This is a genomic window from Amycolatopsis sp. MtRt-6, assembly GCF_017308975.1.
GTDB lineage: Bacteria > Actinomycetota > Actinomycetes > Mycobacteriales > Pseudonocardiaceae > Amycolatopsis.
On sequence record NZ_JADWPD010000024.1, the window covers coordinates 56,095 to 110,815 of the forward strand.

Sequence of the window (54,721 nt, forward strand, 5' to 3'; positions counted from 1 at the left end):
GCGACGATGTCGCCGCCGTGGAGCCGCGCGTTTTCCCGGGCGATGGAGAGCCCGAGGCCACTGCCCTCGGACCGGGCGCGGGCGGTGTCGGCCTTGGTGAAGCGGTCGAAGACCCGCGGCAGCACGTCGGCGGGGATGCCCGGCCCGTGGTCGGTGACGGTCAGCACGACGTCACCGCCGTCCGCCCGCAGCACCACCTCGACCGGCGGCGCGCCGTGCCGCAGCGCGTTGCCGACCAGGTTCGCCACGACGATGTCGAGCCGCCGCCGGTCGAGCCGCGCCGTGATCCCCGGCGGCAGGTCGGCGGCCAGGTCGGCCCCGGGTTCCCAGCCCCGTGCGGCGAGGGTGTCGGTGATCGCGGTGGCGACGTCCAGCTCCTCCCGGCGCAGCTCCGCCCGCCCGGCGTCGAACCGGGAGATCTCGATCAGGTCCTGCACCAGCCGGGTCAGCCGCCGCGTCTCGGCCGACACCAGCCGGGCCGCGACCGCGGTGTCCGGCGGCAGCTGCTCGGCGTCCTCGTCGAGGACGTCGGTGACCGCGTTCATCGCCGCCAGCGGGGTGCGCAGCTCGTGGGAGACGTCGGCGACGAACCGCCGCGCGTCGGCTTCCATCGCGCGCAGGGTGCCCACCGTGCGCTCCAGCTCCGCGGCGGTCTGGTTGAACGTCGTGACCAGCTGCGCGAGCTCGTCGGACCCCTTCGCGCGCAACCGCACGTCCAGCCGTCCGCGGCCGAGCTGGCTCGCCGCGGTGTTCAACGCGCGCACCGGCCGCAGCACCTGCCGGGCCGCGAGCAGCGCGACCCCCACCGCGAACGGCAGCGCGAGCGCGGAGAACAGGAAGGCGTAGCGGGCCAGCTCGTCGATTGCTTCCTGCTGGTCGGTCAGCCGGGTCATCGCGTAGACCTCGAGGCCGCTCGGCCGCCCGCTGCCGGTCTGCACCGGGACGCCGACGAAGAAGAGCGGGGAGCCGCTGACGTCGACGCGCTGGAACTGGATGTTGGTGCTGGTGGCCACGGCCTGGCGCAGGTCGGCCGGCACGTCGTCGATCGACAGGCCCGACGTCGCGTGCAGGTCGCGGTAGACGACGAGCGCGTTGCTGGACTCGAGCGTCGCCGCGAAGGCGTCGAGCGAGGCCTGCGACGGTGGCAGCGACAGGGTGGGCAGGTACGTCACGATCTGCTCGCGCAGCTTCAGCATGGTCTGGTCCTGGACGCCGCCCAGGATGGCCCGGCGCGCGAAGACGTAGCTCGCGCCGGCCGCGGTGGTGGCGCCGAGGATCATGATGACCGCGAAGGCGGCGACCAGCCGCGGCCGCAGCCCGGCGAGCCACGACCACGGCCGCGGTGCCGTCACGACCGGCCGAACCGGTAGCCGAACCCGCGGACCGTCTGCACGTACTCCGGCTTCGCCGGGACGTCCTCGATCTTCGCGCGCAGCCGCTGCACGCACGCGTCGACGAGCCGGGAGTCGCCGAGGTAGTCGTGGTCCCACACGGCGGACAGGATCTGCTGGCGGCTGTACACCTGCCCGGGCGTGCGCGAGAGCTCCAGCAGCAGCTTCAGCTCGGTCGGGGTCAGCGACACCGTTTCGCCGTGCTTGGTGACCTCGAGCGCGGCCCGGTCGATCACCAGGTCGCCGTGGCGTTCCCCGGCGGTGGCCGGCGCGCCCGGCCGGTCGGTGACCGTCCGGCGCAGGACCGCCCGGATCCGCGCGTCCAGCACGCGCGGCTCGACGGGCTTCGCGACGTAGTCGTCCGCGCCCGCTTCGAGGCCGGCCACGACGTCGAAGTCGTCGCTGCGCGCGGTGAGCATGATGATCGGGACCGGGCCGGACGCCCGCATCCGGCGGCAGGTCTCGAAGCCGTCCATGCCGGGGAGCATCAGGTCGAGCACGACGATGTCGGGCCGGTGCTGCACGAGCACCTCGATGCCGAGCTCGCCCGATTCCGCGGTGCGCACCACGTGTCCCTGCCGGCGCAGGGCCAGTTGCAGTCCTTCCCGCACCGCCGCGTCGTCTTCCACCACCAGTACCTCGGCCACGGCGCCATTATTCGGAAAAGCGCACGTCATGGCGACCCGGGCGGATCTTGTAGCAAAACCATGACATCACGCTGACGGGATCTCGAAAAGCGCGTTCCAGACTCGGGGACATGGCAGTGATCCTCACCGACGCACCTTCCGCGACCCGCCCGGCCGGCCCCGCGCTCGTGACCCGGGCCGTGTCCCGCACAGCCGTCCTGGCGGCGGGCGCGGCCGGGTTCGCCCTCGCGTTCGTCGCGGCCTACCTGCTCTTCGTCCGCACGGAGGCCGGCCGCGGCGTCGAGAACGGCGTCGTCCGCAGCGCCCAGTCCGCGGGAACCACGGTGGACTGGGCGGACCCGCTGCGGCAGGCCGACCTGGTGGTCCTGCTCGGCGGCGTGGCGGTCCTGATCGTGGCGATCTCGGTGGTGCGCAGGCGGCTGGCCCTCGGGGTGCAGGCGCTGGTGCTGCTGGCCGCGCCGCTGGTGGTCGCGCAGCTGCTCAAGCTGTACGTCCTGGAGCGCCCGAACACCGGCGACGGCCTCGGCGTGGCGAGCCACAACAGCTTCCCGAGCGGGCACGTCAGCGCGGCGATGGCCGTGCTCGTGGCGCTCGCGATCGTCCTGCCCCGCAGGTTCCGGCTGCCGGCCATGGTGGCGGGCAGTGTCGGCGTCGCCTGGGTCTCGGCCGCGGCCGTGGCACTGGGCTGGCACCGGTTGAGCGACACCGTCGGCGGCTGCTTGCTGGTCGCCGCGGTCACCTGCGCCGGGGCGGCGGTGGTGTCCGCCCGCCGCCCCGACGGTGACCGGGTGCCGCTGGTGCCGGTGCTGACGGGCTTCCTGGCACCGTCGGCACTGGTCCTGGCCGGGTACGCGGTGCTGGCGACGGCGACGTCGGGCGCGGCCCAGTTCGTGGCCGCCATGGTCCTGGCGGCGCTGTCGGCGATGGCGGTGGTGCTGCTGCTGACGGGCCCGCTGCGCCGGGTCGCCTTCGACCCGGCGGAGACCCGCGTCCGCCGCCTCCGCCGACGGTGATCGGGCCAGTTTCCGGGGATTGGCCCGCGACACCGGGACGTCACCGCGCCTAGCGTCGGCGCAATGGACCCGAGGCTCGCCGATGACCTGCACGCCCTGCCCGATCTCCTCGACGCCGCGAGCAAACTCGCGGCCGAGGCGCTCGCCGGGCTGGACGAGCGCGCGGCCGCCGTCCCGCCCGTCGCCGTCGATCCGGCGCCGCTGCCGCTCGACGGCACCGGCGCGCGCGGTGCGCTGGCCGAGTTCGCGCGGCGCTGGGAACCCGGGTTCGCCGCCGGTGCCGGGCCGCGGTACCTCGGTTTCGTGACCGGGGGCGCCACCCCGGCTTCGCTGGCCGGCGACTGGCTCACCGCCGCCTACGACCAGAATCCGGCCAGTGGGATGGACTCCTCGGCGCAGGACCTCGAGCGCGAGACCGTCGGGTGGCTTGCCGAGCTGTTCGGGCTGGGCCCGGGGTTCTCCGGCGCGTTCGTCACCGGCGCCACGATGTCCACGGTGACCGGCCTGGCCATCGCCCGCGAGTGGCTCGGCGAACGCGCCGGCGTGACGGTCTCCGCCGAGGGTGCCGCCGCGCTCGGTCCCGTCACCGTCCTGTCCGGCTCGCCGCACTCGAGCGTGGTGAAGGCGTTGTCGTTCCTCGGGATGGGCCGCTCCGCGCTGCGGAAGGTGCCGGTGCTCCCGGGCCGCGAAGCCGTCGACGTCGCGAAGCTCGCCGAAGCACTCGAGACGCTCGACGGCCCGGCCGTCGTCGTCGCGAACGCGGGGACCGTCAACACCGTCGACTTCGACGACCTGCGCGCGATCGCCGAACTCAAGCGGCGGTACGGCTTCTGGCTGCACGTCGACGCCGCGTTCGGCGGGTTCGCCGCGCTGGCCCCGGACCACGCGGCGCTCACCGCGGGCCTCGACCAGGCCGACTCGGTGGTCGTCGACCTGCACAAGTGGCTCAACGTGCCCTACGACTCGGCCGTCCAGTTCACCCGCCGCCGCGACCTGCAGCTGCGCGTGTTCGCCAACGACGCGGCCTACCTCGGCGAAATCGGCGAGACCCCGGACTTCCTGCACCTGACGCCGGAGAACTCCCGGCGGCTGCGTGCGCTCCCGGCCTGGTTCTCGCTCGTGGCGTACGGCCGCACGGGCCACCGCGAGATCGTCGAGCGCTGCGTCCGGCTGGCCCGCGACCTCGGCACGCGGATCGACGGCTCGCCGCACTGGCACCTGCTCGCCCCGGTGCGGCTCAACGTCGTCTGCTTCACCCCGGCCGGAGACGTGACGCAGGCGCGGATCGACGCGCTCGTGCGCGCGATCGCCGAGGACGGAACCACCTTCCTCACCCCGACGGTGTACGACGGACGGCCGGCGTTGCGTGCCGCCTTCAGCAACTGGCGGACCACCGAGGCCGACGTCGACCGGGTGTTCGCCGTGCTGGAGCGCCTGGTCAGGACGTGAGCGCGCAGCCGGGCCGGGACAGGTCGACCTTCGACCCCGGGACGACGCAGGCCGCGATGCCCGCCACCTGCTGGCCGTAACCCCGCCCTCGCACGGACGTCACGGTCCCGGCCGAGTCGACCTCGCACGGGTTGTTCGCCGAGCACTGCTCGCCGGAGTCGTTGTGGGTGTTGTGGATCCCGACGACGGTGCTGCCGTCGGGTGCCAGCAGGGCGGCGCCGGACGTGCCGTGCCACGGCGCGCAGTCCGGGGTGGACGCGTAGCGGATCGAGTCGTGCTGCTCGTACCCGCCTTCCCGCAGGTGCGGGACCACCGCCTCGGCGGCGCAGTGCAGCCGCGTGCTCGTGGCGGCCAGGGTCACGGCGTCCCCGGCGCGCACCGGGGTGGACGTCAGCCGGAAGACCTTCGCCGAGCGCAGCTGCGCGTACGTCTTGTCCAGGCGGTAGAGCGCGATGTCGGTGCCGGTCAACGTGGCGTACAGGAGGCGGTTCGCGCGGGCGGTCGCGCGCGGGTAGCCCTGCGGGTCGGCGATCGGCGCCGGGAAGTCGGCGGGCTGATTCACCAACGCCGCACCCGGTGCGGGCCATGGTCCTTGGACGCAGTGGCCGTTCGTCAGCAGCAGCGCGGGGTCGTGCGGCCGGGACACCGGAGTGCTGACCACCGAGCCCACGCAGCCGTTCAGGTCCACCGCGCCTTCGACGTCCGGGATGACGTCGTCGGGCGGCACGGCCGTGCCGCTGATGATGCCCCGGATCCAGTCCGCGTGCCGGGTGACATCGGTGTACAACGTCGGGGCCTGGTCCCCGGCCGGGCCGCTGACCACACCGGCCAAGGCCCACCGGTCGCCGTCGCGGACCAGCGCCGGGCCGCCGGAGTCCATGTTGCCGGCGGCGACGCTCCCGTCCTGGCTGCCGACGCAGAGTTCGCCGGGCGAGGCCACCGGACACACCGAAATCGGCTGCACCACGGTGTCGGCTTCGCGCAGCCGGGTCGGGAAGCACGCCGGGTTCGTGCTGTCCGCGCAGCTCATTCCCCAGCCGAGGATGCGCACCGGGGTGCCGTCCGCCGGCGTCGTCCGCGCGATCGGCACCGGGCGCGCCCGCACCGGGGTCCGCAGGTGCAGCAGTGCGAGGTCCCTGCCCCAGAACCCGCCGTCGTCGGCGCTGGTCGCGAGCCGGTAGTAGTGATCGACCTCGGCGACCTCGCCGCCGGCGGTCGTGTCGAGCGAGCCGACGCGGACCTGCCAGCCCCGCGGAACGCCGGTCCGCGCACCGGTCGGGTTCCGGCCCGCGCAGTGACTGGCGGTCAGAACCCATTGCGGCGCCAGGACTTCCACCCCGCACCCGTGCCCGTCCGGACGTGGCGGACGCGGGAAGGCCGGCTGGAACGAGCCCATGAAGGAGTAGGCCTTCGTCGACTCGGTGCCGCCGAGGACGGCCCGCGCCGGGGCGGCGACGGTCAACGGGGCGGCCAGGACGAGCAGGGCACCGATCAGCAGAGATCGACTTCGCATGCGGCCACGGTGCTCAGCGGATGTCTTCCCGGCGTCATCGGCGTGTCACAGGTTCGCGACGGTGGACCATATGCCTGCCCCAACCCGAACCTGGTCACACGAGCGGCTGCTCGCGCGGTGAAACTTGTTCCACCGGCCGGGGGATGCCAGTCTCGGGGCGTGCCGATCTTCTCCGCGCCGGACGGAACCGCGCTCGCCTGCCACTTCTCCGGCCCGGGGACCGAGCCGCCGGTGGTGTGCCTGCCCGGCGGCCCGATGCGGGCGGGTGTGTACCTCGGTGACCTCGGCGGCCTGAGCGCCCGGCGTCGCCTCGCCGTGCTCGACCTCCGCGGCACCGGCGGCTCCGAAGAGCCCGCCGACCCCGCGACCTACCGGTGCGATCGCCAGATCGAGGACGTCGAGGCCCTGCGCAAGCACCTCGGCCTCGACCGCTTCGACCTCCTCGGGCATTCGGCCGGGGCGAGCCTGGCCGTCCGGTACGCGGCCCGGTACCCGCGGCGCCTGCGCCGGCTCGCCCTGATCGCGCCGAGCCCGCGGGCCGTCGGCTTCGACGTGCCGGCCGCCGAACGGCGGCGGATCATGGCCCGGCGGGCCGGCGCTCCGTGGTTCGATGCCGCGGCCGCCGCCTACGAGTCGATTGCCGCGAAGACCGCGACCAGCGCGGACTGGGCCGCCTTCGCCCCGTTCTACTACGGCCGCTGGGATGCCGCGGCCCGGCAGCACCAGGCCGGCGAACCCGGGCAGCGCAACGGCGCGGCCGCGCGGATCTACAACTCCGACGGCGCTTTCGAGCCCGAGGCGACCCGTGCCGCGCTCGGCGCCGTCACCGCGCCGGTGCTCGTGCTGGCCGGCGAACTGGACTGGATCGCCGGCCCGGCCGTCGCGGAGCGCTTCGCGGCGCTGTTCCCGGACGGCCGCGCCGTGGTCCTGCCCGGAGCCGTGCACTACCCGTGGCTGGACGACGCGGCCGCCTTCGGGTCAGCCGTAGGCGGTTTCCTGGCCTGAGCCCGGATTCCGGCGGGGCTTGATGCGGACGGCCGGCAGCGCGGGGGCCGGCAGGCGCTCGCCCGGATAGCCGGTCACGCTGCCGAACTGGTCGGATCCGGCTTGCCACGCTTCGCGGAACGCGGCGATCTCCTCGTGGGTGCGGCCGACGAAGTTCCACCACATCAGGATTTCTTCGTCGAACGGGGTCCCGCCCAGCAGCAGGAACCGGGCCGGTTCCGTGCCGCGGTTGCTCAGGGTCAGCGAGCGCACCCCGGTGCCGACGTACCCCAGTTCCGCGGCCCGGACGCGGGTGCCGGCCACGACGACGGCACCGGTGTCGACCAGGACACCGTGCTCGAAACCGGGGTCCACGCCGAGCGACATGTGGGCGTCCGGGCCGAGCACGACTTCCGCGCCCAGCAGCGGCGTGAACGTCGGGATCGGCGACGTCCGGCCGGCGAGCGACCCGAGGAACACGCGGATTTCCGCGCCTTCGATCCGGTTCACCGAAGGGACGTAGTGGTCGAAGGCCCGCGCCGTGTCCCGGTGCCGTTCGGGCAGGGCCACCCAGAGCTGGACGCCGTGCAGCGTTTTCGTGGCGGCGGTCGAGACTTCGGAGTGGCAGATGCCGTGCCCGCCGGTCATGAGGTTCAGTTCGCCGGGCCGGACCATCGCGTGCGTGCCGAGGCTGTCCCGGTGTTCGATTTCCCCGGAGAAAAGCCAGCTGACGGTCTGCAAACCGGTGTGCGGATGCGGAGCGACGTCCATCGCGCCGGGCCCGGCGACCTCGTCCGGGCCGTAGTGGTCGGCGAAGCACCACGCGCCGATCAGCGACCGCGACCGCTGCGGAAGGGTGCGCCGGACCCGCATCGCACGCGGACCACCGAGCGGCACCTCACGCGGAGCGAGGATTTCGACGGAGGGGCGATCGGGATCGGCGGCCGCGGGCCGATCACCACAGGCGAGTTCGGCAGGGGCGGCCTCGGTGTTGCTCATGCAGGCCACGGTAGTCGCGATGCCGGAGGTACCGCGGGCGGCGGGTGTCACGGCGGCGGCATCGGCTCAGTCCTGCCGAGCCGGCCGCCGCCTCGAATCGGCGGCCGACCCGGCCCTTTCCCGCGCGGCCGATGGTCCCTCTCCGGGGCGAGGCCGCCAAACTCCACTGGCGAGACCCGGCCCAGTCGGCGGCTGATCCGCCGCAGTTCGTCACGGCCGATCCGCTCCGGTCCGGGCCGCTGAGCCCGCACCGGAGCGATCTCGCCGCCCCAGCCGCGAGGCCTTCACCGACGCAACCCCGCTGCCCGACCCCGTTGAGCCCCGCACCGGCGCAACCCCCGTTGCCCGACCCCGATGAGCCCGCGTCGGCGCGATCCCGCAGCCCGAGCCACGAGCCCCGCACCAGCGCAATCCCGCAGCCCGAGCCGTCGAGCCCCGCACTGGCGCAACCCCGCCGCCCAAGCCACTAAGCCCGCACCGGCACAAACCCCACAGCCAAGCGCCCAACCCGCTCAGCGATCCCGGCAAACCGCCCATGAACCGCGGCAAGCAGCGCAACCTCAACCGCCACAGCGGCCCCACACGGCCCAGCACAGCCCTCCGCCCACTCCCGCACCTCCCGCTCGCCCTCCGCCACGAGCGCCACCGCCGCCCACAGCCCCGCCCGGTCCCCGCCGACCAGCACCTCCCGCACGGCCCGCGCGGCCGCCACCGCGTGCCCGCCCAGCCGCCCCACCGCGGGCCGCGCCTCCGGCGGCACCGGTCCCGCCGCCCCGGCGACCTCCCGCGCAAGACCACCCATCCGAGTGAGATCCGCAGCGATGTGCACGGCCGCGACGGCCGCCTTCACTTCCGCCTCCCGCGGCGCGTGCAAGGCCAGCAGTGCGCACGCCTGGTCCTCGCACGCGGCCCCGAGCGCGGCCGCCGCGGCGGCTTGCTCCCGTGCACGTCCGCCCAGCGTGTGGTCACTTTCCAGCACCGAGCGCGTGGCCTCCTCGAGCGCGATCGCGACCAGGTCGCCGAGGTCCGCCAGCCGGTGGGCGAGCGTCACGAGCTCCTTCTGAAACGCCGTCGGCATGGCGGCAGGAAACCAGTCCGCCGCGGCCTCGGCATCCGGAATTGTCGGACCCCCGTGCTCTCCTCATCGGCAAGAGCGGTGCACCCCGCACCCGGAGGACAAGGAGAGACCGATGGCAGGCGAAACGACGGTCACCGTGGTCGGCAACCTGACGGGAGACCCCGAACTGCGCTTCACTCCGGCCGGCTCGGCGGTCGCGAACTTCACCGTCGCGAGCACGCCGCGCGTGTTCGACCGCGAATCCGGCGCCTGGCGCGACGGCGACCCGCTGTTCCTGCGCTGCAGTTTGTGGCGGGAGTACGCGGAAAACGTCGCCGAGTCGCTCGTGCGCGGCACCCGCGTGGTCGTCCACGGCCGGCTGAGACAGCGGTCGTACGAAACGAAGGAGGGCGAGAAGCGCACCGTCGTCGAGCTGGAGGTCGACGAGATCGGGCCGTCGCTGCGGTACGCCACGGCCAAGGTCACCAAGGTCAGCCGCGCGACGGGCGGCGAAGGGAGCAGTTCCTGGACACCGGAACCGGTGGCGGTGGGAGATCCGCCCTTCTGAACCCCATCCGTTCGCGGCCGGCCTCCGAACGCCCGTCGACGGGGCTTCGACCCGTGCTGGATCGCCTGCGGTGACGATGAGGGGACGCTCCGGCCGGACCTGCTGTCGAAATCCCGCCCACCGATTCGACGCAGAGGTGACGGCCGAACCGCGAGCGGGAGGGACCGACATGAACGGGAACGAGAAGAGCGGCGCACGAGCAGCGCACCCCGTGGTCAACCACCGGATGCGGGCGATGCTCCGAGCGGTCGGCGCGGGCCGCGGCGAGGTGTCCTGCAGCAGCGAACCGGACCTGTTCATCGACGGACTGTCGTGCGGCGACCAGTTCGCGGCCCACGCGCTGGCCCACCAGGGCCTGGTCCGCGCGGCCCGCCCCGGGCGCCCGGGTGAGCTGGTCCCAGCGGTCCTGACACCCGAGGGCTGGGCCCTCATCGCCCCCGAGCAGAGACCGGCCGCCTGACCCGGCGACCGGCTGATGTTTGACAACTCAACAGTGAAGCCCGTTGCCGCCGCGGAAACACCGCGGCGGCGGTACCTGCCCGGGTGTGCCGGCGGTCCGGACCACCGGCACCGGCCTAGTGCCCCTGCTGCGGGAACTGGCCCGGCTGCCCCTGCTGCGGGAAACCCTGCGGCTGCGACGGGTGCTGCTGGAACCCCTGCTGCGGCAACGCCTGCTGCGGCAGCCCCTGCGGCTGAGCCGGCTGCCCCGGGTGCGCCGGGTAGCCCGCCGCCGCCTGGTACTGGGCCTGCCCCTGCTCTTCCTGGGCCTGCAGCCGGAGCGCGTCCTCCTTCGCGATGCGGTTCTCGATGCCACAGAACGTGCACTGCGCCGTGTACTTGACGCTGATCGGGAACAGCGGGATGAAGAACAGCGTGAACTTCGTGACCGCCTTCCGCACCGCGTGCGAAGCCGGGTTACCGCACCGGCCGCACAAGAACGTCGTCATCGCCAGTACGTAGATGCGCGTACGCCAGCCCCAGATCAGCATCGGTCTTCTCTCTTTCGGTTCTTCCTTCGCCGGGCAGCCTCGCACACCGTTGCCGCCTGCCGGGGCGGTTTCACCGATCCGGTCCGGACCAACACCCGGCGAACCGGACAATCGGGCCGTACCACGACTCCGAAAGCCCCGGGACTAGATTGGGATCATGCCGAGCGACTTCGCCCTGAAGACGATGAATGCCGTACACCGTGGCCTGATCAAGCTCACCGGAGGACGGGTGGGGTGGCAGGTCGCCATGCCCGTCCTCGAACTCACGACCATCGGCCGCAAGAGCGGGCAGCCGCGGTCGGTGCTGCTGACCTCGCCGCACCAGGACGGCGACACGTGGGTCGTCGTGGCGTCCCGGGGTGGCGATGACACGCACCCCGCCTGGTTCCTCAACCTGCGCGACAACCCCGACGTCGAGGTCTCGCTGAAGGGCGGGCCGAAGCAGCCGATGCGCGCCCGGATCGCCGACGCCGACGAGCGGGCGCGGCTGTGGCCGAAGATCACCGCCGAGTTCAAGAACTACGCGCAGTACCAGACGAAGACCGAGCGGGAGATCCCGCTCGTCTTCCTCGAACCGCGCTAGCTCCGCGCCTGCAGGTACGCCGGGTCGGCGGCAGGGATCGGCTGGTCGGGCACCCCGGCCAGCAGCGTGCTCATGGCGTGGAAGTACGGCGGCGCGGCGACCGTGCCGCCGAACGCGCCGTGGCCGCAGTCGCCGAGGTGCACCGGCGTGCCCGGGCAGATCTCCCGCGGGTGCGGCCCGTCGGCGAACACCATGGACGACACCGCGTAGTCGTCGACGCCCCCGACGAAGGCGACCGATTCGCTCAGCTGCGTGGTGCCCGTCTTGCCGATGTCGGGCCGGGTCCAGCCGGCCGCGTGGGCCGCTTCGGCGGACGTGCCGCTCGTGGTGTCCTTGCTCAGCCCCGCTTCCAGGGTGTCCGCCACGCCCTGGGGGATGACCCGCTCGCACGCCTGCTGCGGCACCGGCACGGCGTTGCCGTTCCGGTCGGTCACCGACAGGATCGGGTTCGGCGGGCACCAGACGCCCCCGCTCATCAGCGTCGCCGACACGTTGGCCATCTCCAGCGGGCTGACCGGGCTGTTACCGAGAGTGAACGACAACAGGTTCTGGAAGTACTGCGACTGCGGTTCGCCGTACTGCGGATTGCCCGACTTCGGGTCCGGCGTGCGGCCGGCGTCGTTGGTCGCGAGCGTGTTCCGCAGCCCGAGCTTGTACGCCATGTCCAGCACGGCGGGCATGCCGACCTGGCTCTCGAGCCCGACGAACGCGACGTTCGGTGACGTCGCCAGTCCGTCGGCGAGCGTGATCGGGTCCGCGTAGTGGCCGTCGTTGTGGACGGTGTAGCAGGACGCGTGCGCGTCCGGCACCGGGAAGCACTGGCTGTCCGGGTTGGGCAGCGGGGTGTCGAGGCCCGCCTTGCCGCTGACGAGGGCCGCGGCCGAGGTGAAGATCTTGAACGACGAGCCGGCGCCGAACTCGTTGCTCGCGTCGGCGACGATGTCGGTCGAGGTCTGGCCCTTCGCCGGATCGGTGCCGTAGTCGCGGTTCGCGACCATCGCGAGCACCTGGTGCCCGTCCTGACCGGGCTGGACGACGGCGAAGGTATTGGCGACGCCGTCCTGCGTGGTCGGCACGTTCGCGTCGACGGCGTCCTTGGTCACCTGCGAGACACGCGGGTCGAGCGTGGTCTTGATCGTGTACCCGCCGGTGGCCAGCCGGTCGGCGGTGAATCCGGCGTGCACCAGGTAGCTTTCCGCGTAGGCGCAGAAGAACCCGGCGTCCGGCGCCGCGCCGAGGCAGGTGCCCGACGGAGTGACCGGGCCGTTCGGCAGGACCCCGAGCGGGGTCGCCTTCGCCGTCGCCGCGTACGACGCCGGGATGGAGCCGTTGGTGACCATGTCGTCGATGACGAGGTTGCGGCGCTGCAGTGCCTTGTCCGCGTGGGTGTACGGGTTGTAGATGCTCGGGTTGTTCACCATTCCGGCGAGCAGGGCGGCCTGGGGAACGGTCAGTTTGTCCGCCGTCGTCCCGAAGTACGCCTGGGCCGCGGCGCCGACCCCGTAGACGGTTCCGCTGAATTCGACCACATTGAGGTAATTCGCCAGAATGTCGTCCTTGCTCGTCGTGGCGTTGAGCTGGACGGCCATTTTCGCCTCCCGCAGCTTGCGGGCGAGCGAGTCCTCGCGGTCGGCCTGCTGGGCCGCCGGGTCGGTCCGGTCGACGACGTTGACGAGGTAGTTCTTGACGTACTGCTGCGTGATCGTCGACGCGCCCTGCAGCGCGCCGCCGGTGCTGTCGTTGACCGCCGCGCGCAGCATCCCCTGCACGTCGACGCCGCCTTCGGTGTAGAACCGGCGGTCCTCGACCGCGATGATCGCGGCCTTCATCGTGGTCGCGATCCCGGCCGCGGTCACCGGCAGGCGGTACTGCGCGTACAGCGTGGCGATCGGGGTGCCGTTGCGGTCGGTCACCGTGGTCGTCAGCGGTGGATCGGCGGCGGCGAGCTGAGCGGAAATGGCGTCCACCGAATCGCTGACCTGATTCGACAACAGGCCCGCGCCGATGGCGGCGGGCGCCATCGTCCCGGCCACCAGAATTCCGGCGAGCAGGCACAAACCGGCAAAAGGGACCACGCCCCGGCGACGTTTCACGAATTCGAGATTAGGCATCGCGCGATAAAGCTTCCGTTCGGTGAGACATGTGCCTCACCGGGCCAACCTGCCGAGCAGTGCCGAGGCGACCGAAACGGCCACCGCCGTCGCCGCGGCCAGCACGGCGAAGTCGGTCGCGAGGTGGGCGGGGGTGCCGATGAGCAGGCCGCGCAGCGCGTCGACCTGGTAGCTCAGCGGGTTGACGTGGCTGAGCACCTTCAGCCACGACGGCATCAGGTCCACCGGGTACAGCGCGTTCGAGCCGAAGAACAGCGGCATCGTGATGGCCTGCCCGATGCCCATCAGCCGTTCCCGCGACAGCACGATCCCGGCGATCACGATGGACAGGCAGCAGAAGAACGCCGAGCCGAGCACGAGCACGGCGGCCATGGCCAGGAGCTTCAGCGGGTTCGCGGTCAGCCCCACGCCGAGGATCGCGGCGAGTACGAGCACCATCAGCGCCTGCACGAGCGCGCGGACCCCGGCGGCGAACGCCTTCCCGGCGACGAGTGCCGCGCGCGGGGTCGGGGTCACCAGGAGCTTGGCGAGCACACCGGCGTCGCGCTCCCAGATGATCTGGATGCCGTAGAAGATCGCGATGAACAACGCCGACTGCGCGAGGATGCCGGGCGCCAGGAAGTCGAGGTACGGTGTCGAGCCGGTCGGGATCGCGTGCAGCCGGGTGAACGTCTCGCCGAAGATCAGCAGCCACAGCGCGGGCTGGATCGCCCTGGTGAGCAGCTCGGTCTGGTCGCGGCGCAGCTTCTGCAGCTCCACCAGGCACATCGCGCCGACGCGGGCGGCGAGCACGCGCAGCCGGCGCAGCGGGCCCTCCTCAGCCGAGGCGACGGGCGGTACGGCGAGTGGCACGGACACCGCGGATCCCTCCTTCTTCGTGGTCGATGGCGTTGCCGGTCACCGTGCGGAACACGTCGTCCAAAGTGGACTCGGGGCCGAGGCCGGCCTCCAGCTCGGCCGGAGTGCCCAGCGCGCGGATCCGGCCGGCGTGCATCAGGGCGACGCGGTCGCAGTACTGCTCGGCTTCGTCCATGTAATGGGTGGTGACGAGCACGGTCATGCCGGTCGCCGCGCGGATCGAGCCGATGCGGTCCCACACCGACGACCGCGCGACCGGGTCGAGGCCGATCGTCGGCTCGTCGAGGATGAGCAGCCGCGGCGAGCTCACCAGGGCCTGGGCGAGCTCGAGCCGGCGGATCATGCCCCCGGAGTACGTCTTGGCCGTGCGGTCGGCGTCGCCGGCCAGCCCGACCAGGTCCAGGGCCAGCCGCACCTGGCCGGCCCGCTCGCGGCGGGGCACGTCGAAGAGCCGCGCGAACAGGGCGACGTTTTCGCGGCCGGTCAGCGCGCTGTCGGCGGACAGCTGCTGCGGGACGTACCCGATCAGCCGCCGCACGGCCATCCGGCGGCGCGCGACGTCGACGCCGAAGACCGTGATGCGGTCCGGGGTGGCCGGCAGCAGCGTGGTGATCATCCGGAGGGTCGTCGTCTTGCCGGCGCCGTTCGGCCCGAGCAGGCCGAACACCTCGCCGGGGTGGATCTCCAGGTCGACGCCGTCCACCGCGCGAGTCGTCCCGAAGGAATGGCTGACGCCGGTGCAGCGCACCGCGGGTTCGGTCATGGCTGCTCCTTCATGATGCCCAGGAGTTTTTCCAGCGACGGCAGCGCCTGCTCGATCAACGCGATGTCCTCTTCGGACAGTTGGGCGAGGGCGCCGGCGACGAGGCCGGTACGGGCGCGGCGCCAGGCTGCCATCCGGTCGGCGGCCGCGGCGGTGATCTCCAGCCGGGCCGCGCGCCGGTCGGCGGGATCGGCCTCGCGGCGCAGCAGGCCCGTCTCGGCGAGCTGGTTCACCAGCGTGCTGACCGAGTTGTTCGCCAGGTGCAGTTCGCGTGCGGCCGCGGCGACGCCGATGCCCGGGTGGTCGGCCACGACGCGCAGGAGTTCGGCCTGCGCGCCGGGCAGTGGCGTGCCCGGCACGTCGGCGCGCACCCGGCGGCGTACCACCCGGCGGATCCCCTGGACGGCGCCCAGCAGGCGGTCGGCGAGTTCGGTCATGCCGTCGAAGGTAGCTCTGCCTCAGATCAATTAGCAACGCTAAATGTCCGGTTGGCGAGGAAAAAGGGAATCAGCGTGCGGCTTCGGCGAGGGCCAGGTCGAGCAGGCCGGGGAAGCGGGCGTCGAACTCCTCGCGGCGCAGCGCGTTCAGCCGCTGCGTGCCGCTGTCCCACTGGCGGAGCAGTCCGGCCGCGCGGAGGATCTTGAAGTGCCGCGACGCGGCCGGCTTGCTGACCGGCGGCATGATCGCGCCGCACGGCTGCCCCGGTTCCCGGGCGAGGGCGGCGACCATGGCCAGCCGGTGCGGGTCGCGCAGGGCTTCCAGGGCCGCGGTGAACGAGACGTCCTCGAGAGCCGGGTGGTCCAGGGGGGTGGCGGTGCGGCTGGCCATGCTCCGAGTATCCCCGGTTGCCGGGCCGCCGGTCGTCGTGCCATGGTCGATGTTAGCCAATTGGTTAACATGAGGAGTTCCGGTGCGCGTCTACCGTCCCCAGTCCGGTCGCCTGGTCCAGCACGAAGAGCCGGTGCCCGAGCCGCAGCGCGGCGAGGTGCTCGTCCGGGTGCGGGCCGTGTCGCTCAACTACCGCGACCTGCTCATCCTGGACGGCGACCACTTCGCCGGCGGGGCCGGGGCGCTGGTCCCGGCGTCCGACGCGGCGGGCGAGGTCGTCGCGGTCGGCGACGGGGTCACCCGCTTCGCGGTGGGTGACCGGGTGATCAACACCTTCCACCCGGACTGGATCGCCGGCCGGATGCCGGACACCGCCGTGGGCTACGGCAACGGCCAGGACGGCTGGCTCCAGGAATACCGGGCCGTCGGCGAGCACGCGCTCGTCGCGCTGCCGGATTCGCTGAGCTTCGAGCAGGGCGCCACGGTGCCGTGTGCCGCGGTCACCGCGTGGACGTCGCTCGACCGCGTGGGCCCGGGCGACGTCGTGCTGACCCTCGGCACCGGCGGGGTCTCCCTGTTCGCCGTGCAGCTGGCGAAGGCGCGCGGGGCGCGGGTCGTCGCGACGACGTCGAGCGCGGGCAAGGCGGCGAAGCTGACCGGGCTCGGCGCGGACACGGTGATCGACTACGTCGCCACACCGGAGTGGGGCAAGGCGGTGCTCGACGCCACCGGCGGACGCGGTGCCGACCGGATCGTCGAAGTCGGCGGCCCCGGCACGTTCGCGCAGTCGCTGATCGCCGCCGGGACGCACCACGCCGAGATCGCCGTCGTCGGGTTCGTCGGCCGGAGCGGGCCGCCGATCGACTTCATGGACCTGTTCCGCAGCGGCGCGACCGTGCGGAAGATCTGGGTCGGCAGCCGGGAGGACACCGAAGACCTGCTGCGGTGGCTCACCGTGTGGCCCGTCGAGCCGGTCATCGACAGTGTTCACTCGTTCGAGGACGCCGGGGAAGCCTTCCGGCGCTTCGCGGGGCGGGAGAACTTCGGCAAGGTCGTGATCACCACCTCGTGAGGCGAAAGGGACACCGCTGATCGGCGCAACCTGACCGCGACGACCGTTCGGCGGCGGGCCGGTGCCGTTCGCCGCGCCGCGCCGGGAGTTGCGGTCCGGATCTCCCGGCGCGGGCGCATGCTGTCCTTTCCGGCCCCGCGTCCCCGCGCCTGACGTCCATAGTGGACACTGCCAGTGCGCCCGGTCCGGCGGCCTTCGCAATGAGGATAGGAACGTTCGTCGTGACCCTGCTGGACAGCAAGCTCGTCCGGTGCTGGACATCCCGCCCGCACCTGCAGTCCCTCTACACCCTCGCCGCGGCCGGCCCGCGGGTGCGCGCCGCACTGGGCCTCGCACCCACCGGTGGCGGCACCGTCGACTTCAAGGTGGACGGGGACGCGCTGGCCCGCACCGAGGCGGAGCTGATCGCCGCGACGTCGGCGCGGCTGCCGGTGCACCCGCTGGTGACGCAGGATCTCCACGGCCGCTCGACGGTCCGGTGCTGGCGCCGCAACCGCGACCTGCGCGTGCTGACCGGCGATCTGGTGGACGTCGCGGACCGGCTGGCCAGGGCGGGGTACGGCGGCTCGCTGCGGTTCGCGACCGTCGAGTTCGCCGAGCCGGCCGGGCGTCGCGAAGGGAAGCTCGCGCTGGTGTACCTGTTCGACCGCGGCACGTTCCACACCGCGGCGCCGGGTGCCCGGCCGCTGGACCGGGCGCTGGAGCTGCGCGCGCGGGCCGCGTTGCACGGCTCGCTGCCGCTCGAACCCGTCGCGCAGCGGCGGTTCGTGCTCTGAAAATCCGCCGATTGGCGCGGCACGGGCGTTCTGCGAGGATGCTGCCCTCGTCCGATCGGAGGAGATGGCCGTGGCTTCTCGTCTGAACCCGTACCTGAGCTTCCGCGACGACGCGCGGCAGGCCATGGAGTTCTGCAAAGGTGTTTCGGCGGCACGCTCACCCTGAACACGTTCGGGGAATTCGGTTCACCCGAAGGGGCGGACGCGGACAAGGTCATGCACGCCCAGCTGGAAGCCGAAAACGGCTTCACGCTGATGGCGTCGGACACCCCGGCCGGGATGGAGCACAACCCGGGCACGAACATCTCGGTGAGCCTCAGCGGGGACGACGCCGACGACCTGCGTGGCTACTGGGACAAGCTGAGCGACGGCGGCACCGTAACGGTTCCCTTCGAAAAGCAGATGGGGGCGACGAATTCGGTGCCTGCGTCGACAAGCTCGGCATCCCCTGGCTGGCCGCGCGCCGTTGCAGCCGGTGCCCTCGTCGGTGACGATGGGGGAACCGGCGTGGCGTGGCGCCGGGCCGAAGGAGGCCCGATGGCGGGTTTTCCCTGGACGTGTGCGCAGTGCGGCGCGGTCAACGACCCCGCCGCCCGGCGGTGTGGCACCTGCGCGGGGCTGGCTCCTGGCCGAGCCCGCGCGCGGGCGCTGGCGGTGCTGCTGACCCTGATGCTGGTCGCCGGCGCCGCGGTGGGCGGCGTCCTGCTGCTCACCGGGCGCTCCCGGCCCGAACCGTCCGCGACGGGGCCGTTCCCGGAGTACACGACACCGGTGTTGCCGACCACCAAGACCGTGGTCACCACCGCGAACGGCGTGACACCACCCGTCACACCCTCCACGAGCACGTCGGCGGCGACGGACAAGCCGTGCCCGGCGGAGGCCGCGCGCTACCTGCCGGGCGGCACGGGGACGGCGCTCCTGGTGGCGCAGACCGCGAAGTCCCTCGTCACGATCTGCCGGGTCCCCGACGGCCGGATCTTCTACGACGGCCAGGCCCGCGGCCAGGTGGCCTCCGACGAAACCCACATCATGCTGCCGGCCCAGCCCGAGGGCGACGGCTTCGTCGCGGTGAACGGTGAGTACAGCTACAAGGTCGGCGGCGGCAGGCTGGTCGTGTCGGCCGGGTCCGAGGTGCTTTCCGACGAGGAGCTGACCACGGTCGGCTGAGTGCCGAACAGCTCGTCCACGGGCTCCGCATCGAACCCGAGGTCGGCTCGCATCCGGGCGCGCATGACGCGGTAGCCGCGCTGGCCGGCGTCCCAGGCGGGCCGCAGCCCGGTGCCCTTGTCGACGGGGTCCAGCAGCATCGCGGCCAGCCGCATCCGGGGCAGCGTGGCGTCGCTGACCAGCCGCCGGACCGCCTCCGGGGCGTGCAGCACGACGGGCCCGAGCGCGTGCTGGGCCTCGCTGCGCACCGCCCGCAGCTCGGCGAGCTGGTGCTCGTCGAGCTTGTCGCCCGCCTCGCGGACCGCGCGGGCCTGGAACAGCACGCCGTCGAACGCTTCGAGGACGCCCATCAGCTGGGCGTACGCGTCGGCACGGGTTTCGTGGGTCCGGGCCTCGCGTTCGCGCTGCCACCGGCGCTCCTCGCGCGCGGCCTCCTCGGCCATCCGCCGGGCTTCCCGCCGTCCCGAAAGGACCTGGGTCAGGATCACCCCGGCGAGGCCGAGGAGGGCGACGACGATCGGAATCCACACCGGGACCTGAGAACCCACGAGCGCACCCTACCCAGGATGTGGGAGTGGCGGCGGCCACGTGCCCGGTGTCCGCATGCTCGTGCCATGGCATCTCCGCTGGACAACCCCACGTGGGCGTCGTTGACCGGTCCACACGCCCGCTTCGCGGAACGGCAGGGGCGCGTCGTGCGCTACCCGGAGGACGTCGCGCCGTTCCTGGCCCTGCCCGACGACCCGGGCGAGCAGGACTGGCGGGACGTCGCCGAGCTGGCCGGGCCCGGGGCGACGGTCGTGCTCGCCGCCACCGCCGCGCGGCCGCCGTCGGGCTGGGAGGTGCTCGACGAGGTCCCCGGAGTGCAGCTGGTCGACGAGGGTGTCGCGGCCGTACCCGACCTCGAGGCCGTGCGGCTCGGACCCGCGGACGTGCCGGAGATGCTGGACCTCGTCGAGCGGACGCGGCCCGGGCCGTTCCGGAAGCGGACCGTCGAGCTCGGCACGTACCTCGGCATCCGGCGGGGTGGCGCGCTGGTCGCGATGGCCGGCGAGCGGCTGCACCCGCCGGGCTACACCGAGATCAGCGCGGTGTGCACGGACCCGGCGTACCGCGGGCAGGGCCTGGCGACGCGGCTGGTGCTCGCGGTGGCCGCGGGCATCCGCGAGCGCGGCGAGATCCCGATGATGCACGCGGCCGCGGGGAACACCTCGGCGATCGGCCTCTACCTCTCGCTGGGCTTCGCCCTGCGGCACCGGCCGGACTTCGTGGCGGTCCGCGTCCCGCTCGCCGTCGCCGCCTAGGCACCGGTCGACGAGCCGGGCCGGACGATCATCAGCACCGTCACCGCGGCCCACAGCAGGTTGAACACGCCGGTCAGCATGGCCAGCCTGCCGAGAACGTCCGAAGTGGACTCTTCGGCCAGCAGCCTCTTCTGGCGCGGCAAAATCAGCAGGGCGAGCACCGCGGCGGCGAGCGCCGTCAGGCCGATCGACACGAGCAGCCACGGATCGCCCATGACGTGCATCGTGCCCGCGACGCCGAAGCCGAACACGGGAACCGCGATGGCCGCGTAGGCGTACACGCGGCAGATCCGGTGCAGCAGGGTCGCGGCCTTGACGTCGTCCCGGCGCACGGCGGCGGGGAACATGCTGGCCGCCACGGCGACCGGGCCCACGGCGAGGATCGCCGCCAGGACGTGGATCGAGAGCAGGATTTTCGACACGTGCCGAAGCTAGCGATCTTCGCGGGCCCGGGGGAGTGGCTGGATTGCCAGGAACCGCCGGGATCCGGCCATCCGCGGGTGGGGGTGTCGAAACCAGGGACGCCCGTTCGACGCCAGGGTAACGGGAAGGAGAGCACGATGACCGCCACGACCAGCACCCCGAACCGGGTCCGGAGCCTGCCGGTCCTGCTCGCCACCGAGGACGACGCCGAGGACATGGGCCTGCTCGCCCCCGACGACCGGCTGACGTGCCACGTGCACGGCCGGTGGATCCACCAGTGCGTCGCCTCGCCGGCGCACGTCAGCCCGGTCACCCGGCACCGCTGGTGCCGCGGCTGCCGCACCGAGCTGGCCGTCGCGGTCGACGAGCTGTCGCTGGCCGTGGCGATGTCCTGCCCCCGCTGCGGCCACGGCGGCAGCGCGGCCACCACCCGGCTGACCGCGGCGTGCCGCGCGAGCCTCGCGGCCGAGCGCGCCGCCCGCCGAGCGGCTTGAGCGAGTGCGGGGGAGCCACCCCGTGGGAAGGGGGCCCGCGGTCGGGTCGCGACACCGGCTCAAAGGGCCCACGGCGAGGCCGCGACACGGCTCAGCCAGGTACCCACATCGTCACGCGCGTGCCGCGGCCGGGCTGGGAGTCCACCGTGCCGTGCCCGCCCACCTCGGCCAGCCGGGCCATGATGGACTGGCTGATGCCGAAGCCCGGCGGCCGGTCGCGGACGTCGAAGCCCTGGCCCTGGTCGCGGGCCACCACCGCGATCCCGCCGTCGCGTTCCTCCACACGCAGCACGACCTGGTTCGTCCCCGAGTGCTTCACCGTGTTGCGCAGCGCTTCCCGGACGGCTTCGCACAACGCGGTGCGCCGGTCCTGCGAGACCTTGTGGTCGTCGGCGAAGTCGGCCGCGACAAGCTGGGTGCGCAGGCCGTCGCGGGCCAGCTCCGTGGCGACGTCGGCGAGCTCGACCGCGAAGCTCCGCGTCGGCCCGGTCGGCACCGGCTCGGTGATCCGGCGGCGCAGCTCGGCCGCTTCCGCCTTGGCGACCGAACGCAGCTCCGAGAGCCGCGTGACGGCCTGGGCGTCGTCTCCCGGCGCCGAAATGGCCAGTGCTTCGAGCGTCTGCAGCACGCTGTCGTGCATGATGCGCCGGGTCCGGCGGCGTTCGGCCTCGCGGCCGCGCCGCAGCCCGATGTCGACCGCGAACCGCGTGCCGACGCCGAGCAGGATGAGGATCGCGACGGCGAGCACGATCGCCACCGCCAGTGCCACCATGCAGCCGATCGAGCGCGTCATGGCGAGCTGGTGGTCCAATGGCAGGCCGCCGGCCAGGGTCAGCAGCGCGCGGAACGGGACGGCTGCCGCGAACAGCCACAGCACCGCGGGCAGCCCGGACGTGCCCGCCCACATGGCGACCGAGCCGACCAGCCAGGTCCAGGACACGTCGACGGCGAACGGCTGGATCTCGGCCGGGGCGGTCACCGCGACCAGGAGGTTGAGCACCACCCCGACGGCCAGGTCGAGGCCGAGGGCGCGGCCGGTGACGCGGGCCCGCAACCCGCCCGACCGCAGCACCCAGACCACCGCGGCGACGTTGGCCGCGACGGCGAACACGGTCACGCCCAGCACGGGCCCGAGCCCGAGCACGCCGTTCGCGGCGGTGAACCCGATGAAGACCTTGACGAAGGCCGCGGCCCGGTAGGCGAGCGGCACGGCGACCCAGTAGCGGGAGGCACGCGCGAGCGTCGCGTCCCCGACGGCGGTGAGGTCGCCGTTGTCGGGAACGGGCTCGGTGGGCTCCGCGGGCGTGCCGCTGCGCAGCAGCGTGCGGACGAACGCGCGTGGCGGTGCGGCAAAGCCCGCCTCGGGCATCGGTGGTCCCCATTCATCCGGCCGTCCGGGCGGCCTGAGCCTGGCAGCGGGGAAGGGGGATAGTCAACCGTCCGGGCCGGGAGCCAGCCCGCTGGAGCAAAGTGGTCAACCGGTCCGTGATCCGGGGGTACCGGGTGGCGTCAGTACGCGTGGAACATCGTGTCCTCGTCCGTGTACTCCGCCCAGCCCGGCGATCCCGTCGTGGCGAAGCGGTACCAGGCGCCGTTCAGCTCCGTGGCCAGCTCCCGCGGTGGGTTCTCGCCGAGCAGGCCGCGGGACCCCGAGAGCGCGTCCAGCGCGCCGAACACGAACGGCAGCTCGAGCCCGTGGCACGCGCCCAGCCTGCCGTCGAGCAGGGGCGAGCCCCACTCGAACTCGTACCGGAACGTCCGGCCCTGGTGGCTCGCCGCCAGGTCGCGCACGCCGTCGCGGAAGACCAGGTCCGTCAGGGCCTCGACCAGGACCTCGCCCGCGGTGCGGCCCGAGCCGAGGCCGTAGGCGTACAGCACGCCCGCCGGGTCCGGGTGCGACACCGCCAGGGAGGCCACCGCCTGGTCGTCGGTCACCGCTTCGAGCGCGCCCGTCGGGACCAGGTAGAGTCGCATTTCTTCGCTGCAGCTGCCCACCAGCAGGTCGACGTCGCGGCCCGCGCCCGCCTTGATCGCCTTGGCCGGGTGCTGCGGCAGGACGTCGTCGCCCACCACCGGCAGGAACGGGCTCAGCCCGTACCCGCGGTCGTAGCCCAGCGCGTCGCGCAGGTCGGGGGCGCCGCCCGGCCGCAACACCGCGTCCTGGGCGTCGAGCAGCTGCTCGGTCGAGACCTTGCGGAACGCCTCCGCAGTCGGTTCGGCCTTCAGCTCGTCGGCGACGACCTTCGCCAGCCGCCGGCCCTGGACACCGTCGCGCACCATGTCCGGGTGTCCGCTTTGGACGATGGCGCGGTGGAAGAGCCCCGCCGAGAGCGGTGAACCGAGCAGGCAGGCGACGCTGACGGCGCCGGACGCCGCGCCGAAGAGGGTGACGTTGGCCGGGTCGCCGCCGAACGCGGCGATGTTCTCCCGGACCCAGTGCAGGGCCGCGAGCTGGTCGCGCAGGCCGAGGTTGGTCGCGCCGCCGTCCAGCGGGAGGAATCCGTCGATGCCGAGGCGGTACTGCACGGTCACCAGCACCGCGCCGGCGCGGGCGAACGCCGTGCCGTCGTGGACCGCGGCGGACGCGGCGCCGCCGAGGAACGCGCCGCCGTGCACGAACACCAGCACCGGCAGCGCAGCGGCGCCCGGCTGCGGGGTCCAGACGTCCACCGTCAGGTACTCCGGCCCGGGCCGCCAGCCGGTGCCGGTGAGCGGGGCCAGGTCGAGCCCCGGCACGTCGTGACGGCGTTGCGGCGCCGTCGGCCCGGGTCTCTGCGTGTCGCGGACGCCCTCCCACGGTGGCGCCGGGGCAGGCTCGGCGAAGCGCAGCTCGCCCTCGGGCGCGGCGGCGTAGGGAATGCCGCGGAAGCGCACGACGCCGGCGGGGGTGACCTGACCGCGGACCGCGCCGGACGTGGTGGGGACGACGGGGTCGGACATGCGGGGGTCCCTTCGTGGACTGTCGGGGGAAGCGCCCGTCAGCCTAGGACCGCGGACGGGCCGCCGTCATGGGCGTTCCGTCTCTCTCGTTGTCGCGGATGGATAACGGCGCCGGGCCCGGATTTGCCAAGCGGGCGCCGGCGCCGTGAATTTCCGTTGCGGTGGGGGCAGGGCGTCCACGGACGCCCTGCCCCCGGTGTCAGCCTTCGAGGAGGTCCTCGATGGTGATCGGGATGTGCCGGACCCGGATACCGGTGGCGTTGTACACGGCGTTGGCGACCGCCGCCGCCATGCCGACCGTGCCGATCTCGCCGAGGCCCCGCGCGCCGACCGCGTTGTGCAGGGTGTCGGGGTACTCGACGAACTGGACGTCGACCTCCGGGATGTCGGCGTTGACCGGCAGCAGGTAGCTCGCGAAGTCGCCGTTGGCGAGCCGGCCGTTCGCCTCGATCTCCAGGCCCTCGTGCAGCGCGGCCGAGACACCCCAGATCATGCCGCCCATGAGCTGGCTGCGGGCCGCCTTGTCGTTGATGATCCGGCCCGCGTCGAACACCCCGAGCAGCCGGGACACCCGCGCCTCGCGCGTCCACTTGTGCACCCGGACCTCGCAGAACTGCGCGCCCCACGAGGCGAACGAGTGCTTGGTCAGTTCCTCGCCGGGCGCCGACGTGCCGGTCACCTCGAGCGATTCGCGGCCCACGGCCCGCAGCAGCTCGCCGAAGGTCATCGACTCGCCGTCGGCGAAGACGCGGCCGTCGGCGTAGGTGACCTGGCGCCCGGCGAACGGCGCACCGGGGTCGGCGGCCAGGGCGGTCAGCTCGTTGATCGCCTTGGTGGCGGCGAGCATGATCGCCGTGCCCGCGCTCGCCGTCGCCGTCGAGCCGCCGGACATGCCGCCCGGCGGGAGGGCCGAGTCGCCGAGGCGCGGGGTGATCCGGTCGGCCGGGATGTCCAGCGATTCCGCCCCCACCAGGGAGAGCACGGTCAGCAGGCCGGTGCCGGGGTCCGCGCCGCTCGTCGCGACGACGGCCGTGTCGTCCGCCCGCAGCGTGATGCCGACGGTGGCCGGGAACCGCAGGGCGGGGAACACCGCGGTGGCGACGCCCATGCCGACGAGCCAGTCGCCGTCGGTGCGGGAGCCCGCCGGGCGGTGCGCCCAGCCGAAGCGGTCCGCGCCGACGCGGAAGCACTCGTCGAGGTGCTTGCTCGACCACTGCAGGTCGTGGCCGGGCGGGGCGGTCGAGTTGTTGCGGACGCGCAGCTCGATCGGGTCCATGCCCAGCTTCTCGGCCAGTTCGTCGATCGCGCTCTCCAGCGCGAACGAGCCGGGCGCCTCGCCGGGGGCCCGCATGAACGTCGTCGGCGGCACGTTCAGCGGCACCATCTTCTGCGTGATCGACAGGTTCCTCGTGGCGTACCACTCGCGCGAGGTGCCGTGCGACGTCGGTTCGACGAACGACCGGGCGGTGTCGGTGTGGCACCACGAGTCGTGCCGCAGGGCGACCAGGGTGCCGTCCGGCTCGGCGCCGATCGCGAGCTTCTGGATCGTCGCGGCCCGGCCGGCGGTGGCGGTGAAGACCTGCTCGCGGGTGAGGGCGGCTTTCACCGGCCGGCCGAGGGCGCGGGCCGTCGCCGCCGCCAGGAACGCCGGCGTGGACGTCCGGCCCTTGCCGCCGAACGCGCCGCCGACGAACGGGTTGACCGCGTGGACGGCTTCCCGCGCCAGGTCGAGCGCGATGGCCAGCTCCGCCGCCTGCATGTCGGAGGCCTGGTTGCCGCTGTAGACGGTCAGTTCGCCGTCGTCCCACACCGCGACCGCGGAGTGCGGCTCCATCGCGGCGTGGTTCTGCGTCGCGGTCGTGTAGGTCGCCTCGAAGACCACGGGGCTCGCGGCCAGTGCGGCATCGAAGGATTCGACGCCGTCTTCGAGCACCTCGATTTCCGGGGGAGCGCCGTTGAAGGTCGGGGGCGCCATTTCCGCCGTGTCGAGGAACTCGGTGAGCGAGGTGCGGGCGGGCCGCTCGCGGTAGGCGACCTCGATGAGCGCCGCGGCGTCCCTGGCCTGCTCGAACGTCTCCGCGACGACGAAGCCGATCGGCTGGCCGTAGTAGGCGACTTCCTTGTCCTGCAGCGGAACCCACGTCTCGCCGAACACCGGCAGGCTCGGCGTGCGCAGGGTCAGCGGGTCGAACGGCGAGTACACGCCGAGCACGCCGGGCGCGCTCTTCGCCGCGGAGACGTCCATTGCCTCGATCTCGCCGTGGGCGATCGTGCTGAGCACGATGTAGCCGTAGACCATGCCGGGGAAGGTGTGGTCGGCGCCGTACTTGGCCGCGCCGGTGACCTTCAGCGGCGCGTCCAGCCGGGTGATCATCGGGAGCTCCCCTCGGTCAGTTCGAGCAGCGCTCGGACGATGGTCCGCTGCAGCAGCGGCACCTTGAACCCGTTCTCGGACAACGGTTGCGCGCCGTCGGCGGCCACGGCCGCCGCCGCTTCGAAGGCCGCCTCGGTCGCCGGGCCGCCCCGCAGGGCCGCTTCGACGGCCGGCAGCCGCCACGGCACCGTCCCGACACCACCGGCCGCGACCCGGGCGTCGGCGACGATCCCGTCCCGGACGTCCAGCGCGACGGCGGCCGAGCACAGCGCGAACTCGTAGGACTGCCGGTCGCGCACCTTGACGTAGGTGGAGTTGGCGGCCCAGTCCAGCCGCGGCACGACCACCTCGGTGATCAGCTCGCCCGGGCGCAGGTCGTTCTCCACGGCGGGCGTGTCGCCGGGCAGCTGGTAGAACTCGCCGAGCGCGACCTCGCGGGTGCCGCTCGCGTCCGCCAGCCGCAGGCGCGCGTCGAGCGCGACCAGGGCGACGGCGACGTCACTGGCGTGCGTGGCCACGCACGACTCGCTCGTGCCGAGGATCGCGTGCATCCGGTTCGCGCCGGTGAGCGCGGAGCAGCCGCTGCCGGGCACGCGCTTGTTGCACGGCATGGCGACGTCCCGGAAGTACGAGCAGCGCGTGCGCTGCAGCAGGTTCCCGCCGATGCTGGCCATGTTGCGCAGCTGCTGGGACGCGCTCAGCAGCAGCGCGCGCGAGATCGCCGGGTAGACGTCCGGGTGGGCGGCGATGGCGCCCATCCGCTCGAGTGCGCCGAAGCGCAGCCCGTCGGTGGTGTCGATGCCGCGCAACGGCACCTCGTTGATGTCCAGGACGTGCTGCGGCGTCAGGACGTCGAGCTTCATGAGGTCGACCAGGGTCGTCCCGCCGGCGAGGTACGTGCCGGGCGCGGCGACCGCCGCTTCGACGGTGGTGGGTGCGGTCAGCTCAAAGGGACGCATCGGCCCGCCTCGCCTGCTCGACCGCCTTGACGATGTTCGGGTAGGCCGCGCACCGGCAGAGGTTGCCGGACATGAACTCCCGCACGTCTTCGACGTCCTGCTCGACGGCGGCCACCGCCGACATGATCTGGCCGGCGGTGCAGAACCCGCACTGCAGAGCGTCCTGGTCGACGAAGGCCTGCTGCACCGGGTGCAGCCCGTCCTCTGTGGACAGTCCTTCGACGGTCGTCACCGGCTGCTTGACGGTGGCGGCCAGGGTGAGGCACGACAGCACGGGCTTGCCGCCGACGTGCACGGTGCAGGCGCCGCACTGCCCGCGGTCGCAGCCCTTCTTCGGGCCGGTGACGGCGAGGCGCTCGCGCAAGGCGTCCAGGAGCGTGACGCCGGGATCGACGTCCAGGCGTTCGGTGGTGCCGTTGACTTCGAGTGAGATGTCCACTGGTCTCTTTCCGCGGAGCCGGGCGGGCTGCCCGACGGTGTGGTGGGCGGTGTCCGGGGGGAGCGGATACTCATCCGCTTCACTCGGACGCGAGGCTAGCGGATTACAATCCGCTTGGCAACGAACCGGGTGGGCTGGAGCAGCTCCAGCGCTCGGCTAGATTCAGCGGGACGGCACGACCACCGGGAGGAACGATGACGACCGGATCGGTCAGCCCCCGCCGCGCGGACACGCGGCGCAACCACGAACGCATCCTCGTCGCGGCGGCGGCGTCGCTGGCCGACACGGGCGAGGTCTCGTTCAACGCGATCGCCAAGCAGGCCGAGGTCGGCGTCGGCACGGTCTACCGGCACTTCCCGACGCCGGAGGCGCTGATCCTCGCGGTCTACCGGCGCGAGGTCCGGCACATCGTGGAGATCGTGCCGGTGCTGCTGGAGAAGCACGCGCCGGACGAGGCCCTCCGGGTGTGGGTGACCGACCACGTCGCCCACTACATGATGACGAAGAAGGGGCTCGCCGACGCGCTGCGCACGGCGACGGCGGCCCGGGGCGAGCTGCCGAGCGACGCCTACGAGGACATGCTCGGCGCGGTGTCGGCCATGCTCGCGGCCAACGTGGCGGCCGGGACGGTCCGGCCGGGCCTGACGCCGGTGCTGGTCATGCGGGGCCTGGGCGGCCTGTTGTGGCTCGACCCGAACGGCGACTGGCAGCGCGACGCGGCGGAGCTGGCCGATCTGCTCTGGCACGGGATGGCCGCGCAGCCGGGCTAGGCTTCGCCGTCGAGCTGGACGGTCACGGTGACCCGCCCCGCGGCGTCGCGGCGCGCCACCGCGTGGCCGGCGCGTTCGGTGTCGTCGAGTTCGAGGGTGAGCGGTGCGCCGTCGCCGGTGAAGTTGCGCCACCACGCCTTCGCGTCGGGCATCCGCACGCCGATCGTGACAACGTCCCCCGCGCGCCGGTAGCCGACGGGGGTGCTGAAGGTGCGCCCCGACCGGCGACCCTGGTACGTGACCTGGGTGAGGTGGCGCCGGACCAGGCGGCCCCAGCGCGGCGACGTGCGGAGCGTGCCCACGCAACGGTTGACGCGGTCGACGGTCTTCTTCGGCAGCGGGCCCCGGTAGCCCATGGCGGCCTCCTTCGGCAGGTGGCCGCCACGGTACCGGAAAACGGAGAAGAATGTTCCGGTTGTCGGTTGGGTAGGCCGCTGCCGAACGGGCGCAAGACTGTCGGCGGCGGCGTCGCGCGGGTCGCCGCCGGTGCGAAGGGGCCCATGTCGAACAGGGCGACTCCGTGTGTGGACCTCCGCGCACCGGCGCCAAGGCAGGAGTGGGGTGGACGGCTGAGGCAGGGGTGGTGGTGACCGCGGGGCGGGCGGCCACCGCCGGCGACGGCGCGGCCGAGGATCCGGGCGCTACTGTCGCCACGACGGCCGGGCCCGGTCCGGCACGCCGTTGCAGCGTGGCCTGCCTGCCGCCGGCCCGCCGCCGGTCACGAGAGGCCGACCGCACGCCCGCGAGCGAGCGGGCAGGCAGGCGAGCACGCGGGCGGGCATGTGGGCGGGCGGGCAGGTGAGTGGCGGGCGAGCGAGCGGGCAGGCAGGCGAGCACGCGGGCGGGCAGGCAGGTGAGCGGGCAGGCAGGCAGGTGAGCGGGCGGGCAAGCAGGCGAGCACGGGGCGGCGGGCCGGTCGCGAGATGCCGGGGGCGAGTCCACGACCCGCTTCCGGCGCGCCTCGGGCGATCTGCGCTCCGAGCTTGCCCGGCAGATCGTCGCAGCGGGCTGGGGCTGCGTCCTGGGCTCGTTGTTCCGCTCGTGGAGTTCCCGGCCGCGTGGTGGTGCTGGTGCCGAACGAGCTGGTTGCGCCGGCGTCGGCTCCCGCCATTGGCCGGACGGGCGGGCGGGCGGGCCGGCCGGCCGGGGCAGGAACTCAGCTGGACGTTGGGAAGTTGAAGGCCGCCTCGATGTGGGGCCAGCGCGTCGTGACTACCTTGGCGCGGGTGTAGAACCGGACGCCTGCCGGGCCGTGGATCGGGCTGTCGCCGATGAGGGAATCCTTCCAGCCGCCGAAGGAGTAGTACGACATCGGGACTGGGATCGGTACGTTGACGCCGATCATGCCGACCTTCACCTCGCGCTGGAACTTGCGTGCCGCTTCCCCGCTCGCCGTGAAGACCGCAGTGCCGTTGCCGTAGGGGTTGGCGTTGATGACCGCGATCGCCTCGTCGAGCGTTTCTGCGCGGACGATCGCCAGTACCGGGCCGAAGATCTCGTCGCGGTAGGCGTCCATCTCCGGGGTGACGCCGTCCAGCAGCGACGGGCCGACGAAGAAGCCTTGCTCGTGGCCTTCGACCTGCAGGCCGCGGCCGTCGACGACGACCTTTGCGCCCTGTTCCGCGCCGCGGGCGACGGAAAGTGCCACACGCTCGCGGGCTGCTTCGGTGACGACCGGTCCCATGTCGCTGGCCGGGTCGGTGCCGGGGCCGACCTTCACCTCGCGGGCCTTGCGTTCGAGGATCTCCACCAGCTTGTCGCCGGCCGCTCCGACCGCGACGCCGACCGAGATTGCCATGCAGCGTTGGCCCGCCGAGCCGAACGCGGCGGCGGTGAGGTGGTCGGCGGCGAACTCGAGGTCGGCGTCGGGCAGTACGACCGCGTGGTTCTTCGCGCCGCCGAGGGCCTGTACGCGCTTGCCGGTGGCGGTGCCGCGTTCGTGCACGTACTTGGCGATCGGGGTGGAGCCGACGAACGACACCGCCGCGATGTCCGGGTGGTCGAGGATCGCGTCGACGGCGGTCTTGTCGCCGTGGACGACGTTGAAGACGCCGTCGGGCAGCCCGGCTTCGGCGTAGAGCCGGGCGACGTAGTTCGAGGCCGAGGGGTCGCGTTCGCTGGGCTTGAGGACGAACGTGTTGCCGGTGGCGATGGCGATCGGGTGCATCCACAGCGGCACCATGATCGGGAAGTTGAACGGCGTGATCCCGGCGACCACGCCGAGGGGCTGCCGGAAGTCGTACACGTCGACGTCGCGGGAGACCTGGTCGGAGAAGCTGCCCTTGAGCGCGTCGGCGATGCCGCAGGCGTACTCGACGACTTCGCGGCCGCGGACGATCTCGCCGCGGGCGTCTTCGATCACCTTGCCGTGCTCAGCCGAGATGATCCGGGCGAGCTCGTCTTCGTGCCGCACGAGCAGCTCGCGGAAGGCGAACATCACCTTCGTGCGCTGGGACAGCGACGAGTTGCTCCAGGACTCGAAAGCCTTGGCGGCGGCCGCGACCGCGATGTCCACATCGGACGCTTCGGCGAGGAGGACCGACGCTTGCCGCCGCCCGGTGGCCGGGTCGAAGACCGGCGCCGTGCGGGTGGAGCCCGCCGGGGTGGCGGTGCCGTCGATCCAGTGTTCGATGGTGTTCACGGTGTCCTCCGGGTAGTGGCGCCGGTGCGGCTTCACAGCAGTCCGACCGCGGTGTCGACGGCCTTGGCGACGTCGCCGTCGTGGGGGTAGAGCAGCGACCGGCCGACGACCAGGCCCTGCACGGTCGGCTGGGTCAGGGCTCGCTGCCAGGCGGCGAAGGCCGCGTCCGGGTCTTTGACCTCGCCGCCGAGCAGGACCGCGGGCAGGGTCGAGGAGGCGAGGACGCGCTCCATGTCGTCGACCACGGGGAGCTTGAGCCAGGTGTAGGCCGACGAGCGGCCGAGACCGGCGGCGATCGTGATCGACTTGATCACGGCGTCGGGGGAGAGGTCGTTCTGCACACGGCCGTCGACCCACGTCGACAGGAACGGCTCGACCAGCGCGATCAGCTTCCGGTCGGCCAGGTCGTTGATCGCCTTGGCGGTGTTTTCCAGGACGCCGGGTGTGGCCGGGTCGTCGAGGCAGATCCGGGTCAGGGTTTTGCCGCCGTCGAAGCGCATCCGCTCGATCGTTTCCGCGTCGTAGCAGGCGAAGCGATCGTCGATTTCGAAGCTCGAGCCGGCCAGCCCGGTGCGGTTCATGGACCCGATGACCGTCTTGCCGTCGAGCACGCCGAGCAGCAGCAGGTCGTCGATGACGTCCGCGGTGGCGAGGACGCCGGTGACGCCGGGGCGTTCCAGGGCGAGGCACAGCCGTTCGAGGAGCTCGCCGCGATGGGCCATCGCCGTCGGGTTGCCGCCCACTGCGTTGGCGCCGCGGGCGGGGTGGTCCGCCGCGATGATCATCGTGCGGCCCTTGTCGTTGAAGGGTGACTCGGCCCGGATGCGGTGCGCGGCCGCCTCGGCGATCGCTTCCGGGGCGTGCACCCGTTGGGCGACGATCCGCCGCAGCACGTCGGTCACGGTTTCGCTCCCAGCCTGTCGTCGGGACACGCCCTTCGTATCCCTGGTGTCGACCATTCCAGGGGGCTGAGACTTTGTCAAGACATATGGACAACACGTCATCCCAACAGGTGGTGTGGAGGCGGTAGGCTCCGGGGATGAGCAAGCCGGACGTCACCTTCGCGGGCTGGGACCCGGGCCGCGACATCGTCTTGGATCCGGGCAGCCCGGAGCCGCTGTACTTCCAGGTGTCCCGGCAGCTGCACGCCGCGATCGAGGACGGCAGGCTGCCGGCGGGGGCGCGGCTGGGCAACGAGGTCGACCTCGCGGCGAGCCTGCGCCTTTCCCGGCCGACGGTCCGCCAGGCGATCCAGACGCTGGTCAACCAGGGCCTGCTCGTGCGGCGGCGCGGGGTCGGCACCCAGGTGGTCCGCACGAAGGTCGCCCGGCCGCTGCGGCTGAGCAGCCTGTTCGACGACCTCGCCGGGCTGGGCGGCAAACCGGGGTCGGCGGTGCTGGTCAACCGGGTCGAAGAAGCCTGCGCCGAGGTGGCCGAGCTGCTGGAGGCACCCGGGCTGACGCACGTGCGCCGGCTGAAGCGGCTGCGCTCGGCCGACGGCGAACCGCTCGCGTTGATGAACAACTACCTGCCCGACGGCGTGCTCGACCCGGCCGACGACGAGCTGCGCGAGCGCGGGCTCTACCAGCTCCTGCGGTCGGCGGGGGTGCGGCTGCACGCCGCCGAGCAGCAGATCGGCGCGCGGCTCGCGACGGAAGAGGACGCGGAACTGCTACACGAGGAGCCGGGGGCGGCGCTGCTCACGACGCAGCGGACGACCTACGACGACACCGGGCGGGTGGTCGAATACGGGTGGCACGTGTACCGGGCGTCCCGGTACACGTTCAACCTTTCGCTGACCAACGGGCCGCAGTAGGGCAGCCGCCGCCCGGGGAGGGTGGTGCGGTGGCGCCGAGCCGCTCTCGCGGAACGTCGCCGTTCTGCTCAGCGAACGGCCAGCGGGATCGTGCCCGTCAGGCAGCCGCACCGCTCCGCCGGGCGCACCAGCCGGCTCACGTCGTCGATGATCAGGGCGTCCTCGGCCGCGTGGGGACGCGGTGGCAGGAGCATGAACAGCACCTGCCGCTGCCGGTGCGCGGCCGCCAGCCAGGGCTGGGGCGGTTCGGCGAACCGGAAGCCGACCGTGAGGCTGTGTTCGCCCGCGCGCACCGTCACCGCCGTGGGGCCCGCCGCCAGTTCGACCGCGCACCCGGCCGCCAGTGGCCAGAAGCCGTGCTCCCACTCCCACGTCGTCGGGACCGCCAGCCCCGCGCGGGCCAGGAGGCCGAGCAGGCGCCGGTGGTCGTCCTCGTAAGCCGGTTGCAGGAGCAGGACCGGGTACGAGTACTCCTCTTCGTAGACGAGGATGTCGATCTGCCAGCGGGACGGCATCGCCGCGCCGGTCACGGCCGGGCCTGCCCATCTCGCGGTTCGCCGCCGAGGCCCTGGCGCAGCTGCCCGCGGCGGGCCGCCGCTTCCAGGGCCGCGGTCTCCTCCGGAGGGTCGGGCCGCAGCAGGCTGCCCGGGAGCGCGTGCCCGGCGGCGCCGAGCTTGTTGGGCTTCTTCGGCACGGGTGCTCCTTGGTAGGTGAGGGCTTTGCCGTCGAGCGGCTGGTGGATCTCGAGGTACGTGCCGGCGGGGGAGCGGGTGATGATGCCGGTTTCGATGCCGTGTTCGAGGACTTCGCGGTCTGACCGTTGCAGGGCGAGGCAGACGCGGTAGGTGATCAGGTACGCCACGGGCGGGGCAAGGAGCAGGCCGATGCGCCCGGCCCAGATGGTGGCGTTGAGCGAGATGTCGAACTCCAGCGCGATGATGTCGTTGAACGACGACAGCGTCAGCACGCCGTACAACGCCAGCGCCATCATGCCGATGCTCGTGCGCACCGGGACGTCCCGGGCGCGCTGGAGGAGGTTGTGGTGGGCGGTGTCGCCGGACAGGCGGCGTTCGATCCACGGGTAGGAGATCAGCGCCACGAAGAGCACGGTCATGCCGACGACGCCGGCGAAGAACGGCTGCGGGATGGTGTGGTTGCCGACGAACAGCTCCCATGGCGGGTAGACGCGCAGCAGGCCATCGGCGAACCCCATGTACCAGTCGGGCTGGGAGCCGGCGGAGACCTTCGAGGGGTCGTAGGGGCCGTACTTCCACACCGGGTTGATCTGGAACAGCCCGGACATCAGTGCCAGGATCCCGGTGACGAGCGCGAAGAACGCGCCGCCCTTGAGCGCGAAGACCGGCAGGATCCGGACGCCGACGACGTTGGTCTCCTTCCGCCGGACGCCGGGGAACTGGGTGTGCTTCTGGTACCAGACCAGCGCGAGGTGGACGCCGACGAGGGCGAGCATGATGCCGGGGATCAGCAGGATGTGGATCGTGTAGAGCCGGGGGATGATGACGTCGCCGGGGAATTCGCCACCGAAGATCGCCCAGTGCAGCCAGGTTCCGATCACGGGCAGGGACAGGACGATCCCGGACAGCGTCGCGCGGATGCCGGTGCCGGAGAGCAGGTCGTCGGGCAGAGAGTAGCCGAAGAACCCTTCGAACATGCCCAGGATCAGCAGCAGCGCGCCGATCACCCAGTTGGCTTCGCGGGGGCGGCGGAAGGCTCCGGTGAAGAAGATCCGGAGCATGTGCACCATCATGGCGGCGACGAAGATCAGCGCCGCCCAGTGGTGCAGCTGCCGCATGAACAGCCCGCCGCGGACCTCGAACGACAGGTCGAGGGTGGTGGCGAAGGCGCGGGACATCGGGACGCCGCGGAGGTTGGGGTAGGCGCCCTGGTAGACGACCTCCTGCATCGAGGGGTCGAAGAACAGCGTCAGGTACACCCCGCTCAGCAGCAGGACCAGGAAGCTGTAGAGCGCCACTTCGCCGAGCAGGAACGACCAGTGGGTGGGGAAGACCTTGTTGAACTGGTGCCGCAGCCCGGCGGCCGCGTGCAGCCGGCGGTCGGCCGCATCGGCCGCCGAGGCGGCCGCCCGGGTGGCGCGGCCCGGCCCGCGGGTGGGGGCGGGAACGTGGCTCATGGGCTTCTCCCCGTGGAGTCGGCGACCGTCAGCCGTGCGTACCCGGGCCTGCCCGCGACAACCCCGGTTCTTCCCGGACGCCGATCAGCGGCGCCGCAGCACCTTCCGGACCGCCGAATACGCCAGCCCCGCCGCCAGGACCCACGGGCCCGCGACGATGATCGGGTCCACCAGGTGGTGCTTGACGTCCGCGCGCTTCTTGCCCACCCGTGACGAGAAACCGTGCCGGGTGAACTCGCTCAGCACGCCGGTCTCGGTGATCGGGTTGTCCGGGCGCAGCGTGGCGAACGAGCGCAGGTGGCTCTCCCAGGCGTCCACCCGGTCGGCCGCCAGCAGGAGCAGCCAGTGCGCGGCCCGCCCTTCGCTGTACTTCCGGTAGGAAAACCGGCGCAGGGCACCGGAAAGGCCCTTCGGCGGGCACGACGTCCCGAAGACCGGGGTCAGGAACTCGTGCTCGATCGAGCGTTCCCGCGGCCACTTCTCCGGCTGCCGCTCGGGGAAGTCCCAGCCGGGCCGGTCGTCCTGCCACCGCAGCTTCGGCACCGACGGCCGGTTCTTCGGGTCGAGGTCCGCGCCCCAGCCCGGGATCCGCGCGCGCAGGCTGTCGCTCGGCTCGGCGATCGGCGGCCGCTCCGACGTGTACGTCATGGTCGTTCCTTCCTCAGACGACGATGAGCGGCTTGATGCAGCCGTCCAGCTTGGCGGAGAAGATGTGGTAGCCCTCCGCGATGTGCTCCAGCGGGATGCGGTGGGTGACGATGTCGCTCGGCTTGAGGTAGCCGTTGCGGATGTGCTCGAACAGCCGTGGCCACTGCCGCTTCACCGGGCACTGGTTCATCCGCAGCGTGAGGCCCTTGTTGAGCGCGTCGCCGAACTTGACGGCGCTGAACATCGGGCCGTAGGCGCCCATCACCGAGATGGTGCCGCCCTTGCGGACGCCGTCGATGCACCAGTTGAGGGCCACCGGCGAACCGCCCTGCAGCTTCAGCTTGGCCGAGGTGACGTGCTGGGTGAGGTTGCCGTCGGCCTCCGCCCCCACCGCGTCGATGGCGACGTCGGCGCCGAGGTGCCCGGTGAGTTTCTTGAGGTGCACGACGATGTCGTCGTATTCGGTGAAGTTGTACGTCTCGGCGTGGGCGAAGGTGCGGGCCTTCTCCAGGCGGTTCTCCAGGTGGTCGATGACGATCACCCGGCCCGCGCCCATCAGCCACGCCGACTTCGCCGCGAACAGGCCCACCGGACCGGCGCCGAACACCACGACGACGTCGCCCTCGGTGATTTCGCCGAGCTGGGCGCCGAAGTAGCCGGTGGCGAGCGCGTCGGTGAGGAGCACGGCGTCTTCGTCGTCCAGCCAGTCCGGGATCACCGCCGGGCCCACGTCGGCGAACGGCACCCGGACGAACTCGGCCTGCCCGCCGTCGTAGCCGCCGCAGGTGTGGGAGTAGCCGTAGATGCCGCCGACGGCGGTGGCGTTCGGGTTGACGTTGTGGCAGTTGGAGTACAGCCCGCGCGCGCAGAACCAGCACGTGCCGCAGTAGACGTTGAAGGGCACCATGACACGGTCACCGCGCTTGAGGTTCCGGACGCCGGAGCCGACTTCCTCGACCACGCCGATGAACTCGTGGCCGAAGGTCATGCCGACCCGGGTGTCCGGCATCATGCCGTGGTACAGGTGCAGGTCCGAACCGCAGATCGCGGCCAGCGTCACCCGGACGATCGCGTCACCGGGGTGTTCGATCGCCGGGATGTCCTTCTCTTCGACACGGATCTTGTAGGGCCGCGGTACACCATCGCACGCACAGCGCCTCCTTCCGACGGGTCGTCGGCATACCCGGGCGCACCGCGGCTAACCGCCGGCGAACTCCGTGATCAACGCCGAAGTCGCGCCGCCGGATCGGGCGGGGAACGTGTGCGCGCCCGGGACCGTGACGAGCTCGCCGTCCGCCGCGGCGGCGAGGGAGCGGGCCCACGGCTCGGGGCTCAGCGTGTCCCGGCGGCCGCGCACGACGAGGACGGGGCAGGTCAGCAGGGGCATCGCTCGTTCCGGTGCGTCGTGCTGGGCCGAGCGGATCATCCGCAGCAGCCGGCGGGGGCCGGCGCGGATGTAGTGCGGGACGGTGCCGGGCAGCGCGGACGGCGATTCGTGGACGACGTCGGCCAGGAACGCCGCGGCCAAGGGGCCGAGGCGGCGCAGCTCGGGTGGGAACGTCGGTCCGGCGAGCACCAGCGCGTGGACGAGGTCCGGGCGCCGGACCGCGACGGCGACGGCGGCCTGCGCGGCGGTCGAGTGTCCGAAAAGGACGGAGGGCTGGTCGAGCCAGGAGGCGACGGCGGCGGCGATCGCGTCGATTTCCGGCTCGCATGCGAGCGGACCGGGCCCGCCGAAGCCGGGCACGTCGAGCAGGTGGGCGCGCGTGGCCGCGGCGCAGCCGTGCAGCGTGTCGGCGAGGTAGCCGGGCGCGCCGAGGCCCGGCAGGAGGACGACCGGGGGACGGCCCGGGCGTCCGGTGCCGGCGGACCGGGCGCGCAGGCAGCTGGTGGACATCGAGGGCGGGATACCCGGGACCCGCCGCCCCCACACGGAGCTTTCCCGCGAAAGTGCCTGCCTGGGTTACCGAGCCGGCGTGCGGCGCAGGGCCAGGACCACCGTGTCGTCGGCGTGCAGGACCACGTCGTGCATCCGGGTCACCAGCTCGCGGGGCAGGTCCGCCACCGGGGTCGTGCGCCCGGCCGCGGCCTGCGCCAGGAGCCGGGTCTGGCCTTCGCCGATGTCCTTGCGGCTCTCCACCAGGCCGTCGGTGTAGAGCAGCACCGTGTCGCCCTCGGCCAGGACCACGTCGGCCAGCTCGCGGCTGCCCGGGTCCGGGAAGCCGACTCCGCGGCCCGCCACCGGGGGCGGCAGCAGCCGGGCCGGCCCGGCGGCCGTGACCAGCACGGGCTCCGGGTGACCGCCGTTCGCGAACCGGGTCCGGCCGGTCGCCGGGTTGACGCGGGCGAGCAGGACCGTGGCCATCAAGCCCGGCTCGATCGCGGCCAGGGTGCGGGAGGCGTGCGCGATCAGGTCCCGGAACGGGTGCCCCTCCAGGGCGAGCGTGCGGATCGCGTGGGTGACGGTGAGGGCGTGCCGGGTCGAGGTGACTCCGTGGCCGACCGCGTCGACCAGGGTCACGTGGAGCTGCCCGTCGGGCAGGACGAACCAGTCGTAGAGATCGCCGCCGGTCGGGGAGTCCTGGTCGGTCGGCGAGTAGTGGACCGCCAGCTCCAGGCCGGGCACGGCGGGCGGGCGCGGGCGCAGCGCGTCCTCCAGCTCGCGGAAGATGGCCGCGTGCGCGCGGCGGAGCTGCTCGTCCCGCTGCTCCAGCTCGACGTACATCGCCAGCACGCCGCTGTTGGTCTCCGCGAGCTCGTGCTTGAGGTTCCGTTGCTCGTGGGCCAGGGTGTCGGCGCGGGCGACCAGCGCGAGCATCTCTTCGCGCGTTGCCCGGTCGTCGTCGGGGTCGGCCGGGGCCGCGGGCCCGCCGCCGCCGAGGTGCCAGGTCAGCGTCTCGCCGTCGCCGCGCTCGGGCAGCAGCGGCAGGGCGTCGCGGCTGCCCTGGCTCACCGCGTGCGCCAGCCGCACGGTGACCGCGAGCCGCCGGTCCGAAGCCGCCGTGGCCACGTCCACGGTTTCGCCCGCGGTCAGGGCGGGCTCGGCGAGCAGGGTCACGGCGAGCACGAGCCGCCCGCGGTCGTCGGCGGCCACGCCGGCCTCGGTACAGGCGGTGCGGAGCCGGTGCCGGATCCTCGCCAGGTCGGGGCGCATCAGGCGGACCGGTCCGCGGTCAGGGCGAGCATGGCGGCGTCGTCGCGGGCGTTCCGGTGCCGGTGGGCGAGGTCCGCGGCGAGCAACAGCAGGTCGGGCACCCGGCCGGGGACGCGCCAGCCGGTGCCGACGCCGTCGGTGTGCAGCACGACGACGTCGTCTTCGGCCAGCTCCAGGTGCCGGACCGGTGCCGACGGCAGCGTGAACCCGACGATGCCGGGGGTGGACAGCAGCAGCCGGGACGGCCCGCCGCCGAGGGTCGCGCCGCCGACGTTGCCGACGCCGCAGAACTCCAGCCGCCGCGGCGCGATCCGCATGAGCGCGACCGCCGCGCCGCGGGTCGTGCGCAGCGCGCGGTGCATGGTCGTGAGCTGGTGCGGCAGCGGGCGGTCCGGGTTCTCGGCGAACACGCGCACCGCGGCGTCCGCGGCCTCGGCGGCGTCGGGTCCGTGGCCGAGCCCGTCGGCGACGACGGCGGTCCGGCTGCCGGTGACGTCGGCCAGCGCGAGGGCGTCACCGCAGTACTCCTCGCCGTCGCGGGCCAGGCGGAAGTGCCCGATCGCGCGGCGGGCCGGCGGCGCGGCCGGGTCGAGCAGGCGGGCGGCGGCGAGGGTGCCGGCCGCGGGGGAGGACGTGATCCGGAACTCGGTCGCCATCCGCCGCACCGCGCCCAGGCCGGTGCCCAGGGTGGCGGTGGTCGTGTTGCCGTCGAGCAGCCAGTGGTCGAGGTCGGCCATGCCGGGGCCGTCGTCGGCGGCCAGCACGTCGACGCCGCGCGCTTCGCCGCCCGGACCCCCGAACAGCGACTGTGACAACCGGGGCCTTGCCCCGGGCCGGGGGCTTTCGCCACCCGGACCCCCGAAAAGCGACTGTTGCACGAACACCGAGCCACCCCCGGCGTGCTTGGCGATGTTGCCGGCGAGCTCGGCCGCCACCACCGCGGCGCGGTCGGCGGGTTCGCCCGCGAGCCCGGCCTCGTACGCGGTTTCGCGTGCGACGCGGGCGGCGGCGTACCCGGCGCTGGGGTGGTCGACGCGGATCCGGCGCGTCAGGCCGGCGACGGTCGCGGTCATGGCTTCCAGCGCACGACCGTGACGGTGGTACCGCGGCCGGGTGCGGTGTCGAGGTCGAACTCGTCGACCAGCCGCCGGGTGCCGCCGAGGCCGTGCCCGAGCCCCGCGCCGGTGCTGAACCCGTCGGTCATCGCCTGGTCGACGTCGGCGATCCCGGGTCCCTCGTCGCGTACCCGCAGCCGGAGCCCGAGCCGCCCGGCCGCGTCCCGCACCGCGGTGACGGTCATGGTGCCGCCCCCGCCGTGGATGTAGGCGTTGCGGACCAGCTCGCTGGCCGCGGTGACGATCTTCGTCTGGTCGACGATCGAGAACCCGGCGGCGACCGCGGCCGCGCGCACGGCGTGCCGGGCCGCGAGGAGGTCCTCCTCCACCCGGACCGGGTGCTCGCCGGCCGGGACGGTCCGTTCGTCAGGAAGCATGAGGCGTCTCTTCGGCGGGGCGGCGCCAGCCCAGCTGCTCCATCGCCTGTTCGGCGTTGAGGGCGGTCCGGACGCCGGGGAGCCGCAGCCCGAGCTCGGTCAGGGTGAGCGCGACGGCCGGGCGCATGCCCGCCACGATCATCCGCGCGCCGAGCAGCCGCCCCGTTTCGGCCAGCTGCATGAGCACGCGGGCGACGAACGAGTCGACGACCTCCAGCCGGGAGATGTCGATGATGACTCCGCGGATGCCCTCCTCGGCGATCCGGGTGGTCAGCTCGTCGGTGAAGGCGAGGGCCGTCTTGTCGTCCAGGTCGCTCAGCAACCCGCCGAGCAGGATGTCCCCGAGCCGCAGGATCGGCAGGCCGGCGCTCACCCGTGCACCGCGCCCGGGCGGGCGCTGTCGCCGAGCAGCTGCATGGCCGTCGCCAGCGCGTCGGCCAGCGAGCCGCGGGTGACGATGTGCGAGAGGTCGATGCCCAGCTGGGTGATGGTCTGCGCGATCGACGGCCGGATGCCGCTGACCACGCACTCCGCGCCCATCAGCCGGACCGCGCTGACAGTCTGCAGCAGGTGCTGCGCCACCGCGGTGTCGACGGTCGGGACACCGGTGATGTCGATGATCGCCACCCGCGCCTCGTTCGCCTGGATGGCCTCCAGGAGGCTGTTCATCACGACCTGGGTCCGGGCGCTGTCGAGCGTGCCGATCAGGGGCACCGCGAGGACGTGCCGCCACAGCCGCACGACGGGCGTGGACAGCTCGAGCATCTGGCTGTGCTGCTCGCGGATGATCTGCTCGCGGCCGGCGCAGTAGACCTCGAACGTCAGCACGCCCGCGCTGTCGAGGAGTTCGTTGACCAGCAACGCGGCCCGGTAGCGCAGGGCGGAATCGTCGGTGTGCCGCTCGATCGCGCCGAGCATCGTGCGCTTCAGCGCGAGGATCGCCATGGCGGTGGCCGACGGCTGGGCGCCGGCGCGGGCCCGGCGCTCCGACAACGACGTCAGCGCGTCCCGCACCGCGGGGTCCTGCTCGACGATCCGCGACACCGGCAGCGTGCCGGCCAGCGCGTCGCGGAGGGCTTCCAGCAGCTCCACGGCTTCGCGGCGCGGCTGTGGCCCGCTCCGGTCGCCGTCGCCCGGCTCCTGCCCGGCCCAGTCGCGGGCCAGCGCGGTCCGGTCCTCGTCCAGCATGCGCGCCAAGACCGTGCGCACCTGGCTTTCGTCCGTGCCCAGCACCGACTCCTCCTCCGGTGTCAGGGGCGCGCTCTGCTGTACGCCGGGTTGACTGTTGCCATATAACAACAGTTGTATCAGGGATGCAACCGTGGGGGGTCGCCGGCCGCCTCGGCGAGGGCCTGGTACTCCCGCAGCCCGGCCGCCAGCGCGAGCCGGCCCGCCGGGCTCATCTTCGCCAGCAGCGCCTCGACGCGATCCCGGCGCCGCGCCCGCAGTTCCCGCAGGTACGCGCGGCCGCGGTCGGACAGGCGCAGCGTCAGCTCGCGCCGGCTGCGCGCGCTGGGCAGGCGTTCCAGGAACCCGACCGCCTCCAGCCGGTCGCAGAGCCTGCTGACCAGTGGCGGGGTCGAGTCCAGCTGCTCGGCGAGCTGCCGCAGGTTGACGCCGTCGTGGCGGTCGAGCGCGACGACCGCGCGCAGCTGCGAAACCGACAGCGGCCGCGGCGACACGTCCCGCTCGCCTTCGACGACCGACGCCAGGAGCCGGGCCAGCTCCGGCACCGCGGCCGTCCCGTCCGGGGCCGGCTGCTCGCGGGATCGATCCACGGCGTCCACTCTGGCATCCCTATGCTGAACCGGCAGCACAGCTCGCACGACTCGCCGTGGAGGCAGGCGTTGGACAGATCCCTGGCGGTGGAGCGTCTCCTCCGTGACGTACCACCGCACGACCTGCCCGGCGCCCTGCGCTCGGGGCTCGGCGAGCACTTCGGCGCCGAGGCGGTCGAGCTGCTGATGGCCGACTACGCCCTGACGGAGCTGTGCCAGGTCGGCGAGCAGCCTTACACGACGGAGCCGATCCCGGTCGACGGCACGACCCCGGGCGCGGCGTTCCTGGCTCAGGCGGCGACGTTTTCCCGCGACGGCGACCGCGTCACCGGCTACCTGCCGGTCAGCGTCCGCGGCGACCGCCTCGGCGTCCTGGCCGTCACCCTGCCCGCCGAACCCGACCCGCCGGTGTGGGCCGAGCTCCAGCGGTTCGCCGAAGCGGTGGCGCACGAGCTGTTCGTCGCCGACCGGGACACCGATCTGTACATCCAGGCGCGGCGTTCGTCGCGGCTGACGCTGGCCGCGGAGATGCAGTGGCAGCTGCTGCCCGGGCGCGCCTGCACCCGCGCCGAGTTCGCGCTCGGCGGGCAGCTCGAACCCGCCTACGCCATCTACGGCGACTGCTTCGACTGGTCGGCGTCCGCGCGGAAGCTCGCCGTCACGCTGATCAACGGCATGGGGGAGGGCAGCGAGGCGGCCCTGCTGACGAACCTGGCGGTGAACGCGCTGCGCAACGCCCGGCGCGCCGGGATCCCGCTCGACGCCCAGGCGGAGCTCGCCGACCAGGCGCTCTACGCGCACTACCGCGGCGCCGAGCACGTGGCCGCGCTGCTGCTGGAGTTCGACCTCGGCACCGGCGCGGTGACCGTGGTCGACGCCGGCTCGCCCCGGCTGTGGCGGCTGCGCGACGGGAAGGCCGAGCGGATCGTCTTCGACGAGCAGCTCCCGCTCGGCACGTTCGACGGCACGATCTACACGCTCGAGGGCTTCCAGGCGGCCGACGGCGACCGGTTCGTGTTCGTCAGCGACGGCGTGTACAACGCGCTCGGCCCGCACGGCGAGTTGTACGGCGACCGCGAACTCGCCGAAGCGGTGACGGCGACGGCCGAGCTGCCGGCGGCGCACGTCCCGGGCGCGGTGCTGCGGGAGCTGTCGACGCGCCGCCACGGCGGCCAGGCCGAGGACGACGCGATGGTCGTGTGCCTGGACTGGTTCGGCCCGGCGCCGGTGTCCGGGAACGATCCTGCGGTGACCGTGCGGCGGGCCGACGGGGAGCGGTAGCCGGGTTGCCGTCGGGGCCGGGCCGGCTGGGACGAGCAGACCCCCCGCCGCGGGGGCGCCCCCCGTTTTCCACACTACCGGTGACCACCGACAGTTTCGGCTCGAGGAGCGTCAGGCGGCCACCGAAGGATTCCGCTCGCCGACCGCCGCCGGCTTGCGCTCGCGGGGTGCCGATCGGGCCGCGTCGAGGACCGCGGTGAGTACGTCGTCCGCGTCGATGTCCGGCTTCCACAGCTCGCTGCCGACTACGTGGGCCAGCTTGCGTCGCCGGTGCTGGGGGGTGTCGGTCAGTGCCACGTCGGTCGGGCGGCCCTTCTTGACCGCGTGGACCGCCCGGGTCACCAGGATCGCTTCCTGACGGCTGGTGCCCAGTTCCGCCGCCGCGGCGAAGATGCGCTCCGCCGCGGCGCGGGCCTGGTCGTTCGTCACGCCTGGATTTCCTTGCGGTCGGACTGCGCGCCGCTGATCTCGATGCGCCGCGGCTTGGCCTTCTCGGCGACCGGGATGCGCAGCGTCAGCACGCCCGCCTCGTAGTCCGCCGCGATGCGGTCGGTGTCCAGGCTCTCGCCGAGGAACAGCTGGCGCGAGAACACACCCAGCGGCCGCTCGGAGACCTGCATCTCGACGTTGTCCCCGCCGGGGAGCGGACGGCGCTCGGCCTTGACCGTCAGCACGTTGCGCTCGATGTCGAGCTCGATGGCGTCGGGCGCGACGCCGGGCAGGTCGAAGCAGACCACGAACTCGTCGCCGGCGCGGTAGGCGTCCATCGGCATCGCGGCCGGCTTCGACCAGGTTCCGGCGGTGCCGAGGACCTGCTGGGTGAGGCGGTCCAGCTCACGGAACGGGTCGGTGCGCATCAACATCGGTGTCCCTCCTTCTGGGCTTCGACGGTTCGTGTCAACACGCACTACCTTTCTAGCATGTCATCCAAACGATGACAAGTAGGAAGTCGTCCACAAGATGACAAAGTGTGAGCCGTGGTTCGCCGGGAACACGAACGGCGAGAGCGAAACCCCGTCTTCGGAGGAGCAACCGTGTCCGAGCAGCCCGCCCAGCAGCAGACCCCACCCGGGACGACCGCCGCGATGACGCCGCGGCCCGACCACGGCGAGCAGACCTACCGCGGCTCCGGCAAGCTGACCGGCAAGGCGGCGCTCATCACCGGGGCGGACAGCGGGATCGGTCGCGCGGTGGCGATCGCGTACGCGCGCGAAGGCGCCGACGTGCTGATCTCCTACCTCGACGAACACGAGGACGCCGAAGAAACCCGGCGCTGGGTCGAGGAAGCCGGGCGCAAGGCCGTCGTCGTGCCCGGGGACGTCGCCGATCCGGCGCACTGCCGGGCCCTGGTCGCCCGGACGGTCGAGGAGTTCGGCCGGATCGACGTCCTGGTCAACAACGCCGCCTTCCAGATGAGCCACGAAACCCTGGAAGAGATCCCGGACGAGGAGTGGGACCGCACCCTCGCCATCAACCTGAGCGCCTTCTTCCACCTCGCCAAGGCCGCGGTGCCGCACCTGAAGCCGGGCGCGGCGATCATCGGCAGCTCGTCGGTGAACTCCGACAACCCGACCCCGCAGCTGCTGCCCTACGACGTGACGAAGGCGGGCATCGCCAACATGTGTGCGGCGCTGGCGCAACTGCTGGGGCCGAAGGGGATCCGGGTCAACAGCGTCGCGCCGGGGCCGATCTGGACGCCGCTGATCCCGTCCACCATGCTGGAGGAGGCGGTGAAGTCCTTCGGCGAGCAGGTGCCGCTGGGCCGCGCCGGTCAGCCGGCCGAGCTGGCGCCGGTGTACGTGCTGCTGGCTTCCGACGACGGCAGCTACGTCTCGGGCGCCCGTGTCGCGGTGACGGGCGGCGCGCCGATCCTCTGACGCGCTCGGGGAAGCCGCCGGGACCACGGGGTTCCGGCGGCTTTCCGGTACTCAGCCCCCGCGCTGGACGATCGCTGTCGTGAGGGTCGCGGCGATCAGGTCCAGGCCGCGGTCGTCCAGCTGCGTGCGCAGGTCGCCGCGGGTGATGATCTCGCTCGCGCCCGCGGTGCGGTTCGCGGACGGCTCGACCACCGGCCGCCCGCCGGTGAGCACCAGCACCGGGTCCGGCAGGTCGGACTCGAGCAGCCCGCGCAGGTCCTCGACGGTCACCTCGGCCATGGTTCTCCTCCTCCTCGGCGGGTCCTCGGCTCCAGGTGCGCGCAGACGGCGAGGTTGCCGGCGACGCACGCCGCGAACAGCCACGGCAGCGCCAGGAAGATCCCGGCGGCCAGCAGCGCCAGCGCGAGGGCGTCCAGACCCAGGCACCACACCAGCCGGCGCCGGCGGCCCGGCCGCAGGTCCCGCTCGATGCCGCGCAGGCGCCGCCGCTCCCAGGCTTCCAGTGGCCGGCCGGGGTCAGCGGCCGCGGGGGTCGTCACTTTCGCCCTGCTCGTCCGGCTGGGTGGCACCCGCGGCGACCTCGGACGGCGACGGCGCGTCGCCGGGGTGGCCGCGGGTGATGTGGCCTTCCGCGCGCATCCGCTCGACCATGTGCGGGTAGTGCAGCTCGAAGGCGGGCCGCTCGGAGCGGATCCGGGGCAGCTCCAGGAAGTTGTGCCGGGGCGGCGGGCTGGTGGTGGCCCATTCCAGCGAATTGCCGTAGCCCCAGGGGTCGTCGACGTCGACGGGCTCGCCGTAGCGGTAGCTCTTGAAGACGTTCCAGATGAACGGCAGCACCGACAGGCCCAGCACGAACGCGCCGATCGTGGACACCGTGTGCATGACCGTGAACCGGTCGCTCGAAAGGTAGTCGGCGTACCGGCGCGGCATGCCCGCGTCGCCGAGCCAGTGCTGGACGAGGAACGTGATGTGGAACCCGAAGAACGTCGTCCAGAAGTGCCACTTCGCCAGTCCCTCGTCGAGCATCCGGCCGGTGATCTTGGGGAACCAGAAGTAGATGCCGGCGAACGTCGCGAACACGATCGTGCCGAAGAGCACGTAGTGGAAGTGGGCGACGACGAAGTAGCTGTCGTGGATGTGGAAGTCCAGCGGCGGCGACGCGAGGATGATCCCGGTCAGCCCGCCGAGCAGGAACGTGACGAGGAAGCCGACCGACCACAGCATCGGCGACTCGAACGTCAGCTGTCCCTTCCACATCGTGCCGATCCAGTTGAAGAACTTGATCCCGGTCGGCACCGCGATGAAGAACGTCATGATCGAGAAGAACGGCAGCAGCACCGCGCCGGTGGCGAACATGTGGTGGGCCCACACCGCCACCGACAGCGCGGTGATGCCGATCGTCGCGAACACCATCGTCTTGTAGCCGAACAGCGGTTTCCGGCTGAACACCGGGATGATCTCGGTGACGATCCCGAAGTACGGCAGCGCGACCACGTAGACCTCGGGGTGGCCGAAGAACCAGAACAGGTGCTGCCAGAGGATGGCGCCGCCGTTTTCCGGGTCGAAGACGTGCGCGCCGATGTGCCGGTCGGCCAGCAGCCCGAACAGGGCGGCGGTGAGGATGGGGAAGGCGAGCAGGATCAGTACCGAGGTGAACAGGATGTTCCAGGTGAAGATCGGCATCCGCCACATGAGCATCCCGGGACAGCGCAGGCACACCACGGTCGTGATCATGTTGACCGCGCCGAGGATCGTGCCGAGACCGGTGACGATCAGCCCGGTGATCCACAGGTCGCCGCCGATGCCGGGGGAGTGGATGGCGTTGGACAGCGGGGTGTAGGCGGTCCAGCCGAAGTCCGGGGGGCCGCCGGGGGTGATGTAGCCCGACAGCACGATCAGCCCGCCGAAGAGGTAGAGCCAGTAGGAGAACGCGTTGAGCCGGGGGAACGCCACGTCCGGCGAGCCGATCTGCAGCGGCAGGACGAAGTTGGCGAACCCGAACAGGTTCGGGGTGGCGTAGAGGAGCAGCATGATCGTGCCGTGCATGGTGAACAGCTGGTTGTACTGCTCCGGCGACAGGAACTGCAGGCCGGGCCGGGCCAGCTCGCCCCGCATCAGCAACGCGGTCAGGCCGCCGATCAGGAAGAACCCGAACGACGTCGTCAGGTAGAGCACGCCGATGGTCTTGTGGTCGGTGGTGCGGATCGTCTTGAGGATCGCCGCGCCACGCGGCCCCCGCCACACCGGCCGGTGGGGGATCGGGGCCGGGCGCGTCACCGTGTCGGTCATCGGACTCCCACCTGCCGCCGCCGGAAAAGAGCTGTTCCCGCGCGCGTACCCGCTGCCGGGCGCGGCTACACGCGCGGGACGTGAATCATTCGCCCGGGTGCAGGACCGCGCGCAGGCAGTCGTCCTTCTTGTGCTTGAACAGGTCGTAGGCCCGCGGCCCCTCGGCCAGCGGCATGCGGTGGGTGGTCAGGTGGCCGGTCGGCAGCTCGCCGCGGGCCATCCGGTCGAGCAGCATCGGTACGTACCGCTGGCCGTGCTGCTGGGCGCCGCGCACGGTGAGGCCCTTGTTGATCACCGCGCCGAGCGGGAACTTGTCGACGACACCCGCGAAGACGCCGAGGACGAACACCGTGCCGCCCTTGCGGCAGGCGTAGATGGCTTCGCGGACGGCGTCCGGCCGGTCGGTCTCCAGCCGCAGCTGCTGCTTGACCTGGTCGTACGCGTGGTGAGCGCCGGCGCTGTGGGCTTCCATGCCGACGGCTTCGATGCAGACGTCCGGCCCGCGGCCGCCGGTGCGCTCGCGCAGCTCGGCGCCGACGTCGGTGGCGGAGTAGTCGATCGTCTCCGACCCGATGTGCTGCTCGGTCATCCGCAGCCGGTAGCCGTAGCGGTCGATGGAGAACACCTGCTCGGCGCCGAGCAGCATGGCCGCCTTCGCCGCCATCTGCCCGACCGCGCCGCACCCCCACACGGCGACGACGTCACCCGGCTGGACCCCGCCGAGGTCGGCGCCCATCCAGCCGGTCGGGGCGGAGTCCGAAGCGAACAACGCGCTGTCGTCGTCGAGGCCCTCGGGCACTCCGAAGGCGCCGTAGTCGGCGAACGGGACGCGCACGTACTCGGCGTGGCTGCCGCGGAAGCCGCCCATGGCGTGCGAGTAGCCGAAGATGCCGCCGGGTTCGTAGCCGAACAGCGCCGCGCCGATGCCCGGGTTGGTGTTGCTGTTGTCGCACAGCGACCACAGGTCGTGGGCGCAGTACCAGCAGCGGCCGCAGCCGATGAACGAGCAGACGACCACCCGGTCGCCCACCTTGTGCTCGCGGACCTGCGAGCCGACCTCGACGACCTCGCCGAGGAACTCGTGGCCGAGCACGTCGCCGGCCTGCATCGCCGGGATGTACCCGCCGATGAGGTGCAGGTCGGACCCGCAGGTCGTGGTCGCGGTGACCTTGAGGAGGATGTCCTGCTCGTTGCGGATCTCCGGGTCGGGGACGGTTTCCACGGAAAGCTTGTTCACGCCTTCCCAGCACAGTGCCTTCACAGCCGTCCCTCCCCGCCCGCGCGCCGCGTCGCCAGCCGGACGAGCATTCCGCCCGGCGTCGGCCGCCCGGTCGTCGGCGCGTCCGTGCGGATGACTTCGCCGGTCTCCAGCAGGGACTTGACGTCCCGGAGGGCGCTGCGGACGGGCTGCCGCGGGTCGCGGCCGGCCAGCCGCCCCACGACGCCGGACGCCGGCTGCCGTGGCCGGGCCGCCAGTTCGGTGCCGCGGCCGCCGGGGGCGGGCCGCACCCGCGTCTCGGCGTCTTCGGCGAGTTCCGCGAAGGCCTCCCGCAACCGCGGGTCGTTCTCGACCTCGTCCGGGGGCAGGTTGACGGTCACGCCGAGCCAGCGGTCCGGCGCCGGCGACTTCCGCCGCGCCGCGGCGGTGCCCGCCGCGATCCCCGCCACCGCGAGTGCAATCGGCCATTTCATGCCGGGGTCCTCTCTTCGATGTCACGGTCCGGTCCGGGCTTCCCGGATCGCGGCCGGACACACCCGGGATCGCCGGTGGAGTACCTGCAACCGGAGTGAGACCCGATCCGGGGATTGACACCGGTTCCGCCGGGTATGCCGTCCGGCGTAGCGCCGTCCACCGGCCGGGCCACGTGGCTTCCGGCCGCGGCGCGATCGCCGAAAGGAAACCGCCATGTCCACCGCCACCCACACCCGCACCCGGACACCCGTGCAGGTCGCCGCCGCGGTCGTCGCGGTCGTGTTCCTGCTCGTCGGCGTGCTCGGCTTCGTCCCGGGCATCACGACGGACTACGACCAGCTGAGCTTCGCCGGCCACGACTCGATGGCCATGCTGCTCGGCGTGTTCATGGTCTCGGTGCTGCACAACATCGTCCACCTGCTGTTCGGCGTCGCGGGCCTCGCGTCGGCCCGCACTCCGCGCGGCGCCCGGCTGTTCCTCGTCGCCGGCGGGGCCGTGTACCTGGTGCTGTGGCTCTACGGGCTGCTGATCGACCACGGCAGCGACGCGAACTTCGTGCCCGTGAACACCGCGGACAACTGGCTGCACCTGGGCCTGGGCGTCGGCATGATCGCCCTCGGCCTGCTGACCGCCCGTGCGGGCCGCACCGCCGGTCCGGGGCCGCACGCCACCCGGGGCCCCGGCCTCGGCTGACGCCGGCCACCACGCGCGGCGTGGTCACCTGGGACGTCGGCGGCTGCTCCCCATGGCCCGCCGACGTCCCGTGCCGTGTCAGCGGGTTTCGATGATCCGCTTGAACTCGGTGGCTGGGTCGCCTGCCGCCGCGACCCGGCTACCCCGCACGGCCGGTGCTACCCGTCCTGTTCGCCGGTGCGCATCAGCACGGTCAGCGACCGGCCGCCGACCACCAGCGTTCCCTGGCCCGGCACCGTGCGTGGCGTCGCGAGCTGGTCACCCGCCACGCCGCCCACCAGGACCCCGCCCACCGACCGGTGGAACACCTCGCCCGTCGCGGTGTCCAGGACGATGGCCCATTCCTCGCCGTAGCCGCCGCCCGGGATCGTCATCTCCAGGTCGTCGTCGTGGGCGTTGAAGCACAGCAGGAACGAGTCGTCCACCACGCGCTCGCCGCGGGCGTCGAGGTCCGGGATCGCCGTTCCGTTCAGGAAGACGACGATGCTGCGGCCGAAGCCGGCTTCCCAGTCCTGGTCCGTCATCTCGTCGCCCGCCGGGGTGAACCAGGCGATGTCGCGCAGCTCGTCGCCGCGGCGGATGGGGCGGCCGGCGAAGAACCTGCGGCGGCGGAACACCGGGTGCTGGTGGCGCAGGTCCACCACCGCCGAGGTGAACTCGAACAGCTCGCGGTTGCGCTCCAGCAGCGACCAGTCCACCCAGGACAGCTCGTTGTCCTGGCAGTAGGCGTTGTTGTTGCCCCGCTGGGTGCGGCCGAGCTCGTCGCCGTGCAGCAGCATCGGCACGCCCTGGGACAGCAGCAGCGTCGCGATCATGTTCCGGCGCTGGCGGGCCCGGAGGTCGAGGACCTTCTCGTCCTCGGTCTCCCCCTCCGCGCCGCAGTTCCACGAGCGGTTGTCGTCGGCGCCGTCGCGGCCGTCCTCGCCGTTGGCCTCGTTGTGCTTTTCGTTGTACGACACCAGGTCGTTCAGCGTGAAGCCGTCGTGGGCGGTGACGAAGTTGATCGACGCGAACGGGCGGCGGCCGTCGCTCTGGTAGAGGTCCGACGAACCGGTGATCCGGGAGGCGAACTCGCCCAGCGTCGCCGGCTCGCCGCGCCAGAAGTCGCGGACGGTGTCGCGGTACGCGCCGTTCCACTCGGTCCACAGCGGCGGGAAGTTGCCGACCTGGTAGCCGCCCGGGCCGACGTCCCAGGGCTCGGCGATCAGCTTCACCTGGCTGACGATCGGGTCCTGCTGCACCAGGTCGAAGAACGTGGCCAGCCGGTCGACGTCGTAGAACTCGCGGGCGAGCGTGGCGGCGAGGTCGAACCGGAAGCCGTCGACGTGCATCTCCGTCACCCAGTACCGCAGCGAGTCCATGATCAGCTGCAGCGTGTGCGGCTGGCGCACGTTGAGCGAGTTGCCGGTGCCGGTGTAGTCCATGTAGTACTGCGGGTCGTCCTCGACCAGCCGGTAGTAGGCCTGGTTGTCGATGCCGCGCATGGACAGCGTCGGCCCGAGGTGGTTGCCCTCGGCGGTGTGGTTGTAGACGACGTCGAGGATGACCTCGATGCCCGCCTCGTGCAGCGTCCGCACCATCGCCTTGAACTCGTGCACCTCGCTGCCCGGTGTCGCGGGCAGGATCGAGGCCGCGTACTCGTTGTGCGGCGCGAAGTAGGCGATCGTGTTGTAGCCCCAGTAGTTGGCGAGGCCGCGCTCGGTGAGGGCGTGGTCGTGCAGGAACTGGTGGACCGGCATCAGCTCGACGGCGGTGACGCCGAGCGTCTTGAGGTACTCGATCATCACCGGGTGGGCCAGCCCGGAGTACGTCCCCCGCAGCTCCTCCGGGATGTCCGGGTGCAGCTTCGTCAGCCCGCGGACGTGGGCCTCGTAGACGACGGTCTCGTTGTACGGCACGTTCGGCGGCCGGTCGTTGGCCCAGTCGAAGTACGGGTTGACCACGACCGCGCGGACGGTGTGCGCCGCCGAGTCGTCGTCGTTGCGCTCATCGGGGTTGCCGAACCGGTAGCCGAACACGGATTCGTCCCAGTCCACCCGGCCGGTGACGGCCTTGGCGTACGGGTCGAGCAGGAGTTTCGCCGGGTTGCAGCGCAGCCCGCGGGCGGGGTCGTGCGGTCCGTGGACGCGGAAGCCGTACTCCTGGCCGGGGCCGACGCCGGTCAGGTAGCCGTGGTGGACGAAGCCGTCGACCTCCGGCAGCCGGATCCGGGTCTCGGTTCCGTCCGGGGCGAACAGGCACAGGTCGACGCGGTCGGCGACCTCGGAGAAGAGCGCGAAGTTGGTGCCGACACCGTCGTAATCGGCTCCGAGCGGGTAGGGGGAACCGGGCCAGGGCTGCACTGGGCCTCCAGAGATGCGAGTGATCTCCGGCCGGGATACCCAGCCGGGGGAGCACGGACACCGTGACGTCGCCCTCTCACCCGGACGCACCACCCGGCGCGGGATCGCTGCGTGTTCAACGGTCCCGCGCCGGCGCGTGTCACGTCAGCTTGTTCTTGACTTCCTTGGCCTTGCCCTTGGCGGTGCCCTTCGCGTCCTGCAGCGGCGCGTACGTGCCGTACAGGGCGGGGTCGGGCTTCGGCGCGGTGCCGGGACCGCCGAGGGGTTCGGGGTCCATCAGGTACTCGATGCCGGCGTCGGTGGTCCAGCTGGTCCCCTTGGCGCCGTCGGGGCCGTCGGAGAGATGCCAGATCGTCTTGTTGTGGTCCTGGTTCTCTTCGTCGAACAGGGCGCTGGGGGCGATGTCGCCTTCGAGGCCGTCGGCCTTGAGCTCTTCGATCGCGGCCAGCCACTGCTTCTGGTGGACGGTGTCGCGGGCGAGGTTGAACTGGAGCATCGCCTTGACACCCGGGTCGTCGGTCATGTTGTACAGCCGCGCGGTCTGCAGCCGGCCCTGGGCTTCGGCGGCGGCGTTGGCCTGGAAGTCGGCGAGCAGGTTGCCGGAGGCGACGATGTACTTGCCGTTCCAGGGGTAGCCGTTGCTGTCGGCCGGGAGCGCCCCGCCGCCGCCGACGATCGCCTGCTGGACGTCCATCCCGCCGATCGTCGCGGCCATCACCGGGTCCTTGACGGCTTCGGCCGTGACGGTCGCGGGTGCGCCTTCGAGCAGGCGGGCGACCATGGTGGCGAGCATTTCGACGTGGCCGATCTCTTCGGTCGCGGTGTCCATGATCAGGTCTTTGTACTTGCCTTCGATGCGGCAGTTCCAGCCCTGGAACAGGTACTGCATCGTCACGGTCATCTCGCCGAACGCGCCGCCGATGAGTTCCTGGAGCTTGCGGGCGTAGACGGCGTCCGGCTTTTCGGGCTTGGCTTCGAACTGCAGCAGCTTCGTGTGACGGAACACGAGAATTTCCCTCCGTCGTCCGGGGTGGCGGTCGGAGGGGGCTTTCCCGGTTAGCGGAGGGTTAACCACGGCGATTCCGCACGCGCGCCCGGGCCGGGACGGCGGAGGATCGACAACGCCACCGTCGCTGTGGTAGTTGAACGCGGAACGTTCGATGGCGAGTGGAGCGATACGTGAGCGATCACCGGGAGCGGGTCCCGACCTGCCGGCGGTACCAGTGCGACGAGCCGGCCCTCTGGCGGAGGATGTGCGCGGCGCACTGGGCTCGCTGGCAGAACGGGACCGACCCGCTCGACCAGCCGGGCGACGACGGCGAATCCCCGGGTCCCCGGGTGTGGCAGCCCCCGTTGCGGGAGAACAGCGTTTCGCAGCGGAAGCCCGGCCGTCCGCTGTGACAACGGCGGGGAGCCCCACCCGGGGACTCCCCGCCGCGTGGTGGTTCAGCGCGTGCCGGCGACCTCGGCCACGGTCACGCCGATCGGCGTGCTCGGCCGGCCGATGAGGGCGCGGAGGTCGCCCGTGGTCTCGGCGAGCAGGCCGTCCTTGATGCCGGCGTCGATCCCCACGAGCATGCCGACGACCGGCTCCGGCAGGCCTGCCTGCGCGAGCACCTTGGCGTGCTCGTCGGCCGGCAGGTCGGCGTAGGTGATCTCGCGGCCGGTGGCCTTGCCGATCTCGGCGGCGAGTTCCGCGTTCGACCACGCGACGTCCCCGGCGAGCTCGTAGACCTTGCCTTCGTGGCCCTCGCCGGTCAGCACGGCGACCGCGGCCGCGGCGTAGTCGGCGCGGGTGGCGCTGGCGACCCGGCCGTCACCGGCGCTGCCGGCGAAGCTGCCGGTGGCGACGGCCTGCTTGATCGTCTCGAGGTAGTTCTCGTTGTACCAGTTGTTGCGCAGGATCGTGGCGGTCAGGCCGGACGCCTGGATCAGCTCCTCGGTCGCCTTGTGCTCGGGGGCCAGCACGAGCGCCGACGTCGTAGCCCGCGGGGCGCTCGTGTAGACGAGGTGGCCGGCACCGGCCTGCTTGGCCGCGTCGACGACCGCCTGGTGCTGGGCGACGCGCTGGCCGACCGCACTGCTGGAGACCAGCAGCACCTTGTCGGCGCCCTTGAACGCGGTGACCAGGCTTTCGGGATCGGCGTAGTCCGCGCGGCGGACCTCGACCCCGCGTTCGGCCAGGCCGGCCGCCTTCTCCGGGGTGCGCACCGCGGCGACGACCTGGTCGGCGGGCAGCTTCTCGAGCAGGCCTTCGACGACGAGCTTGCCGAGGTGGCCGGTGGCGCCGGTGACGACGATCATGAGAACTCCTTGAAGGTTCAAGTACCTAGTCCTTGGAGGATGTACTAACTTTTAGAAAGTACCAACTCATTGTTAGTGCCGTCACATCCA

The 54,721-nt window shown here is 72.4% G+C and carries 59 protein-coding genes and 1 pseudogene (1 of these 60 cut by a window edge); 18 read left to right on the forward strand and 42 right to left on the reverse strand.

Annotated elements, in window-relative coordinates; translation table 11 throughout:
- Both I4Q55_RS33300 and I4Q55_RS33305 read right to left on the reverse strand, forming a co-directional pair.
- Positions 1-1,352 carry the 5' portion of a HAMP domain-containing sensor histidine kinase gene (locus tag I4Q55_RS33300; protein ID WP_206793587.1) on the reverse strand. 58 nt of this gene lie to the left of the window's left edge, so 1,352 of the gene's 1,410 nt are visible here — the first part of the coding sequence; it begins with the start codon at positions 1,350-1,352; the stop codon falls past the left edge of the window.
- Entirely contained in the window at positions 1,349-2,038 is a 690-nt protein-coding gene (locus I4Q55_RS33305) for a response regulator transcription factor (RefSeq protein WP_206793589.1), read from the reverse strand. Before I4Q55_RS33305 ends, I4Q55_RS33300 begins: the two co-directional genes overlap by 4 nt.
- Before the next feature lie 110 nt (positions 2,039-2,148).
- Between I4Q55_RS33305 and I4Q55_RS33310 the strand changes: the two genes are divergently transcribed.
- Complete coding sequence (locus I4Q55_RS33310; RefSeq protein WP_206793591.1) at positions 2,149-3,051, forward strand: phosphatase PAP2 family protein; 903 nt, start codon at positions 2,149-2,151, stop codon at positions 3,049-3,051.
- 63 nt (positions 3,052-3,114) lie between these two features.
- Positions 3,115-4,500, forward strand: a complete 1,386-nt coding sequence (locus I4Q55_RS33315; RefSeq protein WP_206793593.1) for a pyridoxal-dependent decarboxylase — start codon at positions 3,115-3,117, stop codon at positions 4,498-4,500.
- Here I4Q55_RS33315 and I4Q55_RS33320 read toward each other — a convergent pair.
- Positions 4,490-6,013, reverse strand: coding sequence for a trypsin-like serine protease (locus tag I4Q55_RS33320; protein WP_206793596.1), 1,524 nt, complete (start codon positions 6,011-6,013; stop codon positions 4,490-4,492). The two genes, I4Q55_RS33315 and I4Q55_RS33320, sit on opposite strands and share 11 nt — an antisense overlap.
- A 159-nt stretch (positions 6,014-6,172) precedes the next feature.
- On the opposite strand from I4Q55_RS33320, the gene I4Q55_RS33325 reads away from it, so the two are divergent.
- On the forward strand, positions 6,173-7,018 hold the full coding sequence (locus tag I4Q55_RS33325) for an alpha/beta fold hydrolase (protein ID WP_206793598.1): 846 nt from the start codon (positions 6,173-6,175) through the stop codon (positions 7,016-7,018).
- On the opposite strand, the gene I4Q55_RS33330 is transcribed toward I4Q55_RS33325, so the two are convergent.
- Positions 6,992-7,996 carry a pirin family protein gene (locus I4Q55_RS33330; RefSeq protein WP_206793600.1) on the reverse strand — a complete coding sequence of 335 codons (1,005 nt, stop codon included), beginning with the start codon at positions 7,994-7,996 and terminating at the stop codon, positions 6,992-6,994. The two genes, I4Q55_RS33325 and I4Q55_RS33330, sit on opposite strands and share 27 nt — an antisense overlap.
- A gap of 466 nt (positions 7,997-8,462) precedes the next feature.
- A complete protein-coding gene (locus tag I4Q55_RS33335; protein WP_206793602.1) occupies positions 8,463-9,074 on the reverse strand; it encodes a PhoU domain-containing protein in 612 nt (203 codons plus the stop codon).
- A gap of 112 nt (positions 9,075-9,186) precedes the next feature.
- On the opposite strand from I4Q55_RS33335, the gene I4Q55_RS33340 reads away from it, so the two are divergent.
- Both I4Q55_RS33340 and I4Q55_RS33345 read left to right on the forward strand, forming a co-directional pair.
- Positions 9,187-9,621: a single-stranded DNA-binding protein gene (locus I4Q55_RS33340; RefSeq protein WP_206793604.1), complete on the forward strand. Its 435-nt coding sequence runs from the start codon at positions 9,187-9,189 to the stop codon at positions 9,619-9,621.
- Between the two features lie 169 nt (positions 9,622-9,790).
- Positions 9,791-10,081 (forward strand): hypothetical protein, encoded by a 291-nt coding sequence (locus I4Q55_RS33345; RefSeq protein ID WP_206793605.1) that lies wholly within the window; start codon positions 9,791-9,793, stop codon positions 10,079-10,081.
- A gap of 115 nt (positions 10,082-10,196) precedes the next feature.
- On the opposite strand, the gene I4Q55_RS33350 is transcribed toward I4Q55_RS33345, so the two are convergent.
- Positions 10,197-10,610 carry a zinc-ribbon domain-containing protein gene (locus I4Q55_RS33350; RefSeq protein WP_206793607.1) on the reverse strand — a complete coding sequence of 138 codons (414 nt, stop codon included), beginning with the start codon at positions 10,608-10,610 and terminating at the stop codon, positions 10,197-10,199.
- A 157-nt stretch (positions 10,611-10,767) separates the two neighbouring features.
- Here I4Q55_RS33350 and I4Q55_RS33355 point away from each other — a divergent pair, with 157 nt between their 5' ends.
- Positions 10,768-11,193, forward strand: a complete 426-nt coding sequence (locus tag I4Q55_RS33355; protein ID WP_206793610.1) for a nitroreductase/quinone reductase family protein — start codon at positions 10,768-10,770, stop codon at positions 11,191-11,193.
- Here I4Q55_RS33355 and I4Q55_RS33360 read toward each other — a convergent pair.
- From I4Q55_RS33360 to I4Q55_RS33380, 5 genes are all read right to left on the reverse strand, one after another.
- Entirely contained in the window at positions 11,190-13,304 is a 2,115-nt protein-coding gene (locus I4Q55_RS33360) for a transglycosylase domain-containing protein (RefSeq protein ID WP_206793612.1), read from the reverse strand. The two genes, I4Q55_RS33355 and I4Q55_RS33360, sit on opposite strands and share 4 nt — an antisense overlap.
- 36 nt (positions 13,305-13,340) lie before the next feature.
- The gene (locus I4Q55_RS33365) at positions 13,341-14,162 is read right to left on the reverse strand and encodes an ABC transporter permease (RefSeq protein ID WP_206793614.1); all 822 of its coding nucleotides are present in this window, start codon (positions 14,160-14,162) and stop codon (positions 13,341-13,343) included.
- Entirely contained in the window at positions 14,122-14,925 is an 804-nt protein-coding gene (locus tag I4Q55_RS33370) for an ABC transporter ATP-binding protein (protein ID WP_206793616.1), read from the reverse strand. The genes I4Q55_RS33365 and I4Q55_RS33370 overlap by 41 nt, the downstream gene beginning before the upstream one ends.
- On the reverse strand, positions 14,922-15,362 hold the full coding sequence (locus I4Q55_RS33375) for a MarR family winged helix-turn-helix transcriptional regulator (RefSeq protein ID WP_206793618.1): 441 nt from the start codon (positions 15,360-15,362) through the stop codon (positions 14,922-14,924). Before I4Q55_RS33375 ends, I4Q55_RS33370 begins: the two co-directional genes overlap by 4 nt.
- A 70-nt stretch (positions 15,363-15,432) precedes the next feature.
- Positions 15,433-15,753, reverse strand: a complete 321-nt coding sequence (locus tag I4Q55_RS33380; protein WP_206793620.1) for a helix-turn-helix transcriptional regulator — start codon at positions 15,751-15,753, stop codon at positions 15,433-15,435.
- An 82-nt stretch (positions 15,754-15,835) separates the two neighbouring features.
- Between I4Q55_RS33380 and I4Q55_RS33385 the strand changes: the two genes are divergently transcribed.
- The 4 genes and pseudogenes from I4Q55_RS33385 (at position 15,836) to I4Q55_RS33400 (ending at position 18,768) form a co-directional block, all read left to right on the forward strand.
- The gene (locus I4Q55_RS33385; RefSeq protein ID WP_206793622.1) at positions 15,836-16,825 is read left to right on the forward strand and encodes an NAD(P)-dependent alcohol dehydrogenase; all 990 of its coding nucleotides are present in this window, start codon (positions 15,836-15,838) and stop codon (positions 16,823-16,825) included.
- Between the two features lie 221 nt (positions 16,826-17,046).
- A complete protein-coding gene (locus I4Q55_RS33390) occupies positions 17,047-17,601 on the forward strand; it encodes a hypothetical protein (protein WP_206793623.1) in 555 nt (184 codons plus the stop codon).
- Positions 17,602-17,671: 70 nt separating this feature from the next.
- A pseudogene (locus I4Q55_RS33395) lies at positions 17,672-18,092 on the forward strand (VOC family protein).
- A gap of 46 nt (positions 18,093-18,138) precedes the next feature.
- Positions 18,139-18,768 carry a hypothetical protein gene (locus tag I4Q55_RS33400; protein ID WP_206793625.1) on the forward strand — a complete coding sequence of 210 codons (630 nt, stop codon included), beginning with the start codon at positions 18,139-18,141 and terminating at the stop codon, positions 18,766-18,768.
- On the opposite strand, the gene I4Q55_RS33405 is transcribed toward I4Q55_RS33400, so the two are convergent.
- Entirely contained in the window at positions 18,687-19,316 is a 630-nt protein-coding gene (locus I4Q55_RS33405) for a hypothetical protein (protein ID WP_206793626.1), read from the reverse strand. The two genes, I4Q55_RS33400 and I4Q55_RS33405, sit on opposite strands and share 82 nt — an antisense overlap.
- 66 nt (positions 19,317-19,382) lie before the next feature.
- Here I4Q55_RS33405 and I4Q55_RS33410 point away from each other — a divergent pair, with 66 nt between their 5' ends.
- A complete protein-coding gene (locus I4Q55_RS33410) occupies positions 19,383-20,072 on the forward strand; it encodes a GNAT family N-acetyltransferase (RefSeq protein ID WP_206793628.1) in 690 nt (229 codons plus the stop codon).
- On the opposite strand, the gene I4Q55_RS33415 is transcribed toward I4Q55_RS33410, so the two are convergent.
- Positions 20,069-20,494, reverse strand: a complete 426-nt coding sequence (locus I4Q55_RS33415) for a hypothetical protein (RefSeq protein WP_206793630.1) — start codon at positions 20,492-20,494, stop codon at positions 20,069-20,071. The two genes, I4Q55_RS33410 and I4Q55_RS33415, sit on opposite strands and share 4 nt — an antisense overlap.
- 138 nt (positions 20,495-20,632) lie before the next feature.
- Between I4Q55_RS33415 and I4Q55_RS33420 the strand changes: the two genes are divergently transcribed.
- A complete protein-coding gene (locus I4Q55_RS33420; protein ID WP_206793632.1) occupies positions 20,633-20,989 on the forward strand; it encodes a hypothetical protein in 357 nt (118 codons plus the stop codon).
- A 91-nt stretch (positions 20,990-21,080) separates the two neighbouring features.
- Here the strand turns inward: I4Q55_RS33420 and I4Q55_RS33425 are convergent, their stop codons facing one another.
- The 5 genes from I4Q55_RS33425 to I4Q55_RS33445 all read right to left on the reverse strand — a co-directional run bounded on the left by I4Q55_RS33425 (position 21,081) and on the right by I4Q55_RS33445 (position 27,701).
- Complete coding sequence (locus tag I4Q55_RS33425) at positions 21,081-22,358, reverse strand: sensor histidine kinase (protein WP_206793634.1); 1,278 nt, start codon at positions 22,356-22,358, stop codon at positions 21,081-21,083.
- 140 nt (positions 22,359-22,498) lie between these two features.
- Positions 22,499-23,929, reverse strand: coding sequence for a carboxylesterase/lipase family protein (locus I4Q55_RS33430; RefSeq protein ID WP_206793636.1), 1,431 nt, complete (start codon positions 23,927-23,929; stop codon positions 22,499-22,501).
- Between the two features lie 199 nt (positions 23,930-24,128).
- Positions 24,129-26,303 carry a xanthine dehydrogenase family protein molybdopterin-binding subunit gene (locus tag I4Q55_RS33435; RefSeq protein ID WP_206793638.1) on the reverse strand — a complete coding sequence of 725 codons (2,175 nt, stop codon included), beginning with the start codon at positions 26,301-26,303 and terminating at the stop codon, positions 24,129-24,131.
- Positions 26,300-27,262 carry a xanthine dehydrogenase family protein subunit M gene (locus I4Q55_RS33440; protein ID WP_206793640.1) on the reverse strand — a complete coding sequence of 321 codons (963 nt, stop codon included), beginning with the start codon at positions 27,260-27,262 and terminating at the stop codon, positions 26,300-26,302. The genes I4Q55_RS33435 and I4Q55_RS33440 overlap by 4 nt, the downstream gene beginning before the upstream one ends.
- A complete protein-coding gene (locus tag I4Q55_RS33445) occupies positions 27,249-27,701 on the reverse strand; it encodes a (2Fe-2S)-binding protein (protein WP_206793642.1) in 453 nt (150 codons plus the stop codon). Before I4Q55_RS33445 ends, I4Q55_RS33440 begins: the two co-directional genes overlap by 14 nt.
- Positions 27,702-27,895: 194 nt before the next feature.
- Between I4Q55_RS33445 and I4Q55_RS33450 the strand changes: the two genes are divergently transcribed.
- Complete coding sequence (locus tag I4Q55_RS33450; RefSeq protein ID WP_206793644.1) at positions 27,896-28,471, forward strand: TetR/AcrR family transcriptional regulator; 576 nt, start codon at positions 27,896-27,898, stop codon at positions 28,469-28,471.
- Here I4Q55_RS33450 and I4Q55_RS33455 read toward each other — a convergent pair.
- The 3 genes from I4Q55_RS33455 to I4Q55_RS33465 all read right to left on the reverse strand — a co-directional run bounded on the left by I4Q55_RS33455 (position 28,468) and on the right by I4Q55_RS33465 (position 32,014).
- Positions 28,468-28,827, reverse strand: coding sequence for a hypothetical protein (locus tag I4Q55_RS33455; RefSeq protein ID WP_206793646.1), 360 nt, complete (start codon positions 28,825-28,827; stop codon positions 28,468-28,470). The genes I4Q55_RS33450 and I4Q55_RS33455 overlap by 4 nt on opposite strands.
- Before the next feature lie 800 nt (positions 28,828-29,627).
- Complete coding sequence (locus tag I4Q55_RS33460) at positions 29,628-31,112, reverse strand: CoA-acylating methylmalonate-semialdehyde dehydrogenase (protein ID WP_206793648.1); 1,485 nt, start codon at positions 31,110-31,112, stop codon at positions 29,628-29,630.
- A gap of 32 nt (positions 31,113-31,144) precedes the next feature.
- Positions 31,145-32,014, reverse strand: a complete 870-nt coding sequence (locus I4Q55_RS33465) for an aldolase (RefSeq protein ID WP_206793650.1) — start codon at positions 32,012-32,014, stop codon at positions 31,145-31,147.
- Positions 32,015-32,151: 137 nt separating this feature from the next.
- On the opposite strand from I4Q55_RS33465, the gene I4Q55_RS33470 reads away from it, so the two are divergent.
- Complete coding sequence (locus I4Q55_RS33470; RefSeq protein ID WP_206793652.1) at positions 32,152-32,928, forward strand: GntR family transcriptional regulator; 777 nt, start codon at positions 32,152-32,154, stop codon at positions 32,926-32,928.
- Positions 32,929-32,996: 68 nt separating this feature from the next.
- Here I4Q55_RS33470 and I4Q55_RS33475 read toward each other — a convergent pair whose 3' ends face one another.
- The 11 genes from I4Q55_RS33475 to I4Q55_RS33525 all read right to left on the reverse strand — a co-directional run bounded on the left by I4Q55_RS33475 (position 32,997) and on the right by I4Q55_RS33525 (position 42,161).
- Positions 32,997-33,458 carry a hypothetical protein gene (locus I4Q55_RS33475; RefSeq protein WP_206793654.1) on the reverse strand — a complete coding sequence of 154 codons (462 nt, stop codon included), beginning with the start codon at positions 33,456-33,458 and terminating at the stop codon, positions 32,997-32,999.
- Entirely contained in the window at positions 33,455-35,080 is a 1,626-nt protein-coding gene (locus I4Q55_RS33480) for a ubiquinol-cytochrome c reductase cytochrome b subunit (protein WP_206793656.1), read from the reverse strand. Before I4Q55_RS33480 ends, I4Q55_RS33475 begins: the two co-directional genes overlap by 4 nt.
- Positions 35,081-35,164: 84 nt before the next feature.
- Positions 35,165-35,728 carry a hypothetical protein gene (locus I4Q55_RS33485; protein WP_206793658.1) on the reverse strand — a complete coding sequence of 188 codons (564 nt, stop codon included), beginning with the start codon at positions 35,726-35,728 and terminating at the stop codon, positions 35,165-35,167.
- Between the two features lie 13 nt (positions 35,729-35,741).
- The gene (locus I4Q55_RS33490) at positions 35,742-36,788 is read right to left on the reverse strand and encodes a zinc-dependent alcohol dehydrogenase (RefSeq protein WP_307793377.1); all 1,047 of its coding nucleotides are present in this window, start codon (positions 36,786-36,788) and stop codon (positions 35,742-35,744) included.
- A gap of 138 nt (positions 36,789-36,926) precedes the next feature.
- Positions 36,927-37,625, reverse strand: coding sequence for an alpha/beta fold hydrolase (locus I4Q55_RS33495; RefSeq protein WP_206793660.1), 699 nt, complete (start codon positions 37,623-37,625; stop codon positions 36,927-36,929).
- A gap of 66 nt (positions 37,626-37,691) precedes the next feature.
- The gene (locus I4Q55_RS33500; RefSeq protein WP_206793663.1) at positions 37,692-38,882 is read right to left on the reverse strand and encodes a PP2C family protein-serine/threonine phosphatase; all 1,191 of its coding nucleotides are present in this window, start codon (positions 38,880-38,882) and stop codon (positions 37,692-37,694) included.
- Positions 38,882-39,955: a SpoIIE family protein phosphatase gene (locus tag I4Q55_RS33505; RefSeq protein WP_206793665.1), complete on the reverse strand. Its 1,074-nt coding sequence runs from the start codon at positions 39,953-39,955 to the stop codon at positions 38,882-38,884. Before I4Q55_RS33505 ends, I4Q55_RS33500 begins: the two co-directional genes overlap by 1 nt.
- Positions 39,952-40,374, reverse strand: coding sequence for an ATP-binding protein (locus I4Q55_RS33510; protein WP_206793667.1), 423 nt, complete (start codon positions 40,372-40,374; stop codon positions 39,952-39,954). Before I4Q55_RS33510 ends, I4Q55_RS33505 begins: the two co-directional genes overlap by 4 nt.
- A complete protein-coding gene (locus I4Q55_RS33515) occupies positions 40,364-40,747 on the reverse strand; it encodes an STAS domain-containing protein (RefSeq protein ID WP_206793669.1) in 384 nt (127 codons plus the stop codon). The genes I4Q55_RS33510 and I4Q55_RS33515 overlap by 11 nt, the downstream gene beginning before the upstream one ends.
- On the reverse strand, positions 40,744-41,607 hold the full coding sequence (locus I4Q55_RS33520) for an STAS domain-containing protein (RefSeq protein WP_206793671.1): 864 nt from the start codon (positions 41,605-41,607) through the stop codon (positions 40,744-40,746). Before I4Q55_RS33520 ends, I4Q55_RS33515 begins: the two co-directional genes overlap by 4 nt.
- A gap of 74 nt (positions 41,608-41,681) precedes the next feature.
- Positions 41,682-42,161 carry a MarR family transcriptional regulator gene (locus tag I4Q55_RS33525; RefSeq protein ID WP_374194509.1) on the reverse strand — a complete coding sequence of 160 codons (480 nt, stop codon included), beginning with the start codon at positions 42,159-42,161 and terminating at the stop codon, positions 41,682-41,684.
- A 60-nt stretch (positions 42,162-42,221) separates the two neighbouring features.
- On the opposite strand from I4Q55_RS33525, the gene I4Q55_RS33530 reads away from it, so the two are divergent.
- Positions 42,222-43,433 carry a PP2C family protein-serine/threonine phosphatase gene (locus I4Q55_RS33530; protein WP_206793673.1) on the forward strand — a complete coding sequence of 404 codons (1,212 nt, stop codon included), beginning with the start codon at positions 42,222-42,224 and terminating at the stop codon, positions 43,431-43,433.
- Between the two features lie 111 nt (positions 43,434-43,544).
- Here the strand turns inward: I4Q55_RS33530 and I4Q55_RS33535 are convergent, their stop codons facing one another.
- Together I4Q55_RS33535 and I4Q55_RS33540 are read right to left on the reverse strand one after the other, a co-directional pair.
- Entirely contained in the window at positions 43,545-43,862 is a 318-nt protein-coding gene (locus tag I4Q55_RS33535) for a hypothetical protein (RefSeq protein WP_206793675.1), read from the reverse strand.
- Positions 43,859-44,296 carry an Hsp20/alpha crystallin family protein gene (locus tag I4Q55_RS33540; protein ID WP_206793677.1) on the reverse strand — a complete coding sequence of 146 codons (438 nt, stop codon included), beginning with the start codon at positions 44,294-44,296 and terminating at the stop codon, positions 43,859-43,861. Before I4Q55_RS33540 ends, I4Q55_RS33535 begins: the two co-directional genes overlap by 4 nt.
- Positions 44,297-44,467: 171 nt before the next feature.
- Here I4Q55_RS33540 and I4Q55_RS33545 point away from each other — a divergent pair, with 171 nt between their 5' ends.
- Entirely contained in the window at positions 44,468-45,310 is an 843-nt protein-coding gene (locus tag I4Q55_RS33545) for an SDR family oxidoreductase (RefSeq protein WP_206793679.1), read from the forward strand.
- 51 nt (positions 45,311-45,361) lie between these two features.
- Here I4Q55_RS33545 and I4Q55_RS33550 read toward each other — a convergent pair whose 3' ends face one another.
- The 5 genes from I4Q55_RS33550 to I4Q55_RS33570 all read right to left on the reverse strand — a co-directional run bounded on the left by I4Q55_RS33550 (position 45,362) and on the right by I4Q55_RS33570 (position 49,291).
- Entirely contained in the window at positions 45,362-45,589 is a 228-nt protein-coding gene (locus tag I4Q55_RS33550; protein WP_206793681.1) for a hypothetical protein, read from the reverse strand.
- The gene (locus I4Q55_RS33555; protein WP_206793683.1) at positions 45,577-45,849 is read right to left on the reverse strand and encodes a hypothetical protein; all 273 of its coding nucleotides are present in this window, start codon (positions 45,847-45,849) and stop codon (positions 45,577-45,579) included. The genes I4Q55_RS33550 and I4Q55_RS33555 overlap by 13 nt, the downstream gene beginning before the upstream one ends.
- Positions 45,827-47,599 carry a cytochrome c oxidase subunit I gene (gene ctaD / locus I4Q55_RS33560; RefSeq protein ID WP_206793685.1) on the reverse strand — a complete coding sequence of 591 codons (1,773 nt, stop codon included), beginning with the start codon at positions 47,597-47,599 and terminating at the stop codon, positions 45,827-45,829. Before ctaD ends, I4Q55_RS33555 begins: the two co-directional genes overlap by 23 nt.
- 85 nt (positions 47,600-47,684) lie before the next feature.
- Entirely contained in the window at positions 47,685-48,836 is a 1,152-nt protein-coding gene (locus I4Q55_RS33565; protein WP_307793378.1) for a zinc-dependent alcohol dehydrogenase, read from the reverse strand.
- Positions 48,837-48,856: 20 nt separating this feature from the next.
- A complete protein-coding gene (locus I4Q55_RS33570) occupies positions 48,857-49,291 on the reverse strand; it encodes a hypothetical protein (RefSeq protein WP_206793689.1) in 435 nt (144 codons plus the stop codon).
- A 214-nt stretch (positions 49,292-49,505) separates the two neighbouring features.
- On the opposite strand from I4Q55_RS33570, the gene I4Q55_RS33575 reads away from it, so the two are divergent.
- Positions 49,506-49,985: a DUF4383 domain-containing protein gene (locus I4Q55_RS33575; RefSeq protein ID WP_206793691.1), complete on the forward strand. Its 480-nt coding sequence runs from the start codon at positions 49,506-49,508 to the stop codon at positions 49,983-49,985.
- A gap of 158 nt (positions 49,986-50,143) precedes the next feature.
- Here the strand turns inward: I4Q55_RS33575 and glgX are convergent, their stop codons facing one another.
- On the reverse strand, positions 50,144-52,327 hold the full coding sequence (glgX, locus tag I4Q55_RS33580; RefSeq protein ID WP_206793693.1) for a glycogen debranching protein GlgX: 2,184 nt from the start codon (positions 52,325-52,327) through the stop codon (positions 50,144-50,146).
- 139 nt (positions 52,328-52,466) lie between these two features.
- Positions 52,467-53,333, reverse strand: coding sequence for a manganese catalase family protein (locus I4Q55_RS33585; RefSeq protein ID WP_206793696.1), 867 nt, complete (start codon positions 53,331-53,333; stop codon positions 52,467-52,469).
- Between the two features lie 173 nt (positions 53,334-53,506).
- On the opposite strand from I4Q55_RS33585, the gene I4Q55_RS33590 reads away from it, so the two are divergent.
- Complete coding sequence (locus I4Q55_RS33590; protein WP_208613331.1) at positions 53,507-53,728, forward strand: hypothetical protein; 222 nt, start codon at positions 53,507-53,509, stop codon at positions 53,726-53,728.
- 45 nt (positions 53,729-53,773) lie between these two features.
- Here I4Q55_RS33590 and I4Q55_RS33595 read toward each other — a convergent pair whose 3' ends face one another.
- Positions 53,774-54,631 carry an SDR family oxidoreductase gene (locus I4Q55_RS33595; protein WP_206793699.1) on the reverse strand — a complete coding sequence of 286 codons (858 nt, stop codon included), beginning with the start codon at positions 54,629-54,631 and terminating at the stop codon, positions 53,774-53,776.
- Positions 54,632-54,721: the final 90 nt, after the last annotated feature.

Coding starts and splice junctions, on each gene's coding strand:
- I4Q55_RS33480 (WP_206793656.1), bottom strand. CDS start 35,080: ATGAGCCACGTTCCCGCCCCCACCCGCGGGCCGGGCCGCGCCACCCGG.
- I4Q55_RS33410 (WP_206793628.1), top strand. CDS start 19,383: ATGGCATCTCCGCTGGACAACCCCACGTGGGCGTCGTTGACCGGTCCA.
- I4Q55_RS33315 (WP_206793593.1), top strand. CDS start 3,115: ATGGACCCGAGGCTCGCCGATGACCTGCACGCCCTGCCCGATCTCCTC.
- I4Q55_RS33440 (WP_206793640.1), bottom strand. CDS start 27,262: ATGCGTCCCTTTGAGCTGACCGCACCCACCACCGTCGAAGCGGCGGTC.
- I4Q55_RS33470 (WP_206793652.1), top strand. CDS start 32,152: ATGAGCAAGCCGGACGTCACCTTCGCGGGCTGGGACCCGGGCCGCGAC.
- I4Q55_RS33375 (WP_206793618.1), bottom strand. CDS start 15,362: ATGACCGAACTCGCCGACCGCCTGCTGGGCGCCGTCCAGGGGATCCGC.
- I4Q55_RS33505 (WP_206793665.1), bottom strand. CDS start 39,955: ATGACCGCGACCGTCGCCGGCCTGACGCGCCGGATCCGCGTCGACCAC.
- I4Q55_RS33400 (WP_206793625.1), top strand. CDS start 18,139: ATGGCGGGTTTTCCCTGGACGTGTGCGCAGTGCGGCGCGGTCAACGAC.
- I4Q55_RS33335 (WP_206793602.1), bottom strand. CDS start 9,074: ATGCCGACGGCGTTTCAGAAGGAGCTCGTGACGCTCGCCCACCGGCTG.
- I4Q55_RS33330 (WP_206793600.1), bottom strand. CDS start 7,996: ATGAGCAACACCGAGGCCGCCCCTGCCGAACTCGCCTGTGGTGATCGG.
- I4Q55_RS33430 (WP_206793636.1), bottom strand. CDS start 23,929: ATGTCCGACCCCGTCGTCCCCACCACGTCCGGCGCGGTCCGCGGTCAG.
- I4Q55_RS33350 (WP_206793607.1), bottom strand. CDS start 10,610: ATGCTGATCTGGGGCTGGCGTACGCGCATCTACGTACTGGCGATGACG.
- I4Q55_RS33570 (WP_206793689.1), bottom strand. CDS start 49,291: ATGAAATGGCCGATTGCACTCGCGGTGGCGGGGATCGCGGCGGGCACC.
- I4Q55_RS33355 (WP_206793610.1), top strand. CDS start 10,768: ATGCCGAGCGACTTCGCCCTGAAGACGATGAATGCCGTACACCGTGGC.
- I4Q55_RS33370 (WP_206793616.1), bottom strand. CDS start 14,925: ATGACCGAACCCGCGGTGCGCTGCACCGGCGTCAGCCATTCCTTCGGG.
- I4Q55_RS33500 (WP_206793663.1), bottom strand. CDS start 38,882: ATGCGCCCCGACCTGGCGAGGATCCGGCACCGGCTCCGCACCGCCTGT.
- I4Q55_RS33595 (WP_206793699.1), bottom strand. CDS start 54,631: ATGATCGTCGTCACCGGCGCCACCGGCCACCTCGGCAAGCTCGTCGTC.
- I4Q55_RS33510 (WP_206793667.1), bottom strand. CDS start 40,374: ATGCTTCCTGACGAACGGACCGTCCCGGCCGGCGAGCACCCGGTCCGG.
- I4Q55_RS33455 (WP_206793646.1), bottom strand. CDS start 28,827: ATGGGCTACCGGGGCCCGCTGCCGAAGAAGACCGTCGACCGCGTCAAC.
- I4Q55_RS33320 (WP_206793596.1), bottom strand. CDS start 6,013: ATGCGAAGTCGATCTCTGCTGATCGGTGCCCTGCTCGTCCTGGCCGCC.
- I4Q55_RS33425 (WP_206793634.1), bottom strand. CDS start 22,358: ATGCCCGAGGCGGGCTTTGCCGCACCGCCACGCGCGTTCGTCCGCACG.
- I4Q55_RS33340 (WP_206793604.1), top strand. CDS start 9,187: ATGGCAGGCGAAACGACGGTCACCGTGGTCGGCAACCTGACGGGAGAC.
- I4Q55_RS33550 (WP_206793681.1), bottom strand. CDS start 45,589: ATGGCCGAGGTGACCGTCGAGGACCTGCGCGGGCTGCTCGAGTCCGAC.
- I4Q55_RS33485 (WP_206793658.1), bottom strand. CDS start 35,728: ATGACGTACACGTCGGAGCGGCCGCCGATCGCCGAGCCGAGCGACAGC.
- I4Q55_RS33435 (WP_206793638.1), bottom strand. CDS start 26,303: ATGATCACCCGGCTGGACGCGCCGCTGAAGGTCACCGGCGCGGCCAAG.
- ctaD (WP_206793685.1), bottom strand. CDS start 47,599: ATGACCGACACGGTGACGCGCCCGGCCCCGATCCCCCACCGGCCGGTG.
- I4Q55_RS33540 (WP_206793677.1), bottom strand. CDS start 44,296: ATGTTGATGCGCACCGACCCGTTCCGTGAGCTGGACCGCCTCACCCAG.
- I4Q55_RS33575 (WP_206793691.1), top strand. CDS start 49,506: ATGTCCACCGCCACCCACACCCGCACCCGGACACCCGTGCAGGTCGCC.
- I4Q55_RS33380 (WP_206793620.1), bottom strand. CDS start 15,753: ATGGCCAGCCGCACCGCCACCCCCCTGGACCACCCGGCTCTCGAGGAC.
- I4Q55_RS33495 (WP_206793660.1), bottom strand. CDS start 37,625: ATGTCCACCAGCTGCCTGCGCGCCCGGTCCGCCGGCACCGGACGCCCG.
- I4Q55_RS33420 (WP_206793632.1), top strand. CDS start 20,633: ATGACCGCCACGACCAGCACCCCGAACCGGGTCCGGAGCCTGCCGGTC.
- I4Q55_RS33450 (WP_206793644.1), top strand. CDS start 27,896: ATGACGACCGGATCGGTCAGCCCCCGCCGCGCGGACACGCGGCGCAAC.
- I4Q55_RS33345 (WP_206793605.1), top strand. CDS start 9,791: ATGAACGGGAACGAGAAGAGCGGCGCACGAGCAGCGCACCCCGTGGTC.
- I4Q55_RS33310 (WP_206793591.1), top strand. CDS start 2,149: ATGGCAGTGATCCTCACCGACGCACCTTCCGCGACCCGCCCGGCCGGC.
- I4Q55_RS33360 (WP_206793612.1), bottom strand. CDS start 13,304: ATGCCTAATCTCGAATTCGTGAAACGTCGCCGGGGCGTGGTCCCTTTT.